Source organism: Burkholderia aenigmatica, assembly GCF_902499175.1.
In the GTDB taxonomy this organism is placed as follows: Bacteria; Pseudomonadota; Gammaproteobacteria; order Burkholderiales; family Burkholderiaceae; genus Burkholderia; species Burkholderia aenigmatica.
Genome location: NZ_CABVQC010000052.1, coordinates 1 through 55,266 on the forward strand (window position 1 = coordinate 1; position 55,266 = coordinate 55,266).

Annotated in this window: 54 protein-coding genes, 1 pseudogene and 1 riboswitch (1 of these 56 only partly in view); of the genes and pseudogenes, 15 read left to right on the top strand and 40 right to left on the bottom strand. The window is 66.7% G+C overall.

Annotation, left to right across the window (positions count from 1 at the left end; genetic code table 11):
- The 3 genes and pseudogenes from glyA to BDO18943_RS29745 form a co-directional block, all read right to left on the bottom strand.
- A pseudogene (glyA, locus tag BDO18943_RS29735) lies at positions 1-125 on the bottom strand (serine hydroxymethyltransferase); the annotation flags it as partial.
- Between the two features lie 245 nt (positions 126-370).
- Complete coding sequence (locus tag BDO18943_RS29740; protein ID WP_175025081.1) at positions 371-1,150, bottom strand: SDR family NAD(P)-dependent oxidoreductase; 780 nt, start codon at positions 1,148-1,150, stop codon at positions 371-373.
- A 33-nt stretch (positions 1,151-1,183) separates the two neighbouring features.
- Complete coding sequence (locus tag BDO18943_RS29745; protein ID WP_175025082.1) at positions 1,184-2,431, bottom strand: D-arabinono-1,4-lactone oxidase; 1,248 nt, start codon at positions 2,429-2,431, stop codon at positions 1,184-1,186.
- A gap of 169 nt (positions 2,432-2,600) precedes the next feature.
- On the opposite strand from BDO18943_RS29745, the gene BDO18943_RS29750 reads away from it, so the two are divergent.
- Positions 2,601-3,605 carry a helix-turn-helix domain-containing protein gene (locus BDO18943_RS29750; RefSeq protein ID WP_175025083.1) on the top strand — a complete coding sequence of 335 codons (1,005 nt, stop codon included), beginning with the start codon at positions 2,601-2,603 and terminating at the stop codon, positions 3,603-3,605.
- 68 nt (positions 3,606-3,673) lie between these two features.
- On the opposite strand, the gene BDO18943_RS29755 is transcribed toward BDO18943_RS29750, so the two are convergent.
- From BDO18943_RS29755 to BDO18943_RS43000, 10 genes are all read right to left on the bottom strand, one after another.
- Positions 3,674-4,105, bottom strand: coding sequence for a 2-oxoglutarate dehydrogenase (locus tag BDO18943_RS29755; protein WP_089453801.1), 432 nt, complete (start codon positions 4,103-4,105; stop codon positions 3,674-3,676).
- Between the two features lie 53 nt (positions 4,106-4,158).
- On the bottom strand, positions 4,159-6,003 hold the full coding sequence (locus BDO18943_RS29760; protein ID WP_175025084.1) for a S10 family serine carboxypeptidase-like protein: 1,845 nt from the start codon (positions 6,001-6,003) through the stop codon (positions 4,159-4,161).
- A 712-nt stretch (positions 6,004-6,715) separates the two neighbouring features.
- On the bottom strand, positions 6,716-8,530 hold the full coding sequence (locus BDO18943_RS29765; protein ID WP_175025085.1) for an ExeM/NucH family extracellular endonuclease: 1,815 nt from the start codon (positions 8,528-8,530) through the stop codon (positions 6,716-6,718).
- Between the two features lie 221 nt (positions 8,531-8,751).
- A complete protein-coding gene (locus tag BDO18943_RS29770; RefSeq protein WP_175025086.1) occupies positions 8,752-9,693 on the bottom strand; it encodes a CopD family protein in 942 nt (313 codons plus the stop codon).
- Positions 9,690-10,070: a copper homeostasis periplasmic binding protein CopC gene (copC, locus tag BDO18943_RS29775; RefSeq protein WP_175025087.1), complete on the bottom strand. Its 381-nt coding sequence runs from the start codon at positions 10,068-10,070 to the stop codon at positions 9,690-9,692. Before copC ends, BDO18943_RS29770 begins: the two co-directional genes overlap by 4 nt.
- 14 nt (positions 10,071-10,084) lie before the next feature.
- Positions 10,085-10,432 (bottom strand): copper-binding protein, encoded by a 348-nt coding sequence (locus BDO18943_RS29780; protein ID WP_175025088.1) that lies wholly within the window; start codon positions 10,430-10,432, stop codon positions 10,085-10,087.
- Positions 10,433-10,499: 67 nt separating this feature from the next.
- The gene (locus BDO18943_RS29785; protein ID WP_175025089.1) at positions 10,500-11,795 is read right to left on the bottom strand and encodes a multicopper oxidase family protein; all 1,296 of its coding nucleotides are present in this window, start codon (positions 11,793-11,795) and stop codon (positions 10,500-10,502) included.
- A 1-nt stretch (position 11,796) separates the two neighbouring features.
- Positions 11,797-13,281: a TolC family protein gene (locus BDO18943_RS29790; protein WP_175025090.1), complete on the bottom strand. Its 1,485-nt coding sequence runs from the start codon at positions 13,279-13,281 to the stop codon at positions 11,797-11,799.
- Entirely contained in the window at positions 13,278-13,559 is a 282-nt protein-coding gene (locus BDO18943_RS29795; RefSeq protein WP_175025091.1) for a hypothetical protein, read from the bottom strand. Before BDO18943_RS29795 ends, BDO18943_RS29790 begins: the two co-directional genes overlap by 4 nt.
- 90 nt (positions 13,560-13,649) lie before the next feature.
- Positions 13,650-13,781: a hypothetical protein gene (locus tag BDO18943_RS43000; protein ID WP_260865353.1), complete on the bottom strand. Its 132-nt coding sequence runs from the start codon at positions 13,779-13,781 to the stop codon at positions 13,650-13,652.
- A 160-nt stretch (positions 13,782-13,941) separates the two neighbouring features.
- Between BDO18943_RS43000 and BDO18943_RS29805 the strand changes: the two genes are divergently transcribed.
- From BDO18943_RS29805 to BDO18943_RS29815, 3 genes are all read left to right on the top strand, one after another.
- Positions 13,942-14,175: a hypothetical protein gene (locus BDO18943_RS29805; RefSeq protein WP_175025080.1), complete on the top strand. Its 234-nt coding sequence runs from the start codon at positions 13,942-13,944 to the stop codon at positions 14,173-14,175.
- A 154-nt stretch (positions 14,176-14,329) separates the two neighbouring features.
- A complete protein-coding gene (locus tag BDO18943_RS29810; RefSeq protein ID WP_175025093.1) occupies positions 14,330-15,001 on the top strand; it encodes a heavy metal response regulator transcription factor in 672 nt (223 codons plus the stop codon).
- Positions 14,998-16,407 (top strand): heavy metal sensor histidine kinase, encoded by a 1,410-nt coding sequence (locus tag BDO18943_RS29815; protein ID WP_175025094.1) that lies wholly within the window; start codon positions 14,998-15,000, stop codon positions 16,405-16,407. The genes BDO18943_RS29810 and BDO18943_RS29815 overlap by 4 nt, the downstream gene beginning before the upstream one ends.
- Before the next feature lie 82 nt (positions 16,408-16,489).
- On the opposite strand, the gene BDO18943_RS29820 is transcribed toward BDO18943_RS29815, so the two are convergent.
- Genes BDO18943_RS29820 through BDO18943_RS29830 form a run of 3 tightly spaced genes read right to left on the bottom strand, consistent with a single transcriptional unit; the run spans position 16,490 to position 17,961 of the window.
- On the bottom strand, positions 16,490-16,675 hold the full coding sequence (locus tag BDO18943_RS29820) for a DUF1289 domain-containing protein (RefSeq protein WP_175025095.1): 186 nt from the start codon (positions 16,673-16,675) through the stop codon (positions 16,490-16,492).
- A gap of 2 nt (positions 16,676-16,677) precedes the next feature.
- On the bottom strand, positions 16,678-17,673 hold the full coding sequence (gene dmeF, locus BDO18943_RS29825; protein WP_175025096.1) for a CDF family Co(II)/Ni(II) efflux transporter DmeF: 996 nt from the start codon (positions 17,671-17,673) through the stop codon (positions 16,678-16,680).
- A gap of 12 nt (positions 17,674-17,685) precedes the next feature.
- On the bottom strand, positions 17,686-17,961 hold the full coding sequence (locus tag BDO18943_RS29830) for a metal/formaldehyde-sensitive transcriptional repressor (RefSeq protein WP_039354022.1): 276 nt from the start codon (positions 17,959-17,961) through the stop codon (positions 17,686-17,688).
- 119 nt (positions 17,962-18,080) lie between these two features.
- Positions 18,081-18,245: riboswitch (yybP-ykoY riboswitch) on the top strand.
- Positions 18,246-18,329: 84 nt separating this feature from the next.
- On the opposite strand from BDO18943_RS29830, the gene BDO18943_RS29835 reads away from it, so the two are divergent.
- Complete coding sequence (locus tag BDO18943_RS29835; protein ID WP_175025097.1) at positions 18,330-19,340, top strand: sodium:calcium antiporter; 1,011 nt, start codon at positions 18,330-18,332, stop codon at positions 19,338-19,340.
- Between the two features lie 81 nt (positions 19,341-19,421).
- Here BDO18943_RS29835 and arsH read toward each other — a convergent pair whose 3' ends face one another.
- The 10 genes from arsH to gstA form a co-directional block, all read right to left on the bottom strand.
- Positions 19,422-20,159, bottom strand: a complete 738-nt coding sequence (gene arsH, locus BDO18943_RS29840; protein WP_175025098.1) for an arsenical resistance protein ArsH — start codon at positions 20,157-20,159, stop codon at positions 19,422-19,424.
- Positions 20,137-20,559, bottom strand: a complete 423-nt coding sequence (arsC, locus tag BDO18943_RS29845; protein WP_175025099.1) for an arsenate reductase (glutaredoxin) — start codon at positions 20,557-20,559, stop codon at positions 20,137-20,139. The genes arsH and arsC overlap by 23 nt, the downstream gene beginning before the upstream one ends.
- Before the next feature lie 20 nt (positions 20,560-20,579).
- Entirely contained in the window at positions 20,580-21,650 is a 1,071-nt protein-coding gene (gene arsB, locus BDO18943_RS29850; protein ID WP_175025100.1) for an ACR3 family arsenite efflux transporter, read from the bottom strand.
- On the bottom strand, positions 21,647-21,979 hold the full coding sequence (locus BDO18943_RS29855) for an ArsR/SmtB family transcription factor (RefSeq protein ID WP_175025101.1): 333 nt from the start codon (positions 21,977-21,979) through the stop codon (positions 21,647-21,649). The genes arsB and BDO18943_RS29855 overlap by 4 nt, the downstream gene beginning before the upstream one ends.
- Before the next feature lie 192 nt (positions 21,980-22,171).
- Complete coding sequence (locus tag BDO18943_RS29860; protein ID WP_175025102.1) at positions 22,172-22,540, bottom strand: copper-binding protein; 369 nt, start codon at positions 22,538-22,540, stop codon at positions 22,172-22,174.
- A complete protein-coding gene (locus BDO18943_RS29865; protein ID WP_175025103.1) occupies positions 22,537-25,743 on the bottom strand; it encodes an efflux RND transporter permease subunit in 3,207 nt (1,068 codons plus the stop codon). The genes BDO18943_RS29860 and BDO18943_RS29865 overlap by 4 nt, the downstream gene beginning before the upstream one ends.
- Positions 25,740-27,275, bottom strand: coding sequence for an efflux RND transporter periplasmic adaptor subunit (locus BDO18943_RS29870; RefSeq protein ID WP_175025104.1), 1,536 nt, complete (start codon positions 27,273-27,275; stop codon positions 25,740-25,742). The genes BDO18943_RS29865 and BDO18943_RS29870 overlap by 4 nt, the downstream gene beginning before the upstream one ends.
- 11 nt (positions 27,276-27,286) lie before the next feature.
- On the bottom strand, positions 27,287-28,579 hold the full coding sequence (locus BDO18943_RS29875) for a TolC family protein (RefSeq protein WP_175025105.1): 1,293 nt from the start codon (positions 28,577-28,579) through the stop codon (positions 27,287-27,289).
- A gap of 92 nt (positions 28,580-28,671) precedes the next feature.
- Positions 28,672-29,049, bottom strand: coding sequence for a hypothetical protein (locus BDO18943_RS29880; protein WP_175025106.1), 378 nt, complete (start codon positions 29,047-29,049; stop codon positions 28,672-28,674).
- 87 nt (positions 29,050-29,136) lie between these two features.
- Positions 29,137-29,769, bottom strand: coding sequence for a glutathione transferase GstA (gene gstA / locus BDO18943_RS29885; RefSeq protein ID WP_175025107.1), 633 nt, complete (start codon positions 29,767-29,769; stop codon positions 29,137-29,139).
- Between the two features lie 136 nt (positions 29,770-29,905).
- Here gstA and BDO18943_RS29890 point away from each other — a divergent pair, with 136 nt between their 5' ends.
- Positions 29,906-30,298, top strand: a complete 393-nt coding sequence (locus tag BDO18943_RS29890) for a winged helix-turn-helix transcriptional regulator (protein ID WP_175025108.1) — start codon at positions 29,906-29,908, stop codon at positions 30,296-30,298.
- A gap of 31 nt (positions 30,299-30,329) precedes the next feature.
- Positions 30,330-30,698: a hypothetical protein gene (locus tag BDO18943_RS29895; RefSeq protein ID WP_122948700.1), complete on the top strand. Its 369-nt coding sequence runs from the start codon at positions 30,330-30,332 to the stop codon at positions 30,696-30,698.
- Here the strand turns inward: BDO18943_RS29895 and BDO18943_RS29900 are convergent.
- Positions 30,695-31,243, bottom strand: coding sequence for a YbhB/YbcL family Raf kinase inhibitor-like protein (locus BDO18943_RS29900; RefSeq protein WP_235996223.1), 549 nt, complete (start codon positions 31,241-31,243; stop codon positions 30,695-30,697). The genes BDO18943_RS29895 and BDO18943_RS29900 overlap by 4 nt on opposite strands.
- Before the next feature lie 383 nt (positions 31,244-31,626).
- On the opposite strand from BDO18943_RS29900, the gene BDO18943_RS29905 reads away from it, so the two are divergent.
- Positions 31,627-33,012, top strand: coding sequence for an MFS transporter (locus BDO18943_RS29905; RefSeq protein WP_175025109.1), 1,386 nt, complete (start codon positions 31,627-31,629; stop codon positions 33,010-33,012).
- A gap of 69 nt (positions 33,013-33,081) precedes the next feature.
- Here BDO18943_RS29905 and BDO18943_RS29910 read toward each other — a convergent pair whose 3' ends face one another.
- The 4 genes from BDO18943_RS29910 to BDO18943_RS29925 all read right to left on the bottom strand — a co-directional run bounded on the left by BDO18943_RS29910 (position 33,082) and on the right by BDO18943_RS29925 (position 39,019).
- Positions 33,082-34,158, bottom strand: coding sequence for a C45 family autoproteolytic acyltransferase/hydolase (locus BDO18943_RS29910; protein WP_175025110.1), 1,077 nt, complete (start codon positions 34,156-34,158; stop codon positions 33,082-33,084).
- Between the two features lie 119 nt (positions 34,159-34,277).
- Complete coding sequence (locus BDO18943_RS29915; protein ID WP_175025111.1) at positions 34,278-35,864, bottom strand: DUF3138 family protein; 1,587 nt, start codon at positions 35,862-35,864, stop codon at positions 34,278-34,280.
- A 97-nt stretch (positions 35,865-35,961) separates the two neighbouring features.
- The gene (locus BDO18943_RS29920; protein WP_175025112.1) at positions 35,962-37,077 is read right to left on the bottom strand and encodes a polyamine ABC transporter substrate-binding protein; all 1,116 of its coding nucleotides are present in this window, start codon (positions 37,075-37,077) and stop codon (positions 35,962-35,964) included.
- Between the two features lie 211 nt (positions 37,078-37,288).
- Complete coding sequence (locus BDO18943_RS29925) at positions 37,289-39,019, bottom strand: amidohydrolase (protein WP_175025113.1); 1,731 nt, start codon at positions 39,017-39,019, stop codon at positions 37,289-37,291.
- A gap of 237 nt (positions 39,020-39,256) precedes the next feature.
- Between BDO18943_RS29925 and BDO18943_RS29930 the strand changes: the two genes are divergently transcribed.
- Positions 39,257-40,087, top strand: coding sequence for a helix-turn-helix transcriptional regulator (locus BDO18943_RS29930; protein WP_175025114.1), 831 nt, complete (start codon positions 39,257-39,259; stop codon positions 40,085-40,087).
- A 15-nt stretch (positions 40,088-40,102) separates the two neighbouring features.
- Here the strand turns inward: BDO18943_RS29930 and BDO18943_RS29935 are convergent, their stop codons facing one another.
- The 4 genes from BDO18943_RS29935 to BDO18943_RS29950 all read right to left on the bottom strand — a co-directional run bounded on the left by BDO18943_RS29935 (position 40,103) and on the right by BDO18943_RS29950 (position 44,338).
- The gene (locus BDO18943_RS29935; protein WP_039353976.1) at positions 40,103-41,023 is read right to left on the bottom strand and encodes a LysR family transcriptional regulator; all 921 of its coding nucleotides are present in this window, start codon (positions 41,021-41,023) and stop codon (positions 40,103-40,105) included.
- Between the two features lie 133 nt (positions 41,024-41,156).
- Complete coding sequence (locus BDO18943_RS29940) at positions 41,157-42,347, bottom strand: MFS transporter (RefSeq protein WP_175025115.1); 1,191 nt, start codon at positions 42,345-42,347, stop codon at positions 41,157-41,159.
- A gap of 103 nt (positions 42,348-42,450) precedes the next feature.
- Positions 42,451-43,908, bottom strand: coding sequence for an NAD(P)/FAD-dependent oxidoreductase (locus BDO18943_RS29945; RefSeq protein ID WP_175025116.1), 1,458 nt, complete (start codon positions 43,906-43,908; stop codon positions 42,451-42,453).
- 85 nt (positions 43,909-43,993) lie between these two features.
- Positions 43,994-44,338 (bottom strand): cupin domain-containing protein, encoded by a 345-nt coding sequence (locus BDO18943_RS29950; protein ID WP_011356376.1) that lies wholly within the window; start codon positions 44,336-44,338, stop codon positions 43,994-43,996.
- A gap of 197 nt (positions 44,339-44,535) precedes the next feature.
- Between BDO18943_RS29950 and BDO18943_RS29955 the strand changes: the two genes are divergently transcribed.
- The 3 genes from BDO18943_RS29955 to BDO18943_RS29965 all read left to right on the top strand — a co-directional run bounded on the left by BDO18943_RS29955 (position 44,536) and on the right by BDO18943_RS29965 (position 48,043).
- Entirely contained in the window at positions 44,536-45,420 is an 885-nt protein-coding gene (locus BDO18943_RS29955; protein WP_089453829.1) for a helix-turn-helix transcriptional regulator, read from the top strand.
- Positions 45,421-45,588: 168 nt separating this feature from the next.
- Complete coding sequence (gene speB / locus BDO18943_RS29960) at positions 45,589-46,539, top strand: agmatinase (protein ID WP_043178716.1); 951 nt, start codon at positions 45,589-45,591, stop codon at positions 46,537-46,539.
- 22 nt (positions 46,540-46,561) lie between these two features.
- The gene (locus BDO18943_RS29965) at positions 46,562-48,043 is read left to right on the top strand and encodes an aldehyde dehydrogenase family protein (protein WP_175025117.1); all 1,482 of its coding nucleotides are present in this window, start codon (positions 46,562-46,564) and stop codon (positions 48,041-48,043) included.
- 133 nt (positions 48,044-48,176) lie between these two features.
- Here BDO18943_RS29965 and BDO18943_RS29970 read toward each other — a convergent pair whose 3' ends face one another.
- Positions 48,177-49,061, bottom strand: a complete 885-nt coding sequence (locus tag BDO18943_RS29970) for a patatin-like phospholipase family protein (RefSeq protein ID WP_043179234.1) — start codon at positions 49,059-49,061, stop codon at positions 48,177-48,179.
- A 415-nt stretch (positions 49,062-49,476) separates the two neighbouring features.
- Here BDO18943_RS29970 and BDO18943_RS29975 point away from each other — a divergent pair, with 415 nt between their 5' ends.
- Positions 49,477-50,004: a hypothetical protein gene (locus BDO18943_RS29975; RefSeq protein ID WP_175025118.1), complete on the top strand. Its 528-nt coding sequence runs from the start codon at positions 49,477-49,479 to the stop codon at positions 50,002-50,004.
- 109 nt (positions 50,005-50,113) lie between these two features.
- On the top strand, positions 50,114-51,460 hold the full coding sequence (locus BDO18943_RS29980; protein WP_175025119.1) for a DUF2325 domain-containing protein: 1,347 nt from the start codon (positions 50,114-50,116) through the stop codon (positions 51,458-51,460).
- A 107-nt stretch (positions 51,461-51,567) separates the two neighbouring features.
- On the opposite strand, the gene BDO18943_RS29985 is transcribed toward BDO18943_RS29980, so the two are convergent.
- From BDO18943_RS29985 to BDO18943_RS30000, 4 genes are all read right to left on the bottom strand, one after another.
- Positions 51,568-51,933 (bottom strand): winged helix-turn-helix domain-containing protein, encoded by a 366-nt coding sequence (locus BDO18943_RS29985; RefSeq protein WP_230624112.1) that lies wholly within the window; start codon positions 51,931-51,933, stop codon positions 51,568-51,570.
- Positions 51,934-52,010: 77 nt separating this feature from the next.
- Positions 52,011-52,502, bottom strand: a complete 492-nt coding sequence (locus BDO18943_RS29990) for a molybdopterin-dependent oxidoreductase (protein WP_175025120.1) — start codon at positions 52,500-52,502, stop codon at positions 52,011-52,013.
- Between the two features lie 141 nt (positions 52,503-52,643).
- Positions 52,644-53,411: a DeoR/GlpR family DNA-binding transcription regulator gene (locus tag BDO18943_RS29995; RefSeq protein ID WP_043178726.1), complete on the bottom strand. Its 768-nt coding sequence runs from the start codon at positions 53,409-53,411 to the stop codon at positions 52,644-52,646.
- 43 nt (positions 53,412-53,454) lie between these two features.
- Positions 53,455-54,135, bottom strand: coding sequence for an MgtC/SapB family protein (locus BDO18943_RS30000; protein ID WP_175025121.1), 681 nt, complete (start codon positions 54,133-54,135; stop codon positions 53,455-53,457).
- Between the two features lie 268 nt (positions 54,136-54,403).
- Here BDO18943_RS30000 and BDO18943_RS30005 point away from each other — a divergent pair, with 268 nt between their 5' ends.
- A protein-coding gene (locus BDO18943_RS30005) for a choline ABC transporter substrate-binding protein (RefSeq protein ID WP_175025122.1) crosses the window boundary here: on the top strand, positions 54,404-55,266 show its 5' portion. It continues 82 nt past the right edge of the window; only the first 863 of its 945 coding nucleotides appear in the window; it begins with the start codon at positions 54,404-54,406; the stop codon falls past the right edge of the window.

Here is a 55,266-nt window from a genome sequence, read left to right on the forward strand (position 1 = left end):
GGGCTCGTGTAGTTTTCCGACGCGATCAGCTCGATGTGATCTTCCTGGCGACGGTTTTCCTGCTCGATCGCGGCAAAAAGTTCCGGATCGACGTTGGCAACGGTGCTGGTAGTGCGGTTGAACATGTTGATTGACCAGTTGAGAGTGAATGACTGACCGCGGCTTGCCGGCTGCATGGTGTTTCGGCCTTCGCATTCCACCAGACCCGCTCCCGTTCAGCTAGAAGGATTCCGACATTCCGCTGGGACACACCGCGCGCTGGATACGCAAAAAAAAAATCGAAGGGTCGCATCGCTGCGACACCTTCGACGGAACTTGCCGATCAGGCAGGCATGAAACCTGCCCTTCAGCTTCTTGCGAGCATCAACGATCAGACGGCGGAGAAGCAGTTGTCCACGAACAGATGCGTGCCGTTGACGAAACTCGACTCGTCGGACGCGAGGAACAGCGCGGCGGCCGCGACTTCCGACGGCTCGCACAGGCGTCCTTGCTGCACCGCGATCGCCGCCTCGGTCGCATCGACGCCCATCGCCTGCAGGTCCTTCAGTTCGCGCATCCCGTGCGGCGTGCGGATGAACCCCGGCGCGAGTGCATTGCAACGAATGCCGCGATCGCGGTACTCGACCGCAATCGCCCGCGCGAACATGTGGCACGCGCCCTTGGTCGCGTCATACAGCACCTCGCCCGGCGTCGCGCACACCGCCGAAATCGACGACGTGCAGACAATGCTGCCCCGCCCTTTCTCCAGCATCTGCGGCAGCACCGCTTTCGTCATCAGGAACATGCTCTTCACGTTCACGCCCATCAGCCAGTCCCATTCCGACTCCTCGATGTCGAGGAACGGTTTGACGATCAGCGTGCCCGCGTGATTGAACAGGATGTCCGCGTTGCCGTACAGCTCCCGCGCGGCGTTCACCGCTTGCTGGACTTCCGCCTGCTTCGACACGTCGGCGCCGAGACCGATCGCCTGCAGGCCTGCGTCGCGCAGCTTGGACGCGAGCGTTTCGGCGGCGTCGCCGTCGCGGTCGATGATCGCGACCTTCGCGCCTTGGGCGGCGAACAGTTCGGACGCCGCGCCGCCGCAGCCGCCGGCGCCGCCGCTCACGATGGCGACCTTGCCGGCCAGGCGGCCGTCAATCTTGACATTCATGTTGCGTTCTCCAGTCTGGTGCGTTCGGTCTGCTCAACTGAACAGCGTCCGCAGGTGATCGTTGAGGAAGTAGCCTTCGGGGTCCACGCTGCGGCGCAGCGCGCGGAACGCTTCGGCCTTGGGGAACCAGCGATCGACGTCCTCGCGGTTCGTGAAATGCAGCTTGCCCCAGTGCGGACGCGAACCGTAGTCGCGCAGGATCGTGTCGACGTCCTTCAGGAACGGCCAGTAGTCGACGCCGTTCGGGCCGCCCGAGCATGAAATCGTGACGCTGTCCTGGTGATTGAACGGGCTGATCCACGCCGGATCGCCCTTCGTGAAGCGGTACTCGACCGGGAAAATGCAATCGCGGTGTTTTGTGAGGATGAGCTCGCGCACCCGGCGCAGCGCTTCCTTGCCGTGTTGCGCGGGCACCGCATATTCGAGCTCGTGGAAGTTCGGCACGTAGTGGATCGCGTACACCTCCGAGCTGTACGCGATCTTCTCGTGCTCGCCTTCACGGAACGTGCGCGCGTCGGTGACATCCATCACCTTGATCTCGCACACGTCGTAGTCCTTCTTCGAGTTCGATACCTTCGTGGTGTCGGGCAGGCAGTAGAGATCGCGGCTGGCGGACGTCGGGCACCAGAAGAAACCGAAATGCCGGTGCTTCGCGGCCAGGTCGTCGTATTGCTCCATCAACGCTTCGAAGTCCTCGCGCCACACCCGGTCGTGCAGCCAGAACGCATCGGTCACTTGCAGCGTGATCTCCGACACCACGCCGAACATCCCGATGTTCACCTGCGTCGCATGCAACAGGTCCAGGTCCTGCCGGTCGCTCACTTTCATGATCGAACCGTCCGGGCGCACGATGCGCATCCCGACGACCTGCGACGACAGGTTGCTCAGTGTCGTCCCCGTGCCGTGCGTGCCGGTGGCCAGTGCGCCGGCAATCGCCTGCGAATCGATGTCGCCCTGGTTGACGAGCGACAGGCCACATTCCTTCAGGTGCCGCGTCACCGCATTGATTTTGGTGCCGGCCTTCACGGTCACGCGCTTGCGCGCTTCGTCCACATCGACGATGCCCTGGTAATCCTGCAGCGACAGCAGCAGGCCGCTGGTGGCCACGACGGGCGTAAACGAGTGCCCGGACCCCGCGCACCGCACGTGCTTGCCCTGCCGCGTCGCCGTATGCACCAGCGCCGCGATCTCGGCCTCGCTGGTCGGCGACGCCAGGTGCGCGGCCACGCACGACTGATTGCCGACCCAGTTTCTCCAGAATCCGCCACGGGGAAGTTCCATTACCGTCTCTCCAGCGTCGTATTGGTGCCAAAGGTAGGGTGTCGACAGGTTTTCCACTATCGGATTTCGGCAAGTTAGGGTTTTGACGAGGCGATACCCGGCCGGCCTTTTTGACCGGCGCGGCGAGCGGCTACAATGAATCGATCCGGCCCGCCCCTTCCCGCCCTCGATGACGCCGTCTGCCCACCCGAGCGATTTCTCTGGCGCCCCGCTGTTCGCGCGAACCGTCGCGTTCTGCGCGTTCACCGACGTGGAGGAACAGGCGCGTTCGTTCGACGGCTGGAACATGAACTACACGCAGATCTCGGGCGGGCTGTTTCACGGCTCGTCGTCGATCATGTCGCTGGGCGGCATCAAGCTGCTGGTCGAGGATCTCGACAAGGTCATCCTGCAACAAGGCGCCGTGCCGTCGGAGCGGATCGCCGTGGCCGTGCCGCTGGAACTGGAAGGGCACGCGCGCCTGTGCGGCGAGAAGAGCGGGCGCGACAGCCTGCACGTGTTCTCGAGCCAGCCGCAATTCGAGTTCTACTCGCCCGACCGGCACGTGCTCGTGAATGTCGAGATCGAACCCGGGAAGCTGTCGACGGAAACGATGCGCACCGTGGCCGCGTCGCTGCGTGCGCAAACCCACGCGCCGGTGATCCCGATGGCAACCGGTGTGGCCGACCATCTGCGCGACCTGCTGCGCCAGACACTCGCCGCCGCGGCAACAAGCACGCGCGTCGACGACGTGACGACGCAGGACCGGATCGAACTGCTCGAACGCACCGTGCTGTACGCGATCTCGGAAGTGATGACGGCCGCGACGCCGGACGCCGGCGCACAGATCGTGCGCCCGACGAAATACTGGTCGCTGGTCAATGCGGTGCGGGAGCGGCTGCAGGACGCATCGACCTGCCCGCTGTCGATCGCGGAGCTGTGCGTGGAGCTCGGCGTCAGCCGGCGCACCGCGCAATACGCGTTCCAGGATACGTTGAACCTGAACCCGATCGCCTATCTGCGGGCCGTGCGGCTGAATCACGTGCGCCGCGAGCTTCGGCTCGGCGACTCCGTGACGTCCGCCGCCACCAAGTGGGGCTTCTGGCACCTGAGCAGCTTTGCGCAGGACTATCGCGCGATGTTCGGCGAACTGCCGTCGGCCACCGCGAAGCGCTACGCGCGCCAGGCCCTCTAGCGCCTGTCGCGCACCTTCCGGCAGCCGGTGCGAATCATCCCGCACCGGCCGCCGCCCTGCCTGCTACATCACTCGTCCTGCTGTTCCTGCTGCGCCTGCACCTGCCGCTGCTGGATGAACTGCCGTACATCGCTCATCGTCACGCGGCCGGTGTGCTTCGCATCGATCTCGTCGAAGTGCTTCGACACGAAGCCGAGACCGCTGCTCTGCGCCTGCGCCTTCGTCACCGCCGCGCCGTTGCTCAGCACCGTATTGGCGCCGAGCCTCGCATCGACACGCTGCTGCGCCTGCTGCTGCAGCGTCGCGCCGGTCGACGGCAACACCGGCGCCGCTTTCGTGGCAGGAAAGAACGGACCGTCGACACCGTGCCCGCCGTGCGGCAGCTTCACCGGCGCCACCGCCTGTGGCGGCAACGCGTAGGCACTGCTCATCACGGCACCGAGGACGATCAACGGAGACATACGCCGCATCAAATTGATTAGGGACATGATCACTCGCATTCAATGGATGAATAGAGGGTTCCTTTGACAAGGAGTCCGTCGCTCAGGGTCGCTCAAGGGGCCGCCGCCAGCGTCGTCGCGGCGGTTGCGCCCGGGACGCTGCCGGTCGGCACGCTCGGCGGGTTTTCATCCGGCCACGGCGGCGGCAGCGTGTGCAGCGTCAGCGCCGTCGGAATCCGCGCGCCCTTGTAGAACGTCTTCAGGTCCCGCTTCATCTGCGGACGGGCGACGTCGTCCAGGTAGATCATGTGGCCGCCCTGGAAGAAGTTCACCTGCAGCTTCGGATTGAAGCCCTTCACCGTCTGCAGCCGCGCGAGTTGCTTCTCGGTGTTGAAGAACGGCGTCGCGAGATCGTGGAAGCCATTCTCCGCGAGCACGCGAAGCTTCGGGTTGAGCTGCAGCGCACCGAGCAGATCGGGGATCGTGTCGGGCATCGGCTGGCCGTCGTGCGTGAAGTCCCAGACGCCGATGATGTTGTCGTTCAGCGGCAGGTACGTCGCGTTCGGTGCGGTGTAGCCGAGGTAATCCGGCATCTGCGTCGCGAGCGCGTTCGTGAACGGCTGCGAAATCAGGATGTCGGACGGGTCGCCGTCGTTCTGCAGGCGCGGATCGGTGTTCGGCAACGATACGCGTCCGTCATACCGGCCGATCGTCGTCCCGGGCAGCAGGCTCGTGCCGAACGGATTCGCGTTGAAGTAGCCGCGCAGCGCCTGTTGCGTGAGGCTCGACGGGATCGACCACAGCTTGAGCGTCGCGTCGCTCGGGAACACCGGCGTGCCGAGCGCATCCGGAATGCCGAGCTGGCTCAACACCCACGACTGCGAATACTTCTGCAGCTGGTTGTAGATCAGCGTCGTGAACAGTTCCGTCTGCAGTGCGTACAGATCCGGATTCACCGGTGCCGGCGAAACCTGGTTGAAGTACGCCGCGACCGCCGCATAGCCCGGCAGGTAGCCGGCCACGGTATCGGTTTCGAGCAGCAGCCCCTCCGTCGACTGCGTGATCGCCACGGCTTCCACCGCATCCGCGAAGTAGTTCAGGATCGCCGACTGCAGCACGATGCCCGTCAGGTGCACGCCGGCCGATTCGAGCGCCAGCGCGAGCATGTCGGTACGCGGCGTGCCGTACGATTCGCCGTACAGGTAGATCGGCGACGTGCTGCGGCTGTTGACGTTCAGGTAGCGCTGGATGAAGTCGCGCATGATGTTCACGTCCGCGTCGGAACCCCAGTACTTCTGGTTGGTGTTCGGCAACACGGCTTCCGACAGCCCGGTGCCGGGCGGGTCGATGAATACGAGGTCGGTGGTGTCGATCAGACTTTCGGCGTTGTCGACGAGCGGATAGTTCGGCCAGTTGCTGCCGAACAGCGGATCGGGCGTGGCCACGCGGGTCGGTGCGAACGAGCCGAGCCGCAGCCAGATCGACGACGAGCCGGGGCCGCCGTTATAGACGAATGTGACAGGGCGCGGCTTGCCGTTCGTGCTCGGCGCGGTGTACGCGACATACGACATCGACGCTTCCGCATTGCCGTTCGCGTCCTGCGCGGTCAGGTGGCCGGTGGTCGTCGTGTAGTTGACGGTCGTGCCGCCGTTTTTCCACTGGTAATGCATGACGGCCGTTTTCTCGGACACCTGCCCGGGGGCAAGGCCGTCGCCCGCATTCATCGAATACGCGACCGGGTCGACGTAAGGCTGGTTGGCCGGCGTCTGCCCGGCCGCCTGTTGCGCGCTGGCCTGCTGGCTGGCGGTGGCCTGCGCGAGGCTCGACGCACCGACGGACGACGAATCGTCGCCGCCGCAGGCCGCGAGCGCCAAGGTCATGACGGTCAAGGCACCTAGCCCGGTCAACCGGCCGTGACGGCCACGGCGGCTGCCGGTACAGCTCCTGTCTGGTTTCATCTCTGTCCTTTGATTCGGATACCGCTTCACAAAGGCCGCCAACGCCTGCGAAACGCGCAGACCGACCCGCCACTCGCGTTGCACGGTCGGCAGTCGGCGGTTGGGGATTGGACTTCTAAGAGACTGAACTTGATACAGACACAGCAAACTGCTGGCGAGAATGGTGCTCGGACGCCCCCTGCAGTTTGGACAACTTTTATATGACCCAAATTTACGACAACACAAAAATAGGCGGTGCTGCGCCGCGTTGTCAAAGATCATTCGGATATTAAAAATCCCGCAATGATGCTAACGGCGGACAGTGTCTGGCAATTGAAAGAAAGCGGGATTATTTGTGTATTGCGCGCTTTACGGGCAATAATCCGCCGAATCCGCCGCTTTTCCCGCACAACCAGGTGCCCTTTACTGGCGCTGACGCAGCGCCTCGAAAGCCTTCAGATCGCCGGAATTATTCTTTCATTTTAATTATCGGCCATCGATTAATTCAGCGTGACATTACGCATAGACTGTCACTCAATGATTCAAGTCACTTCAATCATTCTTCAATCGAGGCGCTTATCCGCATCACGCCATCCATAAAATACCGATTTTTCTAATTCACGAAAATTTCAGCGGAATTATTTACCCGTGATCCAGTCGGCCGGTGCGGTGAAAATGAAGCGCGGCGTGCAGCCTCGCCGCATGCCGCGCTTCTTTCGCGTTCAATCCGCCATTACTTCCCGCCGCCCGGCATCGCGATATCGATCAGCACCGGATCGTGATCCGACGAGCGATACGCATCCGGCGCGTAGAACGTCTTCTGCTGCTCCGCCGATTTGTACGCGAGCGTGTACTGCAGCGCGAGCGGCTCGTCCGCGTTGATGTGCCATTCGTGCACGGCCTTCACGTGCGACGCGAGCGGCAGCGTCGCGAGCGCGTGATCGAGATAGCCGGCTTCGCCGTTGTACACGTAGCTGTACGCATTCGCGCCGATCCAGCGCGCGACGAGGTTGCGGTAGCCGCGCGATTCGAGCGCGCGGATCGGGTCTTCGTACGTGTAGCTGTTGAAGTCGCCGATCAGCAGCACGCCCTGGCCCGCGACGCCCGTCGGGTTGCCGGCGAGCCAGTCGGCCACCTTCGCCGCCGCGCGCGTGCGCGTCGGGTTCCAGCAGCCCTGGCCGTCGCCCTGGTCGAGATCGTCGTTCGCGGCGTCCGGGCAGTTCTTCGACTTCAGGTGGTTGACCGCGACCGTCAGCGACTGCTTGTTGCCGCCGATCATCCGGAACGACTGCGCGAGCGGCTGGCGGTTCTTGTCGTCGATCGCGAGCGTCGCCGCACGGCCGACCGGTTCGACCTTGCGGCTGTCGTAGATCATCGCGACCGTGATCGCATCGCCGCCGAGGCGCGACACGCCCGGATCGACGACGCGCCAGTTGTTGCCGAGCTTCGCCGCGAGCTGGCGCACCGCGCTCAGTTCGCCATAGCCGTTGTTCTGGATTTCCATCAGGCCGATCACGTCGGCGTCGATCGCCTTCAGCGCGCTGACGATCTTCGCTTCCTGGCGCTGGAATTCCTGGTAGTTCTTCGCGCCGCGGTTGTTCGGATCGTCGAAGCCGCCGCCGAGACCGTTGCCGTTGAAGTAGTTGAGGACGTTGAACGACGCGACGCGCAGGTTCGATTTCGGATCGCGCGCGGGCGCGTTGGTACGCGGGTTCGTGCGCGCTTCGAATGCCGGCACGGCGGCACCCGGCAGCGGCTGTACGCGCCAGGCGCCGTAACGCACTTCGAGCACGCCCTCGATGTCGCGCACCGTGTAGCCCGCGCGCAGCGTGTTCGCGGCCGACAGGCCAGGCGCCGGGTACGGCACCGTGGCGGGGTTCTGCTTGTTCGAGCCGTCGTCGAGGATCAGGCGGTTGCGTGCGTTCGCATCGATCTGCGTCTGCGCCTGCGCGGGCGGCACGACGCTCGTCGGCGTGCGCAGGCGGCCGTTGCTGAGCATCACGCTGCCGTAGCGGCCGAGCTCGTAGTTGTCGGTGACGTTCAGCGTCTGCGGCAGACGCACCAGCATCCCTTCATACGCGGCGAACGCGTTCGGGCTGTCGACCGGCAGCGAGAGCGTCGCGGGCGTGACGGTCTGGTTGTTCGCGCACACCGCGATCGCGCCCGACTGCGTGAGCTGCGTCTGCCCGTATTTTTCCTCGACCTTGCCCGTCACGTGCACGAGATCGCCCGCTTTCGCACGCACTTTCGGCGCATAGACGAACAGCCCTTCGGACACGCCCGGCTGATTGCGGCGCTGCGCATCGGCCTGCTGGACGAAGAAGCCGCCGAAGCCATCCGTGCCGCCGAAATCGGCGGTGACGACGGCTTCGATCGACACGTTCTGGCCAGCGAGCGGCGACGGCGCGCCCGGCCCCTGGATATCGGCGATCGGCGTCGTGCTGCCGCCGCAGTTCGGGCTGACGGGCGCGGCAGTGGCGGCGAAAACCGGCGCGGCGAGCGTCGGGAGCAGCAATAGCGGGGTGATGAGGCGGATTGTCGAGCGCATGACGGGGAATCCCGGTTGTGAGGGTGGCGAAAGCTTAGCGGCGCTCAATGACAGTTTTTGGTAATCGAAAGACAGGCGGATGTAATTGTCGTTATCACGCTGCGATCACCGTCGAGCGCGCGTTTACGCCTGAAAAAGCGGGGAAATCGTCTGATGAAAATCCGCCGTGCCCGTAACGATTGCCCCGCGCGCGTTCGCTGCCGCAGCGTCGCGCCGTCGCGCTACACCGTGCCCGGCAACGCGCTCGACACGAGCACGGCCGCGACCATCAGCACGCCGCCGAGCACCACCGCCTCGATCCGCAACACTGTGCCGAACCGTTTCAACGCACTGGCCGGCATCGAGGCGGCCGGATTCTTCAGCGCAGCCAGCAACGTCGGCATCCCGAAGAAGCGGTTGTGCCCGCCGAGCGCCGCCGCGATCAGCACGAGCGCGAGCTTCAGCAGCAGGATCTGCCCGTACGTCGATGCGATCAGATTGGCGGGCATATCGACACCGCGCCAGCCGTTGTACGCGCCGGTCGCGAACAGCACGATCAATGCGTAGGTCGACGCATCGGACAGCGACTGCACGAACGATGCGCCGGTCGTGCGCTCGCTCGCGGGCATCGCGGACAGCCTCGGCATCACGCCGAATGCCGTCACGAGCACGAGCCCGACCCACGCGCTGATCGCCAGCAGATGCAGCCAGTCGATCCACACCGGCACGCTGAACCATCCGGCGTCCACCGGATGCCCGCCATTGCTGCGCGCGAGCGCGACGCAGGCGAGCGCGGCCCACATCGCGAACGGCACGCGCGTATCGCTCACGCGCCTGACGAACGACAGCCCCACGACGACGAGCATGAACGCCGCACCAGCCAGCCACGCATGACCGAACCCGGTGCCCGCGAGCATCGCGCAGACAGCCGGCCCCGCTTCGCGCAACGACACCTCGCTCATCAGCGCGCAATGCGCCCAGAACGCGGTGACGCTCGCGACCAGCGATACGACGGACGCGATGCGCAGCGTCGCGCCGAGCCGCCGCCCGATGCCGTGCTGCCACGTCGACGCGCCGCGCGCGAGCCAGTGGCTGCCGAGCAGCGCGCCGACGACGACGGCAAACCCTGCATTCTGGATCGCCACCGACACGAGCCGCAGGAGGCCGACAAGGCCGTCGTTCATCCCTTCACCCTGAACGTATAGGTGCCCTTCGTGCGATGCGCGTCGGCCGTCATCGCCGCCCACTGCACCGTGTACGCACCGGGCGCGAGCTTCGGCATCGCGAGCGTCATCACGCGCGGGTTCGCCGCATCGATCTTCGCCTTTTCCTGCGTGACGGCGCTGCCGTTCGCATCCGATACCTTCACCGAGCTAAACGCCGGTTCGAGGTCTTCGTTGAAGGTGAGCCGCAACGTGTCGGGCGCGATGTCGACCGTGCTGCCCGTCGCCGGTGCGGCGCTTTCCAGCTTGCCGTGCGCCAACGCCGCAACCGGTGCGGCCGCGACGATCGCGCCGGCCACGGCACACGCGGCCAGCCGCGCGAGGTTCGGGATCTTCATGTTCACGCTCCGCGTCACGGCTTCTTCAGCTCGACGACGGTCAGCGCGCCGTCCACGTCTTCCGCGACGAAGTCGATCTTGTCGCCCGCCTTCACCTGCGACAGCATCGCCGGGTCCTTCACCTTGAACGCCATCGTCATCGCGTCCATCCCGAGGTTTTCCAGCGGGCCGTGCTTGATCGTCAGCTTGCCGGCGGCCGTGTCGACCTTGCGAATCTCGCCGTGCGACATGCCCTGTTGCGCCGCGGCTTCCTGCTTCGCGCCACCACTCATGTCCATGCCGGCCATGTCGCCGGCCGCGTAAGACGCCGAGGAGAATGCCAGCGCACCACTCATTGCCATCAGAACCAGTCCTTTCTTCATCGTGTCGACTCCCAGTGAATGAAATGAAACCGGCGGCCGCGTGCGCGCAGCCGCCGCATGCTGCTGCTCAGCCGTCCGGCAGTTCGCCGGTGTACTCGTACGCGACGGTGCCTTTCGGATGCTTGAACCAGCCCGGATCGCGATAGTCGTTGCGGCCGAGCCCCTGCCGCACCTTGCAGACCGTGAACATGCCACCCATCTCCAGCGGCCCGAACGGACCCGTGCCGGTCATCATCGGCAGCGTGTTGTCGGGTAGCGGCATCTCCATGCCGCCCATCGCGCCGCCCGTGCTGCCCATCGCCATGTAGTCGGGCACGAGCTTGCCGATGCGCTTCGCGAGATCCTTCTGCGGCACGCCGATCAGGTTCGGCACCTGGTGGCCCATCGCATTCATCGTGTGATGCGACTTGTGGCAATGGAACGCCCAGTCGCCCGGACGATCGGCGGTGAACTCGATCGCGCGCATCTGGCCCACCGCGACATCGGCCGTCACTTCCGGCCAGCGCGCAGCGGGTGGAATCCAGCCTCCGTCGGTACCCGCGACTTCGAAGCTGTAGCCGTGCAGGTGGATCGGATGGTTCGTCATCGTCAGGTTGCCGAAACGTATCCGAACGCGGTCGCCCGCGCGCACCGGCAGCGGATCGATGCCGGGGAACACGCGCGAGTTGAAGGTCCACATGTTGAAGTCCGTCATCTCGTTCACGCGCGGCGTATAGCTGCCCGGATCGATGTCGTAGGCAGCCAGCAGGAACACGAAGTCGCGATCGACCGGCATCGTGCCGCGGTCCTTCGGATGCACGATGAACATGCCCATCATCCCCATCGCCATCTGCACCATCTCGTCGGCGTGCGGGTGGTACATGAACGTGCCGTGCGATTCCAGCTGGAACTCGTAGACGAAGGTCTTGCCGGGCGGGATATGCGGCTGCGTGAGGCCGCCGACGCCATCCATCCCGTTCGGCAGCCGCAGCCCGTGCCAGTGGATCGTCGTGTGCTCGGGCAGCCGGTTGGTCACGAAGATGCGCACCTTGTCGCCTTCGACGGCCTCGATCGTCGGGCCCGGCGACTGGCCGTTGTAGCCCCACAGGTTCGCGTTCATGCCGGGCGCCATCTCGCGCACGACGGGCTCCGCCGTCAGGTGGAATTCCTTCCAGCCGTTCTTCATCCGCCACGGCAGCGTCCAGCCGTTCAGCGTCGCGACGGGCGTGTACGGGCGGCCGTTCGGCGGCACGAGCGGCGGCTGCGTGGCGGTTTTCGCCATCGTGGGCGCTTCGGGCAGCGACGCGGCGCCGGCCTTGCTGACCATCGCCGCACCGAGCAGCGCGGCGCCCGAGCCGCTGAGAAATTGTCGACGGGACACCATGTCAATGACCTTCCGGATGGGTTTGCACCGCGGGCGCCGGTTGCGCCGCGGGGGTGGAAGCCGGCTGCGGCGCAGCGTCAGCGTTTGAAGTGGCCTCGGGCCGGGTGGATTGCGTCGCGCCCGGCGACGGCAACCGGCCCCCGACGGCCATCTGCAGATCGGTTTCGGCGAGCCAGTAGTCCTTCAGCGCATCGATGTAGCTGTTGACCGCGCCGACCTGTTCGCGCGCATCGGTCAACAGCTCGAACACGCTCGCGAGCATCCCGTTGTAGCGCAGCAGCAGTTCGTCGGAGATCGTCTTGCGCAGCGGCACGACTTCATCGCGATAGTGGGTCGCGACGTCGTAGCTCGTCATGTATGCCGCATACGATTCGCGCACGTCGGAACGCGCATCGATGGCCGTCTTCGCAAGCCGGTTCGCCGACTGCATGTAGACGGCCTCGGCCCGCGCGACCTTCGCACCGCCCCAGTCGAACAGCGGAATCTCGACGCTGATCTCGTAGCCGTGCTCGTGGCCCTTGCCGGTTTCGTAGTTGTTCACGTAGCCGAGATCGACCGCATTGACGAAGCGCGTCGCCTTGCTCAAGCCGAGCGACGACGCGACACCCTGCGTCTGCAGCTTCGCGGCCTGGATGTCGAGGCGGTTGCTCATCGCAAACCGCTCGAGATCGGGCAGGTTCGGCCGCGCTTTCGGCAGGTCGGGCAAGCGCTCGGGCAGCGTGTACTGCGTGCGTTCGCCCCACAGGCCCATCGCCCGCGTGAGCTTCTCGCGCGCGGCGACGGCCTGCTGGCGCGCCTTCGCGTGCTGCGCGACCGCATCGGCATGGAACGCCTGTTCGCGCGCGTAATCGAGGCGGCTGATGTTGCCGGCCTGCCGCATGCGCAGCGCGAGTTCGGCGGCCGCGCTCGCGGCATCGCGCACCTGTTGCGCGTAGTTCGCGGCCTGCTCGGCGGCAACGGCCTCGACGTACGCGCGGCGCGCGTCGGCCGCCGCCTTCAGCATCGCGTCGGCCGTTTCGAGCTTGGTCTGCTCGAAGCGGCGGCGTTCGATGTTCGTCGCGAGCGGCATCGTCAGCAGCGCGAACACGTTCGCCGAGAACGTACGGCCGAGCGTCAGCTCGCCGTCGCCGGCGCGGGTGCGGCTGAACGCGAAACGCGGGTTCGGCAGCCGGCCGGCCTGGACGAGATCGGCTTCCGACAGCCCCAATTCCGCGTATGACGCCTGCAGGCCACGGTTGTTCAGCAGCGCGACCTGCACCGCATCGTCCATCGACAGCGGCTTGGCAAGCAGTTCCTTCGTCCGCTTGTCGACGGCTTCGCGGTCGGCGTCGGTCTTGACCACGACCGCGTCTTTGCCGATGCGTTCCGACGCAACGGACGACACCGCGTCGAAGCCGCCATCCTTCGAGAACGTCGTGCAGCCGGCGAGGAAGGCCAGCACGGCTGCGGCCGCGCCGATCCTCGGTGATATCGCAAGCATCGTCATGGCGCGGCGCCTCCGTGCTTCGAATGCGCGGCGCCGCTTCCGGTCGCGCCGCCGGTCGTACGTCCTTTCGCGGGTCGCTCCATCACGTCACGGTTCAGTTGGGTCCAGCCCGGGCCTTCGTCGTCCCGATATGGCCGATAGCCGTCGAATGCGGACGTCACGGTGACATCCGGCACCGCCGCGGCGGCGTCCGCCGGATCGGGCAGCGGGGTTTGCGCAGGCGCGAGCGACGGCACGAGGGCCGCCGCGCCAAGCAGCGCCGCAGTAATCAATCGCATGAATGGGTCTCGTCGTGAGTCGTCCGGCGGGCGTGATGCCGCCGCCGGAGCGGATGGCAGAGCGCGGCCGGTCGGGGCCGCGGGCAGGGTCTAGACGAGAAGCCGGCGCGGCGGCCGGTCGATGCCGCCGGTCAGGAACGACACGACGACCGGCGTCGGCGCGAAAGAGACGATCGCGATACCGGTACCCGACGCAACGGACATCGAGGGGAGATCGGCCATGCCGGTGCCGAGGCAGCAGGACCCGCACGCGGAGCACGGCTGCGCATGTCGCGCAGGGTCGTCGTGCCCCTGTTGATGCTCATGCTGGCCCCCCTGCACGCCCGGCATCGCGCGCGGCGCCGCCGAGTCATCAGCGCGTGCCCCGTCTTCCGAGTGCGGCATGGCGACGACCGCGCCCGTGCTCGCGCATGCCATCGACACAGCCGCGAACGACTGGATCGGCAGGCTCAGCGCCAGCAGCACGACGAGGAGGAATTTGCGCCAGTACGACATGGATGCGAAATCAGGCAGGCAACGACCGGATGGGCCGGAGCACGCCGCGATGGCGCGCTCCGGGGACAAGACGGCCGCAGCTTATCGCCGCCGCGGTGACGACGACATGGCCGAAACATGACCGAATTTTCATGAACCGCGGGCGGCGCAACGCACACGCTTCATGAAAATTCCGTCATTCCGCGATCATCCTTCGCGCACACACGACGCCGTAAGCTCACGCGTTACACTGACCGGCTGGAATCAAGGATGAATCACGGACGGCCTGCCTCACCATGCGGATACTGATAGTCGAAGACGAACCCAAGATGGCGTCGTACCTCCGGAAAGGGCTGATGGAGGCGAGCTACACGGTCGACGTCGCGGAAAACGGCAAGGACGGATTGTTCCTCGCGCTGCACGAGGATTTCGATCTCGTCGTGCTCGACGTGATGCTGCCGGAAATGGATGGCTTCGAGGTGCTCAAGCGGCTGCGCGCGCAGAAGCAGACGCCCGTGCTGCTGCTCACGGCGCGCGAGGCGATCGAGGACAAGGTCGCGGGGCTCGAACTCGGCGCCGACGACTACCTGCTCAAGCCGTTCGCGTATGCCGAGTTCCTCGCGCGCATCCGCTCGCTGCTGCGGCGCGCGCCGCGCAACGTGCGCGACATCCTGCATGTCGCCGATCTCGAAGTCGACCTGATCCGCCGCCGCGTGCGGCGCGCCGACACCCGCATCGACCTGACCGCGCAGGAGTTCGCGCTGCTGCAGTTGCTCACCGAGCGCGAGGGTGAAGTGCTGACGCGCACCTTCATCACGTCGCAGATCTGGGACATGAATTTCGACAGCGACACGAACGTCGTCGACGCGGCGATCAAGCGGCTGCGCGCGAAGATCGACAACGCCTATGAGAAGAAGCTGATCCACACGATCCGCGGAATGGGCTACGTGCTCGAGGATCGTTCGTGACCACGAGCCCGGCCTCGTATTCGCTACTGCGGCGCCTGACGCTCGCGTTCGCCGTCGTCGCCGCGCTCGTGTTCGCGCTGACCGGCGCGTACCTGTATCGCTCGCTGTCCGCCGAGCTGACGCGGCGCGACGACATCGAGATCTCCGGCAAGCTCAACCAGTTCCTGCAGCTCGCGCGCGCAAGCGGATCGATCGCCGCGCTGCGTGCCGATCCGGCCGTGTTTCACGAGGTCCTGCTGTCGCATCCGGGCGTCTATCTCGGCATCTACGACGCTCAGAACCGCGCGCTCGTCGAACATTCCGACGAAGCCGGCAACACGCTGGCCTCGGTCATCTCGGCACCGCACCCGGCCAGCAGAGCCAGCAGGCCGTTCACCTGCTCGCCGCCCGGCATCGGCACGTCGCGTTGCGTGTACGCACGCGCAACGCTACCGTCCGGCGATGCGATCCAGGTCGCCCTTGCACGCACGGCAACCGATCGCCAGTCGCTGCTCGAAAGCTATCGTGTCGACATCTGGCTCGCGGCGGCGCTGGGTGCACTGCTGGTCGGCGCGCTCGGCTACGCAGTCGCGTCGCGCGGCCTGCGCCCGGTCAAGAGCCTCGGCCGGCAGACGTCGCGCATCGAGGCACACAACCTGAACGCACGGCTCGACGCGCGCGGCGGCCCGGTCGAACTCCACGAACTCGCAACGTCGGTCAACCGGATGCTCGACCGTCTCGAACGCGCGTTCGTGCGGCTGTCGCAATTCTCGTCCGATCTCGCGCACGACATGCGCACACCGCTCGCCAACGTGATCAGCTCGTCGCAGGTCACGCTGTCGCGCGCACGCACGACCGAGGAATACGAAGCGCTGATCGATTCGAACATCGAGGAATGCGAACGGCTGCAGCGGATGATCGAGAACATGCTGTTCCTCGCGCGCACCGACAATGCGCGGCAGCACCTGAAAACCGCCGAACTCGACGCGGGCAGCGAGCTGCGCCGGCTCGCGTCGTATTTCCAGGCACTGGCCGACGAAGCCGGCGTGCGCATCGACGTGCATGGCGAAGCGCCGGTCGTCGCCGATGCGACGCTGTTCCGGCGCGCCGTCAGCAACCTCGCGTCGAATGCGCTCGAACATGCGGAAGCCGCGTCGACGATCGAGCTGGCGGTTTCCACGCAAGCCGGGTATGCGGTCGTCGAAGTCACGAATCGCGGCGCCGCGATTCCGCCCGAACAGGTCGACAAGATCTTCGAGCGCTTCTACCGCATCGATTCGTCGCGGCACGGCGCGGCGCGCAATGCGGGGCTCGGGCTCGCGATCGTGAAGTCGATCATGGAGCTGCATCGCGGCAAGGTCGAGGTCGCGAGCCGCGACGGGCGCACGACGTTTGCGCTTTATTTTCCGCGCGGCACCGCAGGATAAGCCGTTCGTCTCGCATTTCGGATCGGCATGACGACCGGTGCAACGCAGAGCGAAGCGCGACGACCACCACCGCCGAACGCCTTCACTCCCCCGGTTCGCGCCGAATCTTCGCCTGCCTGCGCACACGGTCGTTCAGTATCTGGTGCCGGCGATGATCGGTCAGTTTCTTCCAGTCACGTGCCTCGTCGCGCGTCCTCAAACAGCCCACGCAGAATCCGGTGCGGCCATCAAACGCACACAGCTCGATACACGGCGATTTCACGGCCACGATCAGGCCGCCTTCGCAGGCGTCATCACTTCGACGGTCACGTGCGACACGCCGTCGAAACCTTCGACCAGTGCATGGTAAAAGCGTGCGTCGCGCGCCGCATCGACGGTCTCGACCGACACGATCGCGCTCATGTGGCCGGGGCCGACGCGCCACACGTGAAGATCGTTGACCTTGTCGCCGAGCGCCTCGATCGCATGACGGACGCGCTCCGCCAGCTTGCGATCGACATTGACGTCGAGCAGGATGCTCCCCGTATCGCGCATCAGCCCGTACGACCAGTTCGCGATGACGAGTGCGCCGATGATGCCCGCGACGGGGTCCATCCAGACCCAGCCGAATGCACGCGCGAGCAACAGGCCGACGATGGCCAGCACCGACACGGCCGCGTCGGCGATCACATGAACGTAGGCCGACCGGATGTTGTGGTCGCGATGGGCGGCCGCGTGCGAACCGTGATCGTGATGCGCGTGATGGTCATCGTCGTGATCGTGCCCATGATGATGACCGTGCCCGTGACCATGCGCATGGTGATGGTCGCCGCTCAGCAGCCACACGCTGGCGAGGTTCACCGCGAGCCCCAGTACGGCAATCGGAATCGCTTCACCGAAGTGAATGGGAACGGGCGCAAGCAAACGCGCGACAGCCTCGTAGCCGATCAGGATCGCGATCATCGCGAGCACGATCGCACTCGTGAACCCGGCCAGGTCGCCCAGCTTGCCGGTGCCGAACACGAAGCGCGGATCGTCGGCGTGCCTGCGCGCATAGGTATAGGCCAGCGCGGCGATCAGCATCGCCCCTGCGTGCGTCGACATGTGCAGCCCGTCGGCGACGAGCGCCAGCGAACCGAACAGCGTACCGCCGACGATCTCGGCCACCATCATCGCCGAGCACAGACCGATCACCATCCACGTCCGCCGCTCGTTCTGCTCGTGCGCCGCGCCGAGGAAGATATGGTCGTGCCCCGCGCCGAACGCGTCATTCGTGAAATTGCTCATGTTCCGCCCCGATTACTTGAAATAGCTGTGCACCACGTCGATCAGCTGCTCGGTCGCGCTGCCCTCGTGCTCGTCCGGCCCGTGTGCATCGACCATGTGCTCGCGAATGTGGTCCTCCAGCACGACCGCCAGCAGCCCGTTCATCGCGCCGCGACAACTCGTGATCAATTGCAGCACCTCGTTGCAGCCGCGCTCTTCCCCGAGCGCGCGCTCGATCGCCTCGACCTGGCCCTTGATACGGCGCACGCGGTTCAGCAGCTTCTGTTTTTCACGAACGGTATGGCTCATCGCCGGCAGACTCCTGGATAGGGAGGGGGAGTATATCTCCAGAAGACTCCCCCTATAGGGGAGAGGGGTATATTTTTTGAGATGAAGGGTTGTCGAAAGAAATTCGCTCGGCTAGACTGCCCTTCGTCTTTGGGGAGTAGCCTGCTTTCCATCCCCGGAAAGCGAACGCGTCAACACACTCGGCCTGCGGCCGTGGCGCGTTCAGCCTGATCGGCCTGGCGAGACCATGGGCGCATCGCGTCGTTCCTGGTCGGACGTCGTCGGATGCGCCATGGTTCGTCAGCGTCCGACCACGGAGTCCCCATGTTCCCCACCGCCCTCTCCCCGCGTTTCGCCGCCGTCCGTGCGCATGCCTGCGGAGGTGCCGCATGACCTTCATGTTCCTCGAACTGGCGTTCATGCTGCTCGTCATCCTCGTCGCCGCCGAGGTCTTCACCAACGCACTCGAACATCTCGGCGAGCGCCTGAAGATTTCCGAAGGCGTCACCGGTTCGCTGTTCGCCGCCGTTGGCACCGCGTTGCCCGAAACGATGGTGCCGCTGCTCGCACTCGCCGGCGGCACGGCGAACCAGACCGTGAACGAGGAGATCGGCGTCGGCGCGATTCTCGGAGCACCGCTGATGCTCGCGACGCTCACCACCTTCCTGATGACGCTCGCCGTGATCCGCTCGCGCGGGCTGCGCGGCACGATCGCGCCCGAACGCACGGGCTTCGTGCGCGACATGAACTACTTCCTCGCCGCGTTCTCGCTGGCCACCGCCGCGATGTTCGTCCCGCATCACAACTGGGCCGTGCGTGCGCTGCTCGCGGCGATGCTGGTCGGCATCTACGTGATGTATGTGGTGATGACGTTCCGCGCATCGAACCAGCTCGTCGATGCCGGGCACGGCACCGAGGCGCCGCACAAGATGTTCCTGTCACGCGTCGGTATGCCGACCAACCTCGCGACGATCGCGCTGCAACTGCTCATCGGCCTCGCGCTGCTGGTCGGCGGCGCGAAGGGCTTCATTCACGGGGTGGAAGGCGTGTCGCACGTGCTCGGCGTATCCGCGCTGCTGCTGTCTCTGATCATCGTGCCGATCGCAACCGAATTGCCGGAGAAGGTCAACAGCGTGCTGTGGATCCGCCGCAAGAAGGACACGCTCGCGTTCGGCAACGTCACCGGCGCGATGGTGTTCCAGGGCACGCTGCTGCCCGCGATCGGCATCATGCTGACGCCATGGGAGCCGCGCCCCGAAGTGCTGACCGGCGTGATCATCACGCTCGCGGCGGCGGCATGGCTGCGCTTCAATGCACGCACGCGCGGGCTCGCGATCTGGGCGTTGCTGGCGAACGGCGCGGGCTATGCGGGGTATCTGTTCCTGACGCTGGCGCGCTGACCTTGTTCAACGGACGCGCCGGGCACGATCGCGCTGCCCGGCGCGAACGAAACATCGTCGCGCCACGCGCCCGCAAGCGATTCAGATGCGCGTCTGGTTCACACGCTGCGACAGTTGCTCGGCGCTTTCCTTGCGCTCGCTGTACCGGTCGGTCAGATACGCGCCGACGTCGCGCGTCAGCAGCGTGAATTTGACCAGTTCCTCCATGACGTCGACGACCCGGTCGAAATACGCGGACGGTTTCATCCTGTCGTCGTCGCCGAATTCCATGAACGCCTTCGCGACGGAAGACTGGTTCGGGATGGTCAGCATGCGCATCCAGCGCCCGAGCACGCGCATCTGGTTGACCGCGTTGAACGACTGCGATCCGCCGCTGACCTGCATGACCGCGAGCGTCTTGCCCTGCGTCGGCCGCACCGCGCCGACCGACAACGGAATCCAGTCGATCTGCGATTTCATCACGCCGGTCATCGCGCCGTGCCGCTCGGGGGAGCACCACACCATGCCCTCCGACCATTGCACGAGCGCGCGCAGCTCCGCCACTTTCGGGTGGTTGTCCGGCGCATCGTCAGGCAGCGGCAAGCCGGACGGATTGAAGATCCTTGCTTCGGCACCCATCGCCGTCAGCAGCCGCGCCGCCTCCTCGACCAGCAGCCGGCTGAACGAGCGCGTACGCAATGACCCATAGAGCAGGACGATTCGCGGCGGATGCGTCGACGGCTGCGCGGGCTGCAGCCGGCTCGCGTCCGGTACGCTAAACAGCGTGGCATCGAGTTGCGGCAAATCGTTCAGACAGTCAGACACGCTTGCCCTCCGCATCGATCACGATTTCGCCGTCTTCCTTCGCAAACGGCCCCTTCTGCGGATCGGGCAGGATATCGAGCACCTGCTCGGACGGACGGCACAGCCGCGTGCCGAGCGGGGTGACGACGATCGGGCGATTGATCAGGATCGGGTGAGCGACCATGAAGCCGATCAGGTCGTCGTCGCTCCATTTCGGATTGTCGAGATCGAGCGCTTCATAAGGTGTCCCCTTGCGTCGCAGCACGTCGCGCGCCGGGATGCCCATCGCCGCGATCAGCGCGCGCAGTTCTTCGTGACCCGGCGGCGTTTCCAGATAAAGGACGACGCGGGGCTCGACGCCCGTGTTGCGAATCATCGCCAGCGTGTTGCGCGACGTACCGCAATCGGGGTTGTGATAGATCGTGATGTCGGTCATTTCCGGATTCCTGAATGATTTCACGCGCGCTCGTACCAGCCCTTCGAACGGTTGACGACGCGCACGACGAGCAGCATGACCGGAACTTCGATGAGCACACCGACGACGGTCGCGAGCGCTGCGCCGGAGTGGAAGCCGAACAGGCTGATGGCGGCCGCGACGGCCAGCTCGAAGAAATTGGACGCGCCGATCAATGCCGACGGACACGCGATGCTGTGTTTCTCGCCGACGACGCGATTGAGCCCATAAGCGAGCGCTGCGTTGAAGAACACCTGGATCAGGATCGGCACCGCGAGCAACGCGATCACCAGCGGCTGCTTCAGGATCGCCTCGCCCTGGAACGCGAACAGCAGCACCAGCGTGGCCAGCAGCGCGGCAATGGAACAGGGGCCGATCTTCGCCATCGCACGATCGAACGCCGCCTGCCCCCTGGCGAGCAACAGCCTGCGCCACACTTGCGCGAGGATCACCGGGATGACGATGTAGAGCACGACCGACGTGAGCAGCGTCGCCCACGGCACCGTGATGGCGGACATCCCGAGCAACAGGCCGACCAGCGGCGCGAACGCGATCACCATGATGCTGTCGTTCAGCGCGACCTGCGACAGCGTGAACAGCGGATCGCCGCCCGTCAGCCGGCTCCACACGAACACCATCGCCGTGCACGGCGCGGCAGCCAGCAGGATCAGGCCGGCGATATAGCTGTCGATCTGGTCGGCCGGCAGCATCGGCGCGAACAGTTGCCGGATGAACAGCCAGCCGAGCAACGCCATCGAAAACGGCTTGACGAGCCAGTTCACGGCGAGCGTGACACCGATCCCCCGCACATGCTGCCGAACCTCGTGCAACGCACCGAAGTCGATCTTGACGAGCATCGGCACGATCATCACCCAGATCAGCAGCCCGACGGGCAGGTTGACCTGTGCGTATTCCATGCGGCCGATGTGCTGAAAGAGTTCCGGCAGTGTGTGGCCCAGCGCGATGCCGAGCACGATGCAGAGCGCCACCCACACGGTCAGGTAGCGCTCGAAGAAACCGATGGCGGGCCTGGCGGCCACCGCATGCGACGACGCAACGTTCGAACCGGTCATGTGCGATCCGCGCAGCAGGCGGGCGCCGCCGGTACGCCACAGGCCGCGCCGGCGCAGCAGTTCTCGGTCAGAAACCCGATGAGCCCGCTCATCGATTCGAAATTCGCCGCGTAATAGATGAACCGGCCTTCTTGTCGCGCGGTGACCAGATCCGCATGCGACAAATCCTTCAGATGGAACGACAGGCTCGATGGCGACAGCCCGATTTGCTGGGCGATCGCACCGGCCGGCAGCCCTTCGGGCCCGGTCACCACCAGCGCGCGAAAGATGGCCAGGCGCGCTTCATGAGCAAGCGCGCCCAGAGCGCGCACGACGAGATTGGAGTCCATGGCGCGAAGGATAGCGCCATCATTTCGATATTTCAAGTATTGTTGAAATATAAACACCGCCCTGCCGCGTCGTACCTAACCCGTCGCGCACCGTCACATACCGACGCACGAGCGGCATCCGACGCGACAGGGGCGGCGCCGGTGCGGCCGCCGTCCCGGTTCACGGGGGCGGTGCACCGGCGCGCCTTCAGGTCAGGACGCCTTCACGAGCTTGACGATCGTCAGCGTGCCGTCGACCTTCTCGATCCGCACCTTGACCTTGTCGCCCGCATGCGCGTGCTCGAGCATCGCCGCGTCCTTCGCCTTGAAGGCCATCGTCATCGGGGGCATCCCGACGTTGTCGAGCGCGCCGTGCTTCAGCGTGATCTTGCCGCTCGCGGCATCGACCTTCTTCACTTCGGCGTCGGTCAACGCGGCATTCGACTCGCCCGCGCCGCCCGGCGACATCTTCATGCCGGACATGTCCATGCCCGCCATGTCGCCTGCTGCAAAGGCGGGTGCGGCGAACGCGCCGATCGCGAGAACGGCTGCGGCGGTGGTGACAGTGATCAACTTCTTCATCGGGATTCTCCGGTTGGGATGGATGGCACGTGTGTGCCGTGAGGAACTGCATCGGAATGCCGCGTGTCGCGCATGCGTCGCGCACGACGGCGCTGCAGCAGGAGCCACGCGGCTGGAATGACGAACATCGACAGCAGCGGCGCCGTGACCATGCCGCCGACCATCGGCGCAGCGATGCGCTGCATGACTTCGGAGCCGGCGCCGTGCCCGACCATGATCGGCACGAGGCCGGCGAGCACGACGGCGACCGTCATCGCCTTGGGCCGCACGCGCAACACCGCGCCTTCGCGGATCGCGTCGAGCAGCAACGCATCGGTCAGCGGTTCGCCGGCCTCGAGCCGGCGCTGCAGCGCGCCCTTCAGGTACAGCAGCATCACGACGCCGAACTCGGCGGCCACGCCCGCGAGGGCGATAAAGCCCACCGACGTCGCGACGGACACCGCATGGCCGAGCGCCCACACGAGCCAGAAGCCGCCGACCAGCGCGAACGGCACCGTCGACATCAGCAGAAGCGCATCGGCCGCCGAGCCGAACGTCAGGAACAGCAACACGAAGATCACCACGAGCGTGACCGGCACGACGGTGCGCAGCTTGGCCGCCGCGCGTTCGAGATACTCGAACTGCCCCGACCACGCGATCGAATAGCCGGGCGGCAACGCGACCCGCTGCGCCACGGCCTGCTGCATCGCGCGCACGGCGCTCTGCAGATCGGTGCCGCGGATGTCGACGTACACGTAGCCGGACAGTCGCGCGTTCTCGCTGCGGATCATCGGCGGCCCGTCGGCGATCGCGATGCGTGCGACGTCGCCCAGGCGGATCTGCGCGCCGCGCGCGGTGACGACCGGCAGTTGCCGCAGGTTCTCGACCGAATCGCGCACCTCGCGCGGGTAGCGGACGCTGATCGGGAAGCGCTCGCGCCCCGCGATCACCTCGCCGACGTCGTCGCCGCCGACCGCCGACGACACGACCGACTGGATATCGGCTACCGACAGCCCGTAGCGGGCGGCCGCGAGCCGGTCGATGTCGACGTCGATGTAGCGTCCGCCGTTCAGCCGCTCCGCGAGCGCGGACGTGACACCCGGCACGGGTTTCACCGCTGCCTCGACCTGCTTCGCGATCGCGTCGATGCCGGCCAGGTCAGGCCCGGAGATCTTCACGCCGACCGGCGTCTTGATCCCGGTGGACAGCATGTCGAGCCGGTTGCGGATCGGCGGCACCCACACGTTCGACAGGCCCGGCACCTTCACCGTGCGATCGAGTTCGTCGACGAGCTTCTCCGGTGTCATGCCGGGCCGCCATGCGCTGCGCGGCTTGAACCGGATCGTCGTCTCGAACATCTCGAGCGGCGCGGGATCGGTCGCGGTATCGGCACGGCCCGATTTGCCGAACACCGTGTCGACCTCGGGCACGGTCTTGATCAGCCGGTCGGTCTGCTGCAGCAGCTCGCTCGCCTTGTCGGCGGAGATGCCCGGCAGCGCGGTCGGCATGTACAGCAGGTCGCCTTCGTCGAGCGGCGGCATGAATTCACCGCCGAGCCACGACACGGGCACGGCCGTCAGCACCAGCGCGACGACCGCGACGCCGATCGCGAACCACGGGCGCGCGAGCGTCGCTTCGAGCAGCGGCCGGTACACGCGGATCAGCACGCGGTTGATCGGATTCGCGTGCTCGTGCGGAATGCGGCCGCGCACGAGATAGCCCATCAGCACCGGCACCAGCGTCACCGACAGCCCGGCGGCGGCGGCGATCGTGTAGGTCTTCGTGAACGCCAGCGGCGCGAACAGCTTGCCTTCCTGCCCTTCCAGCGAAAACACCGGAATGAACGACAGCGTGATGATCAGCAGCGAGAAGAACAGCGCGGGCCCGACCTCCGCGGCCGACGTCGCGACGAGCTCCCACCGCCGCGCCGGCGTAATCGGTTCGCCGGGATGCGCGTGGTCGTACGCCTCCAGGTGCTTGTGCGCGTTCTCGATCATCACGATGGCCGCGTCGATCATCGCGCCGATTGCGATCGCGATCCCGCCAAGCGACATCAGGTTCGCATTGACACCCTGGTATCGCATCACGATGAACGCGGCCAGCACGCCGAGCGGCAGCGACAGGATCGCGACGAACGCGCTGCGCAGATGGAACAGGAACACCGCGCAGACGATCCCGACGATCACGAACTCCTCGATCAGCTTGTCCTTCAGGTTGCCCACCGCGCGCTCGATCAGTTGCGAGCGGTCGTAGGTCGTGACGATCTCGACACCGGGCGGCAACGAACGCTTCAGGTCGGCCAGCTTCGCCTTCACCGCATCGATCGTGGTCAGCGCGTTCTTGCCCGAACGCATCACGACGACGCCGCCCGTCACCTCGCCCTGCCCGTTCAGCTCGGCGATCCCGCGCCGCATCGCGGGGCCGACCTGGATGCGCGCGACATCGCCGAGCAGCACCGGCGTACCGGCGTCGTTCGTGCGCAGCACCACGTGCCGGAAATCGTCGAGCGTGCGCAGGTAGCCGGTCGAACGCACCATGTACTCCGACTCGGCCAACTCGACGACCGAGCCGCCGGACGCCTGGTTCGCATTGCCGAGCGCGTTCGCGACTTCCGCCTGCGTGATGCCGTACGCGCGCAACCGGTCCGGATCGAGCACGACCTGGTACTGCTGCACCATGCCGCCGATGCTCGCGACTTCCGACACGTCCGGCACCGCCTTCAGCTCGAACTTCAGGAACCAGTCGTTGAGCGCGCGCAATTGCCCGAGATCGTGACGGCCGGTGCGATCGACGAGCGCGTACTCGTACACCCAGCCGACGCCGGTCGCATCCGGCCCGAGCGACACGGTGGCGCCTGCGGGCAGCCGGCTCTGCACCTGGCTCAGGTATTCGAGCACGCGCGAGCGCGCCCAGTACGGATCGGTGCGGTCGTCGAACAGCACGTAGACGAACGCGTCGCCGAACGACGAGTACGCGCGGACGGTTTTCGCGCCGGGCACGCCGAGCAGCGTGGTCGTCAACGGATAGGTCACCTGATCCTCGACGATCTGCGGCGCCTTGCCCGGATACGACGCCTTCACGATCACCTGCGTATCCGACAGGTCAGGCAATGCATCGAGCGGCGTCTGCCCGAGCGAGTGGACGCCCCATGCGGCGATCAGCACGGTGGCGAGCAGCACGAGGAAGCGGTTGTGGACCGACCAGCGAATGAGGCGCGCGATCATCGTTCGCCTCCCTGCGGTTCGACCTTCGTCAGCCGATAGCCGTCGTCGCTCGGCGTGAACGCGAAGCGCACCGTCTGGCCCGGCTTCACATCCGGGAACGCGCCGGCCGACGGCTTGCCGAACGCCATCGTCATCGCGCCCCAGCCGAGCGCCGGAACGGGACGATGCGAGAACGTGATGTCGTCGGCCGTGACCTGTTCGACCTTGCCGGTGGTTTCATAGATCGGTGCCGCAGCGTTCGGCGCCGACGCGGACGTCGCCGCCGCCGTGCTGGCGCCGCTGTCGCTTGCCAGTCGCGGCAGCACGCTTTTCAGGCTCGCCTCGGAGTCGATCAGGAACTGGCCCGATGCAACGACCGTGTCGCCTTCGCTCAGCCCGCCGAGCACTTCGGTGTCGCTGCCGACGTCGTTGCCCACCGTCACCGTCGCGGGCTGAAGCCGGCCGTCGCGGTTCTTCACGATGACGATCGAGCGCTTGCCTGTCGCGATCACCGCTTCGGACGGCACGAGCAGGCGCGACACGGTCTGCCGCGCGGCGACCTGCACGCGCATCAGCATGCCGGGCGTGAGCTTCAGCGCGGTGTTGTCGAGCTCCACGCGCGCCTGCAGCGTGCGGCTGCTCGTGCTGATGCCGGGCAGCACCTCGCGGATGCGGCCGGTGAAATGCCGCGTCGGGTCGCCCGCGAACGTCGCGTCGACCGGCATCCCCGGCTGCACGTTCAGCGCAAGCGCTTCCGGCACCTCGACGATGAGCCACAGCGTCGACAGTCCCGCGATCTTCGCCAGCGTCTGGCCGGGCGCGACCATCGCGCCGTCCCGCACGTTCAGCTCGCTGACGACGCCGGTTTCCGGCGCGCTCAGCACGACGTGCGTCTGCACGCGACCGGTGCGCTCGAGGCTCGCGATCATGCCGTCGGGAATCGACAGCGCCCGCATCCGTGCGCGCGCTGCATCGAGCAGGCTGCCGTCCATCCCGCCGCGCCTGAGCGCGAGGTACTCCTCCTGTGGCGCAAGCCAGTCGGGCACGAACAGCGACGCCACCGGCGCGCCCTTCGCGATGCGCTGCATCGGTGCGCGCGCATACAGACGGTCGATGTAGCCGGTCACGCGCGACTGGACGACGTCCGCGCGCGATTCGTCGAACTGGGTGGTGCCCACCGCATCGAATCCGGCCGCCGTCTGCTGGCGATGGACGGTCGCGAAGCGGATGCCGAGATTCTGCTGCAGGCCCGGATCGATCCGGATACCGGACGCGCCGCCGCCTTCGTCCGCATAGACGGGCTGCAACTGCATGTCCATGAATGGCGACTTGCCCGGTTTGTCGAAGTGCTGGTTCGGCACCATCGGGTCGTGCCAGTACAGCACCTTGCGTCCGGTCTTCGGGTCGGTTTTGGCGGTCGAGGTCGACCCGGTAGTATCCGTGGCCGTCGCGGCGGTCGCCGCATGGCGCATCCCCGCGAAATAGCCCGCGCCGAGCAGCGCGGCACCAGCGAACGCCAGCAAGGCCGCTCGGGCCCGTGTTTGCTTCGTCATGTCGTTCTCCTTTATTGCGAGGCGGCCAGCGTCGACGGCACGACCTGGTATTCGAGCTGTGCCCAGGTCTGCGCAACCTCGCGCCGGAGATCGAGCACCTGCAGTTGCGCATCCAGTTGCGCGCGGCGCGCGGCGAACGTCTCCGCGAGCGAGCCGGTGCCGGCGCGATACGCGGCATTCGCCAGCTGCACGCGCTGGTCGGCCGCGGGCAGCAACGCAGCGCCGAGATTCGCGATGCGTGCACGACCGCTCGCGAGCGTCGCGGACTGCGTGCGGATATCCGCCTGTACCTGGCGCAGCGTGTCCTCGTACATCAGGCGCGCCTTCGTCGCGAGCGCGGCCTTTTCGGCGACATCGCGGTTCTGGCGGTTCCCGCGATTGAGCGGCAGCGGGATCGTGACGCCGACGGACACCATGTTCGAATACGCGCCGCCCCGCTGCTGGTACGCCACTTCCCATGTCCAGTTCGGGCTGCGTTCGCTGTTCGCGACGGCGGTATCGGCTTCGGCGACGGCGATATCGTCGGCGGCCGTGATCAGCGCCGGCTGCGACAGGCGCAGCGTGTCCGGCGGCAACGACGACACGAAGGATTCCGGCGCGGGCGGCGTGCCCGTGACGTCCGACGCCGGCACGGCGGTCCAGCGCGACAACGCGATGAGCGCGGTCTGGTAGACCTGCTGCGCCTTCAGCCACTGATCCTGCGTCTGCGCGAGCATGGCCCGCGCCTGGACGACATCGGCCGCACTCGCCTTCGCGCCGCGATACGACGCCTTCGTCGCTTCGAGTTCGTGGTTCATGTGATCGAGCAGCGCCTGCTGCAGCGCGAGCGCCTGCTTCGCGTAGACGGCGTTCAGCCACGCCGTCGCGGTTTGCTGGCGTACGGTCGCGAGTTGCGCGAGATAACCGGCGCGCTCGCGCCCGACCTGCTCGCCGGCGAGCGCCGTGCGCAGGCGCCGCTTGTCGCCGGACACCCACTCCTGCTCGATGCCGATGCGACGCATCGTCATGAAGTCCTGGCCGATCGTGAAGCGCTGGCCGCCATTGACCGGCAGGTTGTCGATGCCGGCCTTGAGCATCGGGTCGGGCAACTGCCCGGCCTTCACGGCCGCCTCCGAGCTGGCGCGCACCGATGCCTGGGCGGCCTGCATCGACGCGGAATGATCGGTGGCGGCCTGCAGCGCGGCGTCCAGCGTGAAAGGCGGTTGCTGCGCGTGAACCGCGCCCGCGACCAGCAGCGCCGCCCAAAGCATGGGCGCGCGCCGACGCGCACGCCGCGCAGGCGGCGTGCCGAAATGGAATGACATGGTTTAACCCCAACGGCGGAACCCCATAGGGATTCCACGTCCTGATACAGGACGAACCTCACCGCGAATGCGGCGAACCTATCGGATCGGGATCAACTGATGCGTGGCGGGCGCCACAACCCGTTCGGGTCGCGGACCGGGAGGATCTGCGCGTAGTGGAAGGCGACAGTGCTGGCGAATGCAGCGGGGCGACTGACTTCGGCACGAGCGGCCGGATGATAGAGACTGCCGAACTGGCATTGCGCCGTCAGCTTGCAGGACATGCCCTTCGCTTTCGCGTGGACCTTGCCGGCAGGCGACGACTTCATCGAATCGCAACCCGGCATGTCGGCGGTCATGCCGGTACCCATGTCCATCGACATGCCCTGCTGCATCATCGGACATTCCCCGGCCAGGCCGCTGGCTGCCAGCCCGCTGATGGGCAGCACCGCGCAGAGCAGCAACAGGATGATGGTCCGGAGGAATTTCATGGCGGCGATTATAGCGCGGGGCCTTGATGTGTGGCGGTGCGTCGATACGGCGCTACGACGCGCCGTATCCGCGACCGCCGCCGCACGCTACCGCGCCAGAGCTTCAGCCTCCAGCACGGCCCGCACCGCCGGACGCGCCCGCACCCGCTCGTACCACGCATGCAGATGCGCATACCGGGTCAGGTCGATATCCGCGTGGTACACCGAGCGCATCCAGTCGGCCTTGCCCCAGCCCGTCAGCGCGAACAGGTACGCATCGGCAACCGTGAACGTGTCGCCCATCAGGAACGTATGGCCGTCGAGCTGACGGTCGATCCATGCAAAGCGGCTGTCGAGCTTCGTTCTCGCCGGGTCGACGTACTTCCCCGCCTGCACCGCGTACAGCAGCGGAATGAAACCCTTGTGGATTTCCGCCGTGAGAAAGTTCAGCCACTCCATCAGCCGATAGCGGCCGAGCGTGCCGTAGGCGGGCGCGAGTTCGGCTTGCGGACACCGATCCGCGAGATACTGCGCGATCACCGGCCCTTCGCGCAGCAGCGTGCCGTCGTCGAGTTCGAGCAGCGGCACGTAGCCGAGTTCGGTCACATCGTAGTAATTGCGCCCGTCTTCAATGACATGCTTGCGCGCGTCGACCTTGATGACCTCCGCGTCGATGCCGCCTTCGCGCAGCACGATGCAGATGGCCTGGGAACAGCTTCCGGGAGCGTGATAGAGCTTCATGCGTGTCCTTCGTGGATTGTCCATGTATCGATTCGCCGCGACGCGGGCGCTAATATCTCGCATCGACGCAAGGCTGAGAAGACGGCAGTCGTTTGTGCCGTAGTCACAAAAAATTTACCGACCAGGATTGAGCACGATGAAAACGAGCGCGACCGGATGTTCCGTCGAAGAAGCGATGCGCCTGCTCGGCGGCCGCTGGCGGCTGCTGCTGGTGTCGTATCTGCTCGACGGGCCGCGGCGCTTCAGCGACCTGCGGCGCGACATGCCCGGCATCTCGCAACGGATGCTGACGCTCGACCTGCGCGCGCTCGAAGACGCCGGGCTCGTATTGCGAACCGTCTACCCGGAAGTGCCGGTACGGGTCGAGTACGACCTGACCGCCGACGGCGACCGGCTGCGGCCCGTCGTCGAAGTGATGCGCGAATTCGGGCTGTGGCTGAAGGCGCGCGATGCCGATGCGGCGTGCGCTACCGGCGTAACGCCCGGCGCGGCAGCCGCGATCGACACGGCCCTCCATTCAACCCGATAACCCCTACTCCCTTATGCAGGAACCCGCCTTCATGGAACTTCACGCCACTATCGGCGCGGCGACGTCCGATCTCGACGACGACGAAAGCTTCGCCAACATCTACTGTCACGACGCCGAGCAGGACTATTGCTTCGCGCTGTCGCGCTTCCCGGACGACGCGCTGATCGAAGTGATGGTGCGCGACCAGATCAACGTGCGCGTCAAGGATCTGTCGGTGCGCCTGACGGACGACACGATCGACGTCGAGATCGAACCCGCCCTCGCCGCGCGGCTCGACGGCCAGACGCGCTACGTGATCCATCTCGCGCCCGGTCAATACGATCCGGTCGCGCTGCGCGCCGCGCTGAAGGAGATCTTCGTCGGCAAGAACGGCTTTCAGGACGACAGCACGCGCGGCTAACGGCTCAATCGTACGGTCATCGTCGCCTGCGCGATGGCCTGGTAGTGCGCGGTGAAGCCGACGACCGCCGGCGTCGCGTCACGCTCGACCGGCAGCTTCGCCACCTTGAGCGCGGTCAGCGTGATGACGTAGCGATGTGTCTCGCCTTGCGGCGGGCACGGGCCGAGATAGCCGGCGTGGCCGGTGTCGTTCTTCATCGGGACGGCACCCGCCGGCAGCCTGCCAACGTCATTACCCGAGCCAGGCGCGATGCCACGCGCGGACGCCGGTATATCGGCGACGACCCAGTGCCAGAAACCCGAGCCCGTCGGTGCATCGGCATCGAACATCGTCAGCAGGTAGCTTTGCGTACCCGCCGGCGCATCCGTCCATCTTATGGATGGCGAAACATTCTCGCCGTGGCAGCCGAAGGTGCCCGATACCTGCGCGTGATCGAACGCGCCGCCAGCCAGCTCCGCGCTTTCGATCGAAAAATCGCCGGCCCGCGCCGTCCCGACGGCGATCATGGCGGCACACAGGGCCAAACCGGGCTTGAGTGTCTTCATCGTCAATCTCACGAGCGAGCAGGAATGGAACGGCCATTCTTGCAATCGCGCCGATCCCGAACAAGGCGAGCAAAGGTACCGGTATCGCGACTACCCGGCAGCGGCCGGTCAGGCGAAGCGATACCGGACGACCCGCGCGACCGGTTCGACATCGATTCCGGCCCGTCGTCGGTGCTGCTGACCTGCGACGCACACGGCAAGCGCGTCTCGCGCCACGATCGCCGCCCTTTCCCACATATTGAGCGCCGTTCGTCCCATTAATAGGGATACCTGTCCAAATGTTGACGCACTGCGCGCCACGGCTCTAACGTTCGCCCCAACGCCATTCGATTCGGCCGCCCCGCTCGCGGGCGACGGCCGGGCATAGAACACAGGAGACAACCGTGGCCCATTCCGCGTCACGCACGCACGCCAACCCGCCGGAACAGCGGCCCGCACACGCCGGCATCGCATCCGATTCCGCCGCCCGCGCGGCCGCGACGCAGGCTGCGCCACCGAGCCGCAAGCGGCTGCTGATCCTCGCGTTGCTATTCGTCACCGTCGTGATCAACTATCTCGACCGCAGCAACCTGTCGATCGCCGCGCCCGCGCTGTTCAAGGAGCTGAACATCGATCCGGTGCGCGCGGGCCTCGTGTTCTCCGCGTTCGGCTGGACCTACGCGCTGATGCAGATCCCGGGCGGCTGGCTCGTCGACAAGGTGTCGCCGCGCGTGCTGTACGCGGGTGCGCTCGCACTGTGGTCGGCCGCGACGCTGCTGCTCGGCTTCGCGGGCTCGTTCGTCGGGCTGATCGTGCTGCGCCTCGCGGTGGGCGCGCTCGAGGCGCCGGCCTACCCGATCAACAACCGCGTGGTGACGACGTGGTTCCCGACCCGCGAACGTGCGAGCGCGATCGGCGGCTACACGTCGGGCCAGTTCGTCGGCCTCGCATTCCTCACGCCGGTGCTCGCATGGTTGCAGGTGCATCTCGGCTGGCACATGGTGTTCGTCGCGACCGGCCTCGCCGGCATCGCATGGGCCGCGATCTGGTACGCGGTGTACCGCGAGCCGCGCGCGTTTCGCGGCGTCAACGCGGCCGAGATCGCGCTGATCCGCGACGGCGGCGGGCTCGTCGATCTCGAAGACCGCGTCGCGGCACGCAGCGAACGCGCACCGTCGACGTGGCGCGACCTCGGCGTCGTGCTCGGCCGGCGCAAGCTGTGGGGCATCTATCTCGGCCAGTTCGCGCTGAACTCGACGCTGTGGTTCTTCCTCACGTGGTTCCCGACCTACCTCGTGAAGTATCGCGGGATGGACTTCATCAAGTCGGGCTTCCTCGCGTCGCTGCCGTTCCTCGCCGCGTTCGTCGGCGTGCTGTGCTCGGGCGTGCTGTCGGACTGGCTGATGCGCCGCGGCGCATCGCAGGGCTTCGCGCGCAAGCTGCCGATCATCTCGGGGCTGCTGATCTCGACCTGCATCATCGGCGCGAACTACGTCACGTCGACGGGCTGGGTGATCGCGTTCATGACGATCGCGTTCTTCGGCAACGGCTTCGCGTCGATCACGTGGTCGCTCGTGTCGGGGCTCGCGCCCGCGCGGCTGCTCGGCCTGACGGGCGGCGTGTTCAACCTGATCGGCAACCTGTCCGCGATCGCAACGCCGATCGTGATCGGGCTGCTGGTGGACGGCGCGGACTTCTCGCGCGCGATCACCTACATCGCCGCCATGGCGCTCGCGGGCAGCCTGTCGTACGGGCTGCTGGTCGGCAAGGTCGAGCGCATCGACGCATAAGCGTCGGCAACGCACGGGCGGCCCGCGCACGCCGCCCTGCTTTACCGCTACCGCTGAACGCGCGTCGCGTCAGAACCGCTGAGACCCGCCGCGCGCCAGATCGTGCGGATTGCCTGCCACGTAGTCGAGCACGCACGCATCGGTATCGATGCCGACGGTCAGCAGCGTTTCCCAGCGCTCGGTGTCGGGCATCGACAGGTCCGGATGGAAACACACGACGGCCTGGTCGCCGGCCACGCCGCACATCGCCGCCGCGCGTTCGCGCACATCGGCACTCGTCATCCCGTTCACGACGTCGTTCAGGTGCGAGAAACGCTCGCGCGTGGTCGAGCTGTCCGGCATGCACTCGCCGCCGCTCAGCGCTTGGTCGAGGAAGTGATTCGTATGCAGCAGCCATCCGTCCGGACGCGGCACGACGATACCCACGCCCGACGGGCTCAGCTCGATGCTCGCCGCGCGCGGGTTCGCGTCATGCCGCGTGAATACGGTCAGCACCGTCGACGCGCTCACGCGTGCGGTGCGGGCCAGTTCGATCGCTTCCTGAACCGTCGTCGCTTCTTCGAGAATCCGCCGTGCGATCGCATGCACGGGCACGCCCGCGCTGCCGTTGTCGCTCGTATGGTGCAGGATGTTGAAGTGCAGCCCGAGCCCCGCGCTGTTCACGCCGAGCTTCGCCAGCATCCCGAATTCGGAGAACAACTTGACGGTGCGGCCGTGCCGCGTCTCCAGCTTCAGCAGCAGCCCCTGCGGCGCGAGGCTGTCGTGCCAGTCCCACGTCTGCAGCGTGCGCGGCGCCTGCGGGCCGGCCGGCGCGTAGACGGTCGTCGAACATTCGCCTTCCGTCGATGCCGGCGCGATCGCGAGAATCTCGGTGCGCGCGTTCAGGCACGCGAGCTGCCAGCGCGGCAGGTCGACGGCATGTGCGATCGCGTCGATTTCGCCGACCAGGTCAGGCGCCCACGCCTCGAGCGACGCGACGCTCGCCTCGCCGATCTCCCGAGCCCGCTGCGGATCGATGCCGAGCTTCGGGAAGAACGCGAGATAAAGCGCGACGGTCTGCCGGATCTCCGGCGCGAAACGCTCGCCGATCTGGCGGCCGCGCTCGCGCGAATCGCGGGTGTCGGTCACGAAGGTGTGCAGTTTCACGATGGTTTCTCCTGGGTTGAATGCGGACCGAGGGATGCCCGGCCCAGAATGTCACGCGTCGCGAGCGACGACAATGAAAAAAGCGGGGCCGTGCCGCGCGACGCGGCGCGGCCCCGTGCTCAGAACGAATAGATGAACTGCATTCCGGCGAGATCGTTGCTGCGCGAGTACGTACCGTTGCTCTTCAGGAACACCGGATGGTTCGCCGCGTCGTGGCGGTATTCGAGCTTCACGGTGATCTGCTGCGTCGGATAGAACAGCAGGTCGGCCGTGATCGCGTAGCGCTGCGCGCCCTTGCACTCGGTGCCGTTGCTCGACGAGCCGTGGAAGCACGCCGGATCGATGCCGAAGCCGCTCGACCCGTTCAGCGACGGATTGCCGCCCGCGAGCCCGTACTGGATGTTGGTGCCGCCGCCGCCGTTCGACGTGTTGTTCAGGTAGTCGAAACGCAGCGTCGCGCCCATGCGGCCGACCCACGACGTCGTCCACTTCGTATGGCCGAGCAACGACATCCCGTACCAGCGGGCGGTACCGCCGTTCCATGCACCCTTCTGCAACTCGCCGTAATCGACCTGCGCGTTGACCTGGGTCTTGTCGTGCGTATAGGTCACGTCGGCCTCCACGTACTTGTAGAGACCGGTCGGCGACGAGCCGTTGCACTGGTAACCGTAGCCGCCCGGCGTCGCGCACGGCGAGAACAGCGACTGCCGGCCGAGCATCCCGGAGATGCCGAAGTCGAAGGCGGTCGATGTCGCGTTGTCAAAGCGCGCGGTGATCGTCGGCGTCCAGTTGGTCTTCGTCGTGTTGTTCGCCGCGTTCGCGATCGCGCCGGCGGTGCGCAGCACCTCGTTGCCGATCACGACCTGCCAGAAGCGCGTCATCGCCGCGTTGGAGCCCTTCAGCCCGACGCCGATCAGGTTGCCCGGTTCGCTGAAGTCGTACAACAGCCCGTGCGTGAGCGTCAGCATCTGGTTCGACGGCTGCACCTCGTAGCCGGCGAGGCTCGGCATCATCCCGACCTCGAAGGTGCGCGTCGTGCTGAGCGGCACCGTGACCACCGCCTGCGTGATGATGTTGTTGCCGATGCCGCCGTGCGAATTGCTGAACACGTTGCCGAAGCCACGGTTCGGCTGGATCACGACCTCCGCCGACGGCGCCATCGGGCCGACGCCGAAGGTCTTCTTGATGTCGAGGTAGACGTCGCCGATCGTGCTGTTGAAGTAGTCGTACGCACCCGGATCGTGGTTCAGGAACTGGAAGCCGGACGTGCGCTGCGCGCGGTTGAACAGATACACGGGATCGACGTAGCCGGTGATGCTCAGGCCCGCGAGCGGGCCGGTGGTCGCCGCTTCCTGCAGCGAGTCGACCTTCAGCGATGCGTTCGCGATCTGCTCGCGCATCTGCTGCAGGTCGTCGTTCGTGAATGCCGGCGCCGAGTCGGCGGCCGGCGCGGCGGCCGCTGCCGTGTTGATCGAACCGATCTTCGCGCCGCCCGAGGCGGCGGTGGCAGTTGCAGTCGTTGCCGCGCCTGCAGGCTTCGCCGCCAGCATGCTCGCGCGCAGCTCGTTCACCTGCTGCTGCAACGCCGTGACCTGCGCCTGCAGTGCCTTCATCTTGCTCGAGTCGGTCGCCTGCGGCGTGTGCGCGAATGCCGAAGCGGCTTCGAACGCGAGCACGCACAGCGCCGTCATGTGTTTGATTTTCATGTCGTGGGTGGTCGTCGGGACGAGCGCGCCCCCGCCCGCCGCGATGAGCGGCGGGGCGCGCGAAAGGTAGACGGGAGTGGGGAGAGCGGCGGCCGGCTTACTCGGTCTTCAGCTTCGTCCAGAGACGGTTCTGCAGACGCATCAGCTCAGGCGGAACCGGCTTGCTGAGGCTCAGCTTGCGGATCACGTCGGCGGGCGGGAATACGGCGGGATCGCTCGTCACTTCGGCGCGCACCAGGTGCTTCGACGACGGCACGGCCGACGGGTACGACGTGTCGTTGGTCAGGTTCGCGCTCTCCTTCTCCGACAGCACGAAGTTGACGAACTTCAGCGCGGCGTCCGGGTGCGGCGCATCCTTCGGCACCGCCATCATGTCGAACCACATCGCGCTGCCCTCGGCGGGGATCACGTACTTGATGTGATACGGCTTCTTCGCGGAAGCAGCCGCGATCCGCGCGGAGTTCACGTCGCCCGACCAGCCGAGCGCGAGGCAGATGTCGCCGCCCGCGAGGTCGTTGATGTAGCTGCTCGAATTGAACTGCGTGATGTACGGCCGCACCGTCTTCAGCAGCTCGTACGCGGCCTGGTAGTCGGCCGGGTTCGTCGTGTTCGGATCCTTCTTCAGGTACACGAACGCCATCCCGAACGCGTCGACCGGCGAATCGAGCACCGATATGCCGCAGTGCTTCAGCTTCTGCGCGTACTTCGGGTCGAATAGCAGCGCCCAGCTGTCGAGCGGCGCGTCGTTGCCGAGCGCGGCCTTCACCTTCTCGACGTTCATCCCGAGCCCGTCGGTGCCCCAGGTCCACGGAATGCCGAACTGGTTACCCGGATCGTCCTTCGCGAGCACCTTCATGATTTCCGGATCGAGCAGCCCGTAGTTCGGCACCTGGCTCTTGTCGATCTTGCGGTAGATGCCGGCCTGCAGTTGCCGCGCCCAGAAGATGTCGGACGGCACGACCACGTCATAACCCGACGTGCCTGACAGCAGCTTCGCCTGCAGCGTCTCGTTCGAATCGAACTCCTGGTAGACCACCTTGATGCCGGTCGCCTTCTCGAAGTTCGCGATCGTCGCCTTGCCGATCGAGTTGCCCCAGTTGTACACGTTGACGACGTCCGCCGCGTGCGCGACCGGCGCGCCGGCCCACAGGACGCCGCCCAGCGCGAGCGCCGCGCATGCCGTTTTCAGATGCTTGCTCCAATCCCCTGCCATGGTTTCCTCCGTCGATATCATGATCCGCTCGCGATGAACGGTGTGTGCTTCGGTCCGGAAAAATGTAGCCAGAGGAAATTGGCCGGTCTGCCCTGCCAATAGGGGGACACGCCGCACAATCGGGGCATCCGGTTCCGGACGGCGGCCCCGATCGGCACAACACGGAAGCGATATGAAAGCTTCCGCTGCCGCTTCGTCAGCGTAAAACCGCTCAGGATGCCTGCACGCCCGTGCGCACGCCGAAGTCCTCGCCCACGTGCGTGACGCGGCCGTCCATCATCGTCAGCGCGACGTCGATGCGGCCGATGTCGTACTGGCCGACCTCGAACAGGTCGTTTTCCAGCACGACGAGATCCGCGCGCTTGCCGGGCGTGAGCGAGCCGACCTCGTGCTCCATCCCGAGCTGGTACGCGCCGTGGATCGTGTACGCGGCGATCAGCTGCGGAATGCTCAGGCGCTCGGCGAGGTCCGGAAACACCGGCGCATCGGGCTCGCCCGCGAGCTGGCGCGTATGGCCCGACTCGATGTGTTCGAGCGGCTTGTGCTGGCAGCGGCACTGGCACGCGAGGCCGTCCATGCCGATCGACACCGTCACGCCTTCGTCGAGGAACGTGCGGAACTTGTACATGTTGCTCCAGCGCGCGTGGCCGTAGTGGTCGCGCAGCTGCTCGGTGTATGCGTCGACCACGCCCCACTGCAGCTGCGTGTTCGCCATCACGCCCGTGCGGCGGAAGCGCGGGATGTCGTCCGGATGCGTGAGGAACGCGTGCGTGATCACGTGGCGGCGGTCGCGCGGCGGGTTCGTGCGGTTGACCGCGTCGAAGCCGTCGAGCGCCATCCGCACCGCCGCGTCGCCCACGCAATGCACCATCACGTTCGCGTTCGCGCGATCGGCTTCGACGAGGTAGCGGTTGAACGTATCGGCCGGCATCGTCGGCGCGCCGCAGGTGTCGGGGCGGTCCGCGTACGGTTCGAGCAGGTAGGCGGTGTGGTTCGCCTCGGTGCCGTCGAGGAACAGCTTCAGCGCGCGCGCCTTCACGAGCGGCGAATCGTACTGCTCGCGGTATTTGACGAGCGTGCCGACCGGATCGTCGATCTCGCCGATCACCGCGACGCTGCCCACCACGCGCAGCTTCAGGTCGCCCGCGCGCTCCATCGTCTGCAGCGTCTCGTACAGCAGCGACTGGTCGCCGCTCGCGTCGAAGAAGCCCGCATCGAACACGGTCGTCACGCCGGCCGCGCACAGCTTCTTCTGCCACGGCGGGATCGATTTCAGGTACAGGTCGATGCCGGTCGGCAGCAGGCCGGCCGCGCTGATCCGCTGCAACACCAGCGAATACGCAGCGCCGTCGACGATCAGGCCGGTCGGCTCGCCGGTCACGGCGTCCTTCTCGAACCAGCTCGCGCCTTCCTGCACGGGCGGCGTCGATGCGTCGATGCCGGCGATCTCCAGCGCCTTCGAGTTCACCCACATCGAATGGAAATCGGTCGACAACAGGCACACCGGGCGATCCGCGCAGATCGCGTCGAGCGTCTCCTTGCGCAGCAGCGCCGGCGGAATCGTCGCCTGGATCCAGCCCATCCCGGTGATCGCCGGCTCGTCCGGATGCGATTCGACGTAGTCGCGCAGCGCGCCGAGCACCTTCTGCGGATCCTCGTAGTTCACGAACGCCTGGAACGCGAACGCGGTCGTCTCGAAGTGCCAGTGCGATTCGACGAAGCCCGGCAGCACGAGCCGGCCGGCCGCGTCGACGACCTTCGTGTCCGCGCCGATGTACGCCTGCACGGCCGCCGTATCGCCGACGTGGACGATCCGGCCGCCGCGCACGGCGACGGCCTGCGCCCAGGGCTTGTGCGGGTCGACGGTGTAGACCTTCGCGTTGGTGAGGATGAAATCCGCCGGCGTCGAATCTTTTGCGGCGTGCGTCGGTTGCATCTGCATGGCCTGTCCTTTCTGGTGATCAGGTTTTCGAAGTGCTTTCACTATAGGCAGACGATTCGCGCCGGTATGCCCCCCCGCCGCGGGGGCTCGGGCGAATTCCGGCCACCGCGCGCCCGTTCTTGTCGTCGTTTTGGGGACAACGCGCGAAATCCACCGCGCGAATCCGGTGAATTCCCGGCTGACGCGTGCACGGCGTTCGCGTAACGTCGCGCTGTCCCCTGCCCTCCACGCCCGACCATGCGACTTCTCCAGCCCGACCCCGCCGCCCGCGGCCACTACCTGATCGGCGTGCGCCCCGACACGCTCGGCGCCACGTTGCGCGCGGTCGGCACGCCGGATTTCGTCGGCGCGGTCACGGCGTTCGTCAACGACAGCATCGACGCCGACGCCGTGCACCTCGAACGCTGGCGAGCCGATACGGGCAGCACGTCCGGTTTCGTCGTCGAATGGCTCGGCAGCGGCAGCCTGCGTTTCGCGGCCGATACGCTGCGCGTGATGGATGTCTATTACCAGGACTACTGCCAGGTCGATCCGCTGGTCGCGCCGCTGCGCGGCAAGGCCGGCACGCTGCTGGTGCAGCGCCATGTCGACGGCATCGCGCAGGGCGAATTCCGCCGCCGGATCTTCGACGAGCCCGGCATCGCGCAGGAATGCCTGCTGGTGCACGGCAACGCGCACCTGCAGTACGCGCTCGGACTCGCGCGCACCGTCGGCCGGGCCGCGTTCACGACGGACGAGCTGTTCCACTTCCGGCAGATGGTCGACCTGCTGTTCCCGATGTTCGAGCTGCATGCGCGCACCTGCGCGGCGCGGCGCGTGGCGGCGGTGTCGGTGAATGCCGCGTCGCAGGCAGGCTTCGACGCGCGCCTCGAACGGCAGGACGTGCAGCTGTCGCGCCGCGAGCACGAGATCTGCCGGCTGATGCTGTGCGGGCGCTCGGTGCCCGAGGCCGCGCAGCAGCTCGACGTGAAGCTGTCGACGGCCGAGTCGTACGTGAAGCGCGCGTTTGCGAAGCTCGGCGTGCGCACGCGTCGAGAGCTGTTCGACTGGGTGCTGGTCGACTGCTGAACGCGTAGCGCGTGCTTATGCGGCCAGTGCGGCCGCCTTGATGTTGAACGCGCGTAGCAGGTCCTCGCAGAATGCGTCGACGATCGGCTTGTCGCTTGCGCTGCGCTTCATCGCGAGATGCAGCGGCACATCGAAGCTGAACGTCGTGCGGCCGACGGCCTTCACGAGCCCGCGCTGCTCGAACGGCTCCGCGTAATGCGCGGGCAGGTAGCCGAGATGGCCGCCTGACAGGATCAGGATCGTCGCGGCCTCGATGCTGTCCGCACTCGCGGTCACGCGCCGCTCGGGCAGCGGATACTGCTCCTCCGGCACCGGATAGGTGCGCCATACCCAGTCGTGAAGCTGCAGGTCGTCCGCCGTCACGGGCCGCGACGCATGGAACAGCGGATGCCCGCGCCCGCAATAAATCACCTGCTGCTCGGTAAAGAGCGGCGTGTAGAGCAGCCCCGGCACGCGATGCCAGAAATAGCCGATCGCGAGATCGAGCTGGTTGTTGACGAGGCTTTCCTCGAGTTCCTGCGGCGACGCGACCTTCATCGCGAACGTGACGGCCTGGTCGCGCTTGCGGAACGCGCCGATCGCGTCGGCCACGCGCGCGTTCTCGACGAGCGGCGCCTGGCCGATCAGGCCGATCGACAGCGTGCCGACCAGCTTGCGATCGATGTCGCGCACGCGCGCGACGAATTCGGAGGTCGCCGCGACGAGCGTGCGCGCGGTGGCCGCGAAGCGCTCGCCCTTCGACGTCAGGCGAAAGCCGCCACGCCCGCGATCGCACAGCTTGAAGCCGACGCGCGCTTCGAGCGCCGACAGCTGCGTGCTGATGGTCGACTGCCGAACGCCGAGCGACGCCTCGGCGGCCGTGATGCCGCGTGCGTCGACGACGGCCAGAAAGACCCGGATGAGCCGGAGATCGAGATCGGAGGTATTCGAGAACATGCTTCAAGCCGCTGCGCGTGTGCGCGTTACCCGGCCAGCCGGCACGATGCGCATCGCGCACCGCGCCTGCCGCCTGCGCCGATGAACCGAACCGGACGCGCGCCGCCATCGGCAGCGGCGCGCGTCGCCACCGTCATTCCGATACGACCGCGAGCGCGCGTTCCATCCCGAACACGGCCGGCCGCAGCCGCCGGTAGCAGAGGAACGCCACCGCGCACAGCACGATCGCCGCGATCAGCGCCGACTGCGTGCCCGCGCTCTCGATCAGCGAACCGCCCGCGACCGAGCCGACGCCATAGCCGAGCGCGACGCAGCCCGGCGACAGCGCGGCCGACTTGCCGACCAGGTCATACTGCGGAATCGTCGCGTAGATCAGCAGCGCGCCGCCGGTCCAGCAGCCGATGAAGACGATCGCGCCGAGCGTGAACGTCGCGGCCGATGCCGGCAGCGCGAGCAGCACGGCCGCAACCGCGCAGCCGCCGAGATTCACGAGCGCCCAGCGGCGCAGCCCCGCGCCCGCGCCGAGCTTCGGCATCGCCGCGCAGATCACGAGGCTCGCAATGTTAGCGATGCCGAGCACGAGCGACACCGACTTGCCGCTCAGGCCCGCCGTGGTACCGATCTTCTCGAGGAAGGTCCACACGACGCCGACGCCGCCGTACAGGGCGAGTTGCGCGCACAGCACCAGCATCGCGCCCTTGCGGTCGATGCGGCCGGCGACGCCGGCCGGCGCCGGTGAGGCCATCGTCTCGCCGCGGCGAAACAGCGGCGTCGCGACCACGAACATGCCGAGCACGCACGCAACGAAACCGAACACGCCGTGCGCACCCCACGTGTCGCTCAGCATCGGGAAGATGTAGGCGAGCAGCACCATGCTCCACGTCACCTGCCCCATCAGCATGATCCCGAGATTGCGTTCCGGTGCGCGCGAATACGACAGGTAGCGCAACGCGATGCCGTTCAGCCCGCCCGAGCCGACGCCCGCGATGAACTGCAACGCCGAATAGGCGACGAGCCCGTGCGTCGCGAGCGTGCCGAGGTTCGCGCCGGCCGCGAGCGTCACCGCACCCGCGAGCACCCACCGGACCGGCTGGCGGCCGAGCACGAATGCGACGAGCAGCGTGCCCGTCGATTCGCCGAGCACCTCGATGAAGCTCGACAGCCCGAGCGCCGCTTCGCCGAAGCCCCAATGACGCTCGACCTGCCCGACGATCGCGGGCAGGCCGAGGAAGACCGTCGGCCCGAGCATGCCGAGCAGCAGCATCACGACGACGAACAGCGCGTTTTCCTGTCGCGCCTCATCCTGCAGGTTGACTACATTCATCTGGTGTCTCTCTCCGTGTCCGCGGCGCGGACCGTCTCCTCTGGGGATCGTTTTGGGTGTCGCTACGACGCGGCGGCCCGGCGCGGGGCCGCCACGTCGCCGCTTACATCGGGAAGCCCATCGCCTTGATGCCGCTGATCCACGCGCGCTTCCAGCCGCCTTCCGCATCCGCGCCATCGAACGCATGGAACGTGATCTTCGCGGCCATCCAGCGCATCGGTTCCGGCGGGATGTAGCTCGGGCTCTGGTTCGCGATGTCGAGCTTGCGCTCGGGGCTGTCGCGATCGAACAGGATGTTCAGCCCCATGAATGCGCCGAACCGGCTCGCCGCGACGCCGAAGCCCGTATAGCCGGCGACGAACACGGCCTTGTCGCCGAGATAGCGCTTCGCGAACACCGAGCCGCGCGAGCAGTAGTCGATCGGCCCGCCCCACGCGTGCGAGAAGCGCACGTCGCACAGTTGCGGGAACGTGCGGTAGAACGCTTCCGCGAGCCGGTAGTAGGTTTCGCGCTGGCCGTCCTGGTGCGGTTCCGGATCGCCGTCGAAGTGATAGCTCACCAGCCCGCCGAAGATGATGTTGTTGTTCTTCGTCAGACGGAAATAGTTGAGCTGCGTGCGCGTGTCGTACACGCCCTGGCGATTCTTCCAGCCGATCCGCGCGAGCTGTTCGTCGGTGAGCGCCTCGGTTGCGAGCACGTGATCGCGCACCTGCATCACGCGACGGTTGATGTCGGGAATCCCGACTTTCGCGGTGCCGCTGCCGAACACGACGCGCGGCGCACGCACGCTGCCCTTCGGCGTCTTCACGAATACCGTGCTGCCTTCGTCGGTCACGGTCACGAGCGGCGTGTGTTCATACAGCTTCACGCCGAGCGACAGCGCCGCGCGCTTCAGCCCCCACGCGAGCTTCGCCGGGTGCACGATGCCGCTGCGGTTGCGCGACCACAGCGCGCCCGCGAACAGCGGCGAATTCAATTGTTCGAGCGTTTCCTCGCGATTCAGCAGCACGACGTTGTGGCCGTACTCGCGATGCAGGTCGTAATCGCCCTTCAGGTGCGCGATGTGCTCGGGATCGACCGCGACCGTCATCTCGCCGTTCCACTCGATGTCGGCGTCGATGTCGTATCGCTTGAGCGTGTCCTCGAAGCCGTCGAGGTTGTGATGGCCGAAGGCCTCGAGCTGCGCGATGTCGTTCGGGAACACGCGCACCGCGTTCGGCAGCCCGTGCATCACCGATGTCGAGATGATCCCGCCCGCACGGCCCGACGCGCCGTGCGCCACCTTGCCGGCCTCGATCAGCACCACGTTCAGGTGCGGCATCTGTTCCTTCGCCTGCACGGCCGCCCACAGCCCCGTGAAGCCGCCGCCGACGATCAGCAGATCGGCCGTCACGTCGCCGACGAGCTCCGGCTCGGTCGCAGGCGCCGCCGGGTTGTCGAGCCAGTACGGGAACAGCTTCGTATTCGCGAGCGCCGCCTCGACGCCCAGTGCGACCGGCGCGCCACGCATTGCGTGCGCCTGCACCGGCGCAGTCTCTCTTGCTTTGACTTCCATTTCCATGATCCCAGCCATCACACGCGAAAAACGAAACCGCCGCCGGGCGCGCGTCACACGGACGACGACACCACGGCGGCGGCTTCGGACATCACGACTTCTCGAGCAGCACGTAGAACTTCTTCGCGTCCTCGATCGTCTCCCAGCGGCCCGCGAAGCCGGCCGGCAGCAGGTAACCCTGGCCCGGCGTGAATTCCTTGCGGTTGCCTTCGACGTCGGTCAGCGCGATCCGGCCCTCGACGAGCCACACCGCCTCGTCGGCCGCGGTTTCCGGAAACTCCACCGAGCCGACCTTCCCTTCCCACCAGCCGATGATGTAGTTGCCGCTCTTGCCTTCCGCCGCGCGCCAGTCGCTTTCGTCCATCCCGAAGTCGAGCTTCGTGAATTCGCCGATACCTGCGCCGAGCGGCAGGATGTCCTTGATCAGTTTGGTCATCTGAATCTTCATCTCTTGATTGAAAAAAGCAGAGACAAAGTTACTCATTTACACTGCCCCGGTATGCCCCCCTTCGGGGGGGACAAGCGGTGTTTTCCGGGGCGAACGGGTCGACAGGACAACCGACGGTGTTTCCCCCTAATGACGTTTTCGGTTGCGAACGCTACAATCCGCCGGCTTTTCACCCGGGGAACCGCATGCTGCTCAACGTGAACCCCTTCCACCGCGACAACGACCGGTTCAACGTGTCGTTCAAGGCGCTGGGCGAGCTGATCGAGACGGTCGGCACACCGCACTTCGTGCCGCGCCTCACGCAACTGCTCAATGACGTGGTGCCGCTCGACGTCGCACACGTCGAACGTTCGCGCGTCGACGGCTCGATGCCCACAGGCTATCGATGCGAATGGATCGGCAGCAGCGGCATCGATACCGAATCCACCGAAATCTCCGATGTGATGACGCTCTACTACGAGCGCTTTCTCGACAGCGACCCGCTGTTCGCGGGGCTGCGCGGCAAGACCGGCACGATGCTCGTGGTGCGCGACATCGCCGCGATCCCGCCCGGCGAATTCCGTCAGCGCCTGTTCGACGACGTGCATATCGGCCATGAATGCGTGCTCGCACGCGGCACCCGCTATGCGCAGCATTCGATCGCGCTGGAGCGCGGCCGCGACCGGCCGCCGTTCACGCTCGCCGAGATGAACCGCTTTCGCAGCATCAGCGACATGCTGTTCCCGCTGCTCGAACTGCATGCGTCGACCACGGCCGCACGGCGCGTCGCGCACCCGACGCCCGAGGTCCATCCGCTCGCGCAGTTCGATACGCGAATCGCGGCCGATGGCGTAAAGCTGTCGAAACGCGAATACGAAACCTGCAAGCACCTGCTCTCCGGCAAGACCGTGCCCGAAACGGCCGAGATCCTCGGCGTGCGCGTCGCGTCGGCCGAGTCGTACGTGAAGCGCGCGTTCGCGAAGCTCGGCGTGCGCACGAAGCGCGAACTCGCCGCGTGGGGCTCGGCCACCACCGCGTTCCCTTCCGCCGGCTCGCACGACGGCACCGCGCCTCCGGCCATCCCGCGCTGACGCGACCCGGCCTCACCCGCGCGGCCGCGTTCGGTTGCGCCGCGTCGATGCGGCGGCGCCACTTGCATCGAGACCCGTCGATGTAAACGTTGCGACTTCAAAATCTTCGCGCGGGCGTTCTCCTCTACCATCGGCCGATCGCTTTACCTCAGAAAAAGGAGACGGCCCATGCCCCGCGAACTGAATCAACCGATGGGCGGCAATGAAATGCCGCGCTTTGGCGGCATCGCCACGATGATGCGGCTGCCGCAAGCCGCGACGACCGACGGCCTCGACGTGTGCTTCGTCGGCGTGCCGCTCGATCTCGGCACGTCGAACCGCTCGGGCTCGCGCTTCGGCCCGCGCCAGATCCGCACCGAATCCGTGCTGCTGCGCCCGTACAACATGGCCACGCGTGCGGCGCCGTTCGATTCGCTGCAAGTGGCCGACATCGGCGACGTCGCGACCAATCCGTACGACCTGAAGGACTCGGTGCGCCGCATCGAGGAGGCGTATGACGAGATCGTCGCGAACGGCTGCCGGCCGATCACGCTCGGCGGCGACCACACGATCGCGTGGCCGATCCTGCGCGCGCTGCACAAGAAGTACGGCAAGGTCGCCGTCGTGCACGTCGACGCGCACGCGGACGTGAACGACACGATGTTCGGCGAGAAGATCGCACACGGCACGCCGTTCCGCCGCGCGGTGGAAGACGGGCTGCTGCAATGCGACAAGGTCACGCAGATCGGCCTGCGCGGCACCGGCTACCACGCGGACGATTTCGACTGGTGCCGCCAGCAGGGCTTCACCGTCGTGCAGGCCGAAGAATGCTGGAACAAGTCGCTCGCGCCGCTGATGGCGCAGGTGCGCGAACGCGTCGGCGACACGCCCGTCTATCTGAGCTTCGACATCGACGGCCTCGATCCGTCGTTCGCGCCCGGCACCGGCACGCCGGAAATCGGCGGCCTCACCGTACAGCAGGGCCTCGAGATCGTGCGCGGGATGAAGGGCCTGAACATCGTCGGCGCGGACCTCGTCGAAGTCGCACCGCCGTACGATCCGACCGGCACCACCGCGCTCACGGGCGCGAACCTCGCGTTCGAGATGCTCTGCGTGATGCCGGGCGTCGCCTACCGCTAACCCGACCGACAGGATGACCCTCATGTCCACCGCCGAGCTTTCCCGTTCCACTGCCACGTTCGTGCTGCCCGCGGCGCACATCGCCGGCCAGCCCGTGCGCACGCAGGCCGACGCGCCCGGCGCGCCGATCTTCGACGCGTCGACGGGGGCTGCGATCGGCTGGCAGGAATTCGCGACGGCCGCGCACGTCGACGCCGCGGTGCGCGCCGCGCGCGATGCATTCGCCGGCTGGCGCGATACGCCGCCCGCCGAACGCGGCCGGATTCTCGCGACGATCGCCGAGCGCGTCGAAGCGTCGCGCGATCGCCTTGCCGCGCTGCAAATGCAGGTGAGCGGCAAGCCGCCGTTCGAGGCCGAGGCCGATGTCGCCGACGTCGCCGCCACGTTCGCGTACTACGCGAAGCTGTGCGAAGACCCGGCACTGTTCGCGGCGGAGCCGGTCGCGCTGCCGAGCGACGCCGTCACGGCCGAGCGCTTTTACGACTCCGTCGGCGTCGCGGCACTCGTCATGCCGTGGAACTTCCCGATGGTCACGACCGCGTGGAAGCTCGCGCCCGCGCTCGCGGCCGGCTGCGCGGTCGTGCTGAAGCCGTCCGAACTCACGTCGCCGACCGAACACGCGCTGCTCGAGATCGTCGCCGAAGCCGGCGTGCCAGCCGGCGTGGTCAACGTCGTGAACGGCGGCGCCGACGTCGGCGCGGCGCTGACCGCGCATCCGCTGATCGACAAGATCTCGTTTACCGGCAGCACGGCGGCCGGCCGCAAGGTCATGCAGGCCGCCGCCGTCGACATGAAGCGCGTGACGCTCGAACTCGGCGGCAAGTCGTCGCTGATCGTGCGCGACGACGCCGATCTCGACGTCGCGGTATCGCTTGCGGTTGCAGGCGCCTTCACGAACGCGGGCCAGATGTGCTCGGCCACCGCGCGCATCCTCGTGCACGACAGCGTGTACCGCAGCTTCATGGCCGCGTTCGAGACCGCCGTGCGCGCGCTCGTCGTCGCGCCGCCGGCTGCGGAGCAGGTCGCGATGGGGCCGCTGATCTCGGCCGCGCAGCGTACGCGCGTCGAAGCGATGCTCCAGCACGGCATCGATGCGGGCGCACGCGTCGCCTTCAGCGGCCGCGTAACGGATGCCGGCGGCGACGGCTTCTTCATGGCGCCCGTCGTGATCGCCGAGCCGGCCGCCGACAACCCGCTGTGGACCGACGAAGTGTTCGGCCCCGTCGCATGCGTGAAATCGTTCCGTACCGACGACGAAGCGATCGCGCTCGCGAACGACACACGCTACGGGCTCGTCGCAACCGTCGTGACGCGCGATGCGGAAATCGCGAAGCAATTCCAGCAGCGCGTGCGCGCGGGGCTCGTATGGATCAACGCGCCGCAGCTCATCTACCCGCACGTGTGCTGGGGCGGCTTCGGGCTCAGCGGCATCGGCCGCGAACTCGGCGTTGCAGGGCTGCGCAGCTATCAGGAATTGCGCCACGCGATGCGCGCGATCGACTGACCAGGGCGGCCGTTCAGGCCGTTGGCGGCACCGTGTCACGTGCACGGTGCCGTTTTTTTTTTGCCGATTGCCGGGGAGAGGCCCGGCAGCCGGCGTTTGTCAGCCATGCGTTTGCACGGCGCGTGCGCAACCGTCAATGCGACCGCGCCGCGGCGTGATCGTGCTCGCGCAGCTCGCCGGGAATCGCACACTCCGCGAGCCCGCCCGCGTCGATCCATGCGCGCGTGCGTTCCGCGGCCTTGTCGATCAGCTGCGCGCACTGCGAGTAATCGTATGACGAGACGTCGAGCGGACAGAGCGGCGGCACGACATGGATGTGCGCGTGTGCCGCGTACAGCGCCAGATCGCGCACCAGTTGCCGCGCGATCACAAGCGTCAGCGCGTGCGTCGCATGCGCGATCGGGCTGCGCGGCGGGACGCGCAACGCGCAGGCGAACCCGGCCGGCAGCACGACGATCCGCTTGACGCCAAGCGCAATCGCAACGGAGATCGGCGTATTGTTCGCGACGCCGCCGTCGACAAGCTCCACGCCGCCGATGCTGACCGACGGAAACACGCCGGGAATCGCCGTGCTGGCCTGCACGGCATCCACGACCGAGCCGGCGGACAGCACGACTTCGCGGCCATTCAGCACGTCGGTCGCGACGATGTGGAGCGGCAGCGCGGCCTGCTCGATCCGGCGGTACGGCAGATTCTTTTCCAGCAGCAGACGCAGCGCATCGGCGTCGACCAGATGCGGCCGGTTGCGCAGCAGCATCGCGATGATGCTGCGCAACGAGAATGGCATGACGTCCTGGCGGCGGATCCTGCACCACAGCGCGGCGAGCATCGCGACACCGTCCGCGTCCGGCCGGCCGGCGAAATAGGCGGCATTGATCGCGCCCGCCGACGCGCCGACGACGCAATCGGGCCGTTCGCCGCTCGCGACCAGCTCGCGCAGCATGCCGACCTCGATCGCGCCAAGACTGCCGCCGCCGGCGAACACGAAGGCGGTCGAGGGAGTGGGATCGGACGTCACGGTGCGCCCTCCTGCGGTTGGCTGCGACAGTGCTTTCACCATGATGGATCGTGCGGCGCCCCGGATGTCCTGATGAAAACCCTGCCGGCACGCGGATCCAGCCGGCGGCCGACGATGGACGAAACGGCCGGCGCCCGGGCCGCCGTGCTGCCCACGGCGCTCACGCGGCAGCAATAGGCGTACGCGCGATCACGCACGCGGGCCGGATGTGCGCGGCTACCGTGCATATCCTCGAGCCCGACAACGCGTACCTCCGCTTCACAGCCGCGTTCGGAACGGCCGTGAGCAACATCGACTGACCAGTCGGCCGTTCAGGCCGTTGACGGCACCGTGTCTCATCGACGGCGCCGTCTTTTTCTGCGCACGCGATATATTCCGTAGAATATATCGATACCTGCACTTCCGGAGACTCACCATGCCCCGCACGCCGACGGATCGCGCCCCGCAGCGCACCGCACGGGAACAGCCGCTCGCGCGCAAGATCCGCGCGCTCAGGCCGCTGTCGAGCGACGCGCGCGCGCAGCAGGTCACGGATGTCGTCGACGCGTTCCGGCGCCTGCGCGGCAGCATCGTGCGCTTCATCCTGATGTTCTCGGCCGCGCATGCTGACGACGCGCTGTCCGCCCTGGGCTTTCGTGACCTGTTGTCGACACTCGAAGACCATGCTCGCACCGCCCGCTTCACGCGCCTGCCCGAACTCGAACGGGCGATCGGCCACGCGCGCCGCCTCGAACGCACGCGCGACGACGTGTTCTCCGATTCGTTCAGCAACGACCCGGCCGCGATGCGCGACGCGGTCGCCGCACTGGAGCGTGTCGACCTGCTGTTCGTCGGGCTGTGCGTCGAGTACGTGATGGCGCGTCATGCGCCGGCATCGCTCCCCGTTTCGTCCGAGGCCCCGTCCGCACGATCGCTCACCGACCATTCAACCGCGCTCTGCTGACCGCGCGACGCGACCTTGCTCCGTGATTTCCCCGGAATTTCGTTCGTTATATTCCGTGGTATATTTCGCGCATCCGTCTCCGGCCCGACCACGCCGGACAGAGGTCAACATGCACGCTCCGCCCTTTCGCCTTGCCCGCACGGCGGATCTCTCGTCGCCCGGCGGTAACCTGCCCGCGGCAACCGGCACGCGGGTCGACGCATGCTGCGCGCCGTCACGCGCGCAACTGACCGAGCTGAAGCGCCGCGCGCGCCTGTCCGAGCTCGATGCGAACCTGCACTGCTCGATCATCGGCACCTGCCTGACCACGCACGAACTGCGCAGGCTCGTACCGAAGTTCACCGACCTCGACCGCCAGCACGCGACCGATCTCGACATCCATCACGCGGCCGTCGAGCTCGCGATCGGCGGCACGGCCGGCGCCAAGGCCTTGCACAAGGCGCTCGACGAGCGCTACGCCGGCGCGATCCGCGCATTCGACAGCGCGAAGGACGCGGACGAACTCCTCGCGCGCTGGAAGGAAGCGCTGAAGAGCGGCGACATTCCGCCCGCGTACTGGGCGCTGATGACGCATCCGCGCACGACGATGGGCGTGCGCCAGACCGCGTTCGGCGACCTGCACATGCTGTCGCACCTGGTCGGCGCGGCCAATCGCGCCGATATCCGGCGGCTGGTCGCGCTCGAGGAAGAGAATGCGGCGCTGCACGCGAAGCTCGAACGGCAGCAGGTGCGCCTGCACGACATGAGCACGCAGCACGACGCGGCGCTGCAGGAACGGGATGCCCTCGCCGCGCGCCAGCACGCGCAGCCGCTGGCGGCCGAAAGCGTCTTGCGCGACGAAGTACACGAACTGCGCGAAGCGCTGGCCGCACGCGACGAACGGCTCGCGCTGCACACGAGCCGCCGCGAAGCGGCCGAGCAGCGGATCGCCGCGGAACAGGCGAGCGCCCGCGCGATGCGCGCGCGGCTCGACGACCTGATGGCGATGGTGAAGACGCTGCGCGCCGAAGCGAGCGCGATCGAACAGGCGGTGCAGGCGTCGGCGGAAGACCCGGCCGAGCGCGCGGCCGATCCGCTGTCGATCCTTCAGGGCGCGCGTCTGGTGTACGTCGGCGGGCGCCCGGGCTCGAACCGGGCGATCAAGCGGATCGTCGAAACGGCGGGCGGCGACATGACGCTGCACGACGGCGGCATCGAGGATCGCAAGGGCCTGCTGGCCGCGGCGCTACCGGGCGCGCAGATGGTCGTGTTCCCGGTCGACTGTATCGACCACGATTCGATGAACCTGCTCAAGCGCATCTGCGAACGCCACCACATCGCGTACTACCCGTTGCGGACTGCGAGCGTCGCCAGCTTCGTCGAGCTGATCGGGCGGCTCGATGCGCAGGCGCGCGATGTGATGGCACCGGATGCCGTCACGGGCGACACGCCGCGCTTCTGCCTGCGGCACGGCTAGGGCCCGATTCGCTTCGTCGCTGTCCTTGCGCACTGCCCTTCATGGGCCAGTGAAAGCCCGCCGTTAGGCTCAACAGGCCTCCGGGCAAGCGCACATGCCGCGCATTTTCAGCGCCGCACCATTTTCGTGAGCGCGGTAATTTCGTCGGCGCAAGCCGCGTAAGCACGCGCCTCGATCTCGCGATAAAGGCGGATGATCTCCTCGCCGACCGGTGTGAGCACGCTGCCGCCGCCGCTCTGCCCGCCATGCTCGGACACCGTCGCCGGCGATTTCAGCGAGCGGTTCAGCTCGTCCATCAGCAACCACGCACGCCGGTACGACATCTTCAGGCTGCGCGCCGCCGCCGAAATCGAACCGTGCTCGCGCACGGCTTCGAGCAGCGCGACCTTGCCCGGGCCGAGCGCGATCGTGTCGGCCTGCTGGATACGCATCCTGAACCGCACCTCAGGCTTGGGGTGTGCCGGTGTCTTCATGTTGTCCCGCCCTTTGAACGATGCGGGCAAGCATACACGATGGCCGGTGCGGCGCACGCGGCCGCCTGCGTGCCGGCTCAGACCTCGAGCACGCGCGCAACGATGCCGGCCAGTCGCTTCACGTGGCGCGGTGCGGGCAGGAGGTCGGCGCCCGAGAACAGCAGCGGCGCGCCGTCGTCGATCGACAGCGGCGCGTCGCCGCATTCGAACGCGACGATCACGTGTTCGCCGACGGGCGTGTTGAACAGTTCATGCCAGGAAAACGTGACCGCGTAGCCGTCGTGCGCATGCGCGATGAACACCATGCGCTTGAAGTCGCCCGGCACGTCGCTGCGCAGCCCGGCTGCGTCGAGCAGGTCCTTCAGCCGCGCGCCACGATACGGCGCGACCGAGCGGATGAAGCGGTTCGTCGTGAAGCAGCGCAGGTCGAACGGCTCGGCCGTCGCGCTCGCGTGCCGGCGCAGGTCGTCGAGCGTCACCGTCATCGGCCGCACGAATGCGCCCGTCAGCACGATCGAGCCCGCCACCGCCTGATGCGCCGAAGGCGCCGCCGTCCCTGCCATCTCCATCGCCCGCCTCCATGACGGCCCGCCGGTAGGCGCGCCTGCGTTGTATCGATGGATATATTACGCCGCTAAAAAACCGGCCGACAGAATGCGCGCCGCATGGGCGGCATAACGGCGGCCGATCGTGCCCCACGCTGCGCAGCACTACGCCAGCACGATGTTCTTGATGACTTTCTTGAGGCTCTTGAAGCTGTCGACCGATTCCGCCTTCGAGTCCGTCACCAGCGCGCCGATCCGCGCCGGCTCGCAGAAGCTGATCCGGCTGTTCGTGCCGAGCTTGCTGAAATCGGCCAGGATCGCGACGTCCGCCGCGTTACTGACCATCGCGCGCGCCACTTCGGTTTCCATCCGGTCATAGTTGGTCGCACCTCGAACGGCATCGACGCCCACCGGCGACAGCAGCGCGAGATCGGCGCGATAGCGGAAGATTTCGGCAACCGTGCCGTCGCCGACGGTCGCGGCCGCGCGGCTGCCGATCATCCCGCCGAGCAGGATCGTTTCGTTATTCGCCTGCGCCGGGTCGCTCGACCGCATCTTCAGTGCGACGTCGATCGAGTTCGTGACGATCGTGAGGCCCGACAGCTTCGCCAGTTCCTCGGCCAGCAGCGTCGTGGTTGTGCCCGCGTCGATAAACAACGTCTGCGAGCCCGTGACCAGCCTGGCCGCCGCGCGGGCGATCGCCAGCTTCGCCTTCACGTGCGTCTGCGCGCGCTCGGCGATCGGCGCTTCGTCACCCACCTGCACCGCGCCGCCGTGTACGCGCTTCAGTTCACCGAGCGCCTCGAGGTCGACGAGATCGCGGCGCACGGTTTCCCGCGACACGTTCAGGTCGGCCATGATCCGGTCGGTGGAAACGCGCTGCATCTTCGATAACAGAAGCCGGATCCTCTGGTATCGCTCTTCTTGCCACATGGAATGTCCTCGGAATGAACGTCAATGTTATTCGAACGGCGAACTATGCTGCGCTCTCCTCCATCTTTTTGATGCCGACGAGGGTCTGCAGGGATTGACGGACCGCCTGGACCTCGCGGCTCGTCATCTTTGAAAACACCACGTGGATGCGGTCGTCATCGGGCGCGGCGTCGTCTTGTTCGATGATGAACTGGACGATGCGCGCCTGGTCGATGCCGGGCATCGCCTGCAGCGATGTCAGCTTCACGGCGCCGCGGCTCGCGAGGATGCGCACGCCCCAGCGCTGCCGCGCGGCGAAGAAGCGCTTCTCGATCGGCTTCAGGCCGGCCAGGATCGCGAGCACGATCGCCGTCGCGGCGATCGCAGCCACATACATGCCGCCACCCACGGCCAGCCCGACCGCCGCCACGACCCACAGGCTCGCCGCGGTCGTCAGGCCGCGGATGATCTCGCCACGCAGCATGATCGACCCGGCGCCGAGGAAACCGATGCCCGACACGACCTGCGCGGCGACGCGCGACGGGTCCAGCGACACGTTCTTCGCGTTCTGGATATCCGCGAAACCGAACGCCGACACGATCATCACGAGCGCGGCGCCCACGGCCACCAGCATGTGCGTGCGCAACCCGGCCGCCCACGACAGGCGCTCGCGCTCGATGCCGACGATGCTGCCGAGCAATGCCGCCAGCAACAGGCGAGAAATGATTTCCAGCTGACTGATCATGCGAGGTCTCCTTGCTTTGCCTGGTCTACCTGATGAGGCACGGCCCGCGTGGGCCGCCGCCCGATTCTTCCTGCCTTCGCCCGCCCGTTGCCAAGCCAGGTAACCGGTGAGTTGTATTTTTGTGTGATCTTGCGAATTTGTGCGTTCTAATATACGGTACGCAAAACTACAAAGCCAGACCCAAGTTCGTTTGTTTCACCCGATCAGCACGATCAATCGTCAGACCATTCAGGCAACACGATCCGGAACACTTGCTTAGGAGACCAACATGATGAAGAAGGCATGGATGCTGGCCGCAACACTGCTGGCAGCGCTGGCGACGGCCCCCGCTCACGCGTCGGAAGGCGACGTCTGCAAAAAGGTGACGCTCGGCGATGTCGGCTGGAGCGACATCGCAGCCACCACCGGCGTCGCGATGATGCTGCTCGACGGGCTCGGTTACGAGGCGACCAAGACGATCGCGTCGCCGCCGATCGTGCTCGCCGGCGTGAAGAAGGCACAGATCGACGCGTTCCTCGGCTACTGGGATCCGAGCATGACGCCGACGGTGAAGCCGTTCGTCGATGCCGGCGCCGTCCACCAGCTGCCGCAACCGAACCTGGTCGGCGCGCGCTATACGCTGGCCGTGCCGCAATACGCATCGGACAAGGGCCTCAGGAGCTTTGCCGATATCGCGAAGTTCCGCGACCAGCTCGACGGCAAGATCTACGGGATCGGTGCCGGCAACAACGGCAACGCGCTGATCCAGCGGATGATCGACAAGAACGAGTTCGGACTCGGCGGCTTCAAGCTGGTCGAATCGAGCGAGGCCGGGATGCTCGTCCAGGTCACGCGCGCGGTGCAGGAGCACCGGATGATCGTGTTCCTCGCGTGGGAGCCGCATCCGATGAACATCAACTACAAGATCGCCTATCTCGACGGCGGCGACGGCGTGTTCGGCCCGAACTACGGCTCGGCGAAGGTCTATACGCTCGTCACGCCCGGCTACCTCGAACGCTGCCCGAACGTCGGCCGGCTGCTGACCAACCTGAAGTTCACGACCGACGAAGAGAACCAGTTGATGGTGCCGATCATGAATCACGCGGATCCGGTCGCGGTCGCGAAGGAATGGGCGAAGAAGAACCCCGGCGT

What these genes read in the sequence shown, in the direction of transcription:
- BDO18943_RS29980 (WP_175025119.1), top strand. Translation starts at nt 50,114, where the DNA reads ATGCACGCTCCGCCCTTTCGCCTTGCCCGCACGGCGGATCTCTCGTCG.
- BDO18943_RS29965 (WP_175025117.1), top strand. Translation starts at nt 46,562, where the DNA reads ATGTCCACCGCCGAGCTTTCCCGTTCCACTGCCACGTTCGTGCTGCCC.
- dmeF (WP_175025096.1), bottom strand. Translation starts at nt 17,673, where the DNA reads ATGAGCAATTTCACGAATGACGCGTTCGGCGCGGGGCACGACCATATC.
- BDO18943_RS29750 (WP_175025083.1), top strand. Translation starts at nt 2,601, where the DNA reads ATGACGCCGTCTGCCCACCCGAGCGATTTCTCTGGCGCCCCGCTGTTC.
- BDO18943_RS29900 (WP_235996223.1), bottom strand. Translation starts at nt 31,243, where the DNA reads ATGAAGACACTCAAGCCCGGTTTGGCCCTGTGTGCCGCCATGATCGCC.
- BDO18943_RS29880 (WP_175025106.1), bottom strand. Translation starts at nt 29,049, where the DNA reads ATGAAATTCCTCCGGACCATCATCCTGTTGCTGCTCTGCGCGGTGCTG.
- BDO18943_RS29985 (WP_230624112.1), bottom strand. Translation starts at nt 51,933, where the DNA reads ATGAAGACACCGGCACACCCCAAGCCTGAGGTGCGGTTCAGGATGCGT.
- BDO18943_RS29915 (WP_175025111.1), bottom strand. Translation starts at nt 35,864, where the DNA reads ATGAAAATCAAACACATGACGGCGCTGTGCGTGCTCGCGTTCGAAGCC.
- BDO18943_RS29780 (WP_175025088.1), bottom strand. Translation starts at nt 10,432, where the DNA reads ATGAAGAAAGGACTGGTTCTGATGGCAATGAGTGGTGCGCTGGCATTC.
- BDO18943_RS29770 (WP_175025086.1), bottom strand. Translation starts at nt 9,693, where the DNA reads ATGAACGACGGCCTTGTCGGCCTCCTGCGGCTCGTGTCGGTGGCGATC.
- copC (WP_175025087.1), bottom strand. Translation starts at nt 10,070, where the DNA reads ATGAAGATCCCGAACCTCGCGCGGCTGGCCGCGTGTGCCGTGGCCGGC.
- arsC (WP_175025099.1), bottom strand. Translation starts at nt 20,559, where the DNA reads ATGACCGACATCACGATCTATCACAACCCCGATTGCGGTACGTCGCGC.
- BDO18943_RS29890 (WP_175025108.1), top strand. Translation starts at nt 29,906, where the DNA reads ATGAAAACGAGCGCGACCGGATGTTCCGTCGAAGAAGCGATGCGCCTG.
- arsB (WP_175025100.1), bottom strand. Translation starts at nt 21,650, where the DNA reads ATGACCGGTTCGAACGTTGCGTCGTCGCATGCGGTGGCCGCCAGGCCC.
- BDO18943_RS29810 (WP_175025093.1), top strand. Translation starts at nt 14,330, where the DNA reads ATGCGGATACTGATAGTCGAAGACGAACCCAAGATGGCGTCGTACCTC.
- BDO18943_RS29975 (WP_175025118.1), top strand. Translation starts at nt 49,477, where the DNA reads ATGCCCCGCACGCCGACGGATCGCGCCCCGCAGCGCACCGCACGGGAA.
- BDO18943_RS29765 (WP_175025085.1), bottom strand. Translation starts at nt 8,530, where the DNA reads ATGCGCTCGACAATCCGCCTCATCACCCCGCTATTGCTGCTCCCGACG.
- gstA (WP_175025107.1), bottom strand. Translation starts at nt 29,769, where the DNA reads ATGAAGCTCTATCACGCTCCCGGAAGCTGTTCCCAGGCCATCTGCATC.
- BDO18943_RS43000 (WP_260865353.1), bottom strand. Translation starts at nt 13,781, where the DNA reads ATGGCCGATCTCCCCTCGATGTCCGTTGCGTCGGGTACCGGTATCGCG.
- BDO18943_RS29875 (WP_175025105.1), bottom strand. Translation starts at nt 28,579, where the DNA reads ATGTCATTCCATTTCGGCACGCCGCCTGCGCGGCGTGCGCGTCGGCGC.
- BDO18943_RS29740 (WP_175025081.1), bottom strand. Translation starts at nt 1,150, where the DNA reads ATGAATGTCAAGATTGACGGCCGCCTGGCCGGCAAGGTCGCCATCGTG.
- BDO18943_RS29795 (WP_175025091.1), bottom strand. Translation starts at nt 13,559, where the DNA reads ATGCGATTGATTACTGCGGCGCTGCTTGGCGCGGCGGCCCTCGTGCCG.
- BDO18943_RS29990 (WP_175025120.1), bottom strand. Translation starts at nt 52,502, where the DNA reads ATGGAGATGGCAGGGACGGCGGCGCCTTCGGCGCATCAGGCGGTGGCG.
- speB (WP_043178716.1), top strand. Translation starts at nt 45,589, where the DNA reads ATGCCCCGCGAACTGAATCAACCGATGGGCGGCAATGAAATGCCGCGC.
- BDO18943_RS29935 (WP_039353976.1), bottom strand. Translation starts at nt 41,023, where the DNA reads ATGTTCTCGAATACCTCCGATCTCGATCTCCGGCTCATCCGGGTCTTT.
- BDO18943_RS29865 (WP_175025103.1), bottom strand. Translation starts at nt 25,743, where the DNA reads ATGATCGCGCGCCTCATTCGCTGGTCGGTCCACAACCGCTTCCTCGTG.
- BDO18943_RS29785 (WP_175025089.1), bottom strand. Translation starts at nt 11,795, where the DNA reads ATGGTGTCCCGTCGACAATTTCTCAGCGGCTCGGGCGCCGCGCTGCTC.
- BDO18943_RS29950 (WP_011356376.1), bottom strand. Translation starts at nt 44,338, where the DNA reads ATGACCAAACTGATCAAGGACATCCTGCCGCTCGGCGCAGGTATCGGC.
- BDO18943_RS29760 (WP_175025084.1), bottom strand. Translation starts at nt 6,003, where the DNA reads ATGAAACCAGACAGGAGCTGTACCGGCAGCCGCCGTGGCCGTCACGGC.
- BDO18943_RS29805 (WP_175025080.1), top strand. Translation starts at nt 13,942, where the DNA reads ATGGCGACGACCGCGCCCGTGCTCGCGCATGCCATCGACACAGCCGCG.
- BDO18943_RS29745 (WP_175025082.1), bottom strand. Translation starts at nt 2,431, where the DNA reads ATGGAACTTCCCCGTGGCGGATTCTGGAGAAACTGGGTCGGCAATCAG.
- BDO18943_RS29925 (WP_175025113.1), bottom strand. Translation starts at nt 39,019, where the DNA reads ATGCAGATGCAACCGACGCACGCCGCAAAAGATTCGACGCCGGCGGAT.
- BDO18943_RS29920 (WP_175025112.1), bottom strand. Translation starts at nt 37,077, where the DNA reads ATGGCAGGGGATTGGAGCAAGCATCTGAAAACGGCATGCGCGGCGCTC.
- BDO18943_RS29945 (WP_175025116.1), bottom strand. Translation starts at nt 43,908, where the DNA reads ATGGAAATGGAAGTCAAAGCAAGAGAGACTGCGCCGGTGCAGGCGCAC.
- BDO18943_RS29895 (WP_122948700.1), top strand. Translation starts at nt 30,330, where the DNA reads ATGGAACTTCACGCCACTATCGGCGCGGCGACGTCCGATCTCGACGAC.
- BDO18943_RS29755 (WP_089453801.1), bottom strand. Translation starts at nt 4,105, where the DNA reads ATGCGAGTGATCATGTCCCTAATCAATTTGATGCGGCGTATGTCTCCG.
- arsH (WP_175025098.1), bottom strand. Translation starts at nt 20,159, where the DNA reads ATGCGGAGGGCAAGCGTGTCTGACTGTCTGAACGATTTGCCGCAACTC.
- BDO18943_RS29870 (WP_175025104.1), bottom strand. Translation starts at nt 27,275, where the DNA reads ATGACGAAGCAAACACGGGCCCGAGCGGCCTTGCTGGCGTTCGCTGGT.
- BDO18943_RS29835 (WP_175025097.1), top strand. Translation starts at nt 18,330, where the DNA reads ATGACCTTCATGTTCCTCGAACTGGCGTTCATGCTGCTCGTCATCCTC.
- BDO18943_RS30000 (WP_175025121.1), bottom strand. Translation starts at nt 54,135, where the DNA reads ATGATCAGTCAGCTGGAAATCATTTCTCGCCTGTTGCTGGCGGCATTG.
- BDO18943_RS29930 (WP_175025114.1), top strand. Translation starts at nt 39,257, where the DNA reads ATGCGACTTCTCCAGCCCGACCCCGCCGCCCGCGGCCACTACCTGATC.
- BDO18943_RS29855 (WP_175025101.1), bottom strand. Translation starts at nt 21,979, where the DNA reads ATGGACTCCAATCTCGTCGTGCGCGCTCTGGGCGCGCTTGCTCATGAA.
- BDO18943_RS29995 (WP_043178726.1), bottom strand. Translation starts at nt 53,411, where the DNA reads ATGTGGCAAGAAGAGCGATACCAGAGGATCCGGCTTCTGTTATCGAAG.
- BDO18943_RS29790 (WP_175025090.1), bottom strand. Translation starts at nt 13,281, where the DNA reads ATGACGATGCTTGCGATATCACCGAGGATCGGCGCGGCCGCAGCCGTG.
- BDO18943_RS29955 (WP_089453829.1), top strand. Translation starts at nt 44,536, where the DNA reads ATGCTGCTCAACGTGAACCCCTTCCACCGCGACAACGACCGGTTCAAC.
- BDO18943_RS29860 (WP_175025102.1), bottom strand. Translation starts at nt 22,540, where the DNA reads ATGAAGAAGTTGATCACTGTCACCACCGCCGCAGCCGTTCTCGCGATC.
- BDO18943_RS29830 (WP_039354022.1), bottom strand. Translation starts at nt 17,961, where the DNA reads ATGAGCCATACCGTTCGTGAAAAACAGAAGCTGCTGAACCGCGTGCGC.
- BDO18943_RS29940 (WP_175025115.1), bottom strand. Translation starts at nt 42,347, where the DNA reads ATGAATGTAGTCAACCTGCAGGATGAGGCGCGACAGGAAAACGCGCTG.